Genomic DNA, 57,671 nt, shown 5'->3' with positions numbered 1-57,671 from the left:
TGGCCTGATTTATGACGAAGCTCTGGGTTGGCCCGACGACGGCATCGCTGCCGGGACCCGCTGGGAAGATGTGCCGCCAGACTGGCTGTGCCCCGAGTGCAAGGTCGGCAAGTCCGATTTCGAGATGATCGAAATCAGCGAGCCGGTCAAGGTCGCGGCCGTTGCCCCGGTTGTTGTGAAGCAGGCCATGGTTGACGTTTCACCGGCCCAGCCAGTGGTCATCATCGGCAGCGGACATGCCGGCTACGGCCTGGCTCAGGCGCTGCGCAAGGCCAACCCGCAACTCGATGTCCGGGTACTGACCCAGGACTGTGGGCATCTCTATTCCAAGCCGGCGCTGTCCATCGCGCTGGCCCAAGGTCGCAGCGCCGCGGGCCTGGCGACGGAAAGCCCGATGGCGCTGGAACAGCGATTGGGCATCCGGATTCATAGCCACTGCCGTGTCGAGCGAATCGACGTTGTGGCGCGACGACTGCATACCAATCTGGGCGAGATGCAGTACGGCCAGCTGGTATTGGCCAGCGGGGCTTCGCCGCTGCGCCTGCCCATCGAAGGTTGTGCCGATGCATTGCTGAGCGTCAACAACCTGCAGGATTACCGCGCGTTCCGTGAGCGCCTCGACGGTGTGCGCAGCGTTGCGGTGCTGGGGGACGGATTGATTGGCTGTGAGTTCGCCAACGACCTGGCGAGCAGCGGCTATCAGGTTCGGGTCATCGGTCTGGGCAAATGGCCGATGGAGCGCCTGTTGCCGGAACCGGCGGGCCTGCAACTGCAACAGGCGTTGTCCGGTCTTGGCGTGCATTGGCATTTGCGCACGACCTTGCAACGTATCGAACAGGGCGCGAACGGCTATCGGCTGGAACTGGCCGATGGTCAGCACTTCGATGCGGATCTGGTGGTGTCGGCAGTCGGCCTGCGGCCTAACGTGGAGCTGGCGCAAGCCGCGGGCCTTGAGTGCGGGCGAGGTATCAAGGTGGATGCGCACCTGCAGACCTCGCAAAGCGGTATCTATGCCTTGGGCGATTGCATCGAGGTGAATGGGCAACTGCTGCCTTACCTCGCGCCGATCAATGAGGGCATACGCGCCCTGGCCAGGACTTTGTCCGGGCAGCCGACGCCAGTGAGCTATCCACTTGCGCCTGTGACGGTGAAGACACCGGCGGCCCCTTTGTGTTTGCTCCCGCCACCCGTCGATTGTGCCGGGCAATGGCACTGCGACGCGACCGGGGACGGACTCAGCGCAGCCTTTCGCGACAACGATGGCGCCTTGCGCGGCTTCGTCCTGCTCGGGCGGCAGGCCCAACAAAAACGCAATGCCTGGCTGCAGAACTGCCAGGACACCCCACAGCATGTGGCTTGAGAATTGACCAATGAACAGTATCGTTAACCTGCCTCATGATGACCACAGTTGTGGCTGGTACGCCGCACTGCCCGAACCGCGTCCGGCCAAGCGCCTGACCGGTGAACAAAAGGCCGATTACGTGGTGATCGGTGCCGGCTTCGCCGGTCTCGCCGCTGCACGCCGGTTGGCTGAGCATATGCCACAGTCGCGCATTCTCCTGGTCGATGCCCAGCGTGTCGGTTATGGGGCATCAGGGCGTAACTCCGGTTTCGTCATCGATCTGCCGCACAAGTTTGCCCTGGAGCATCCTGACCCACAGCACAAGCAACGCCTGCTGGGGCTTAACCGCGCAGCCATCGATCAACTGCAAACCCTGATCGGTCGCCACGCCATCAATTGTCAATGGTCCCATGCCGGCAAGTACCAGGGGGCGGTGGGCGAGCGTGGCCTGGCCTACCTCGACCATTTCGAGAAACTGCTGGCCGACCTGGGTGAGCCTTATCGCCAGGTGGAACGCCAGGAACTGGCCGGCGTACTCGGGACCGACTACTACAGCCGCGCCATTTTCACCCCCGGTTGCTATCTCATGCAGCCGGCGGCACTGGTGCGCGGCCTGGGCGCGTCACTGCCACAGAACGTTGAAGTCCTCGAGGAATCGCCCATCCAGCGTCTGGAGAAGGACGCCGGCGGGAACTGGATCCTGGTCGGTAAAGAGGGTTTGATCCGCACGCCGAAAGTGCTGCTGGGTACCAGCATCTTCACCCAGGAGTTTGGTTACTTGCGCAATCGGCTGCTGCCGGTGATGACATTTGCCAGTTGGACGCGCCCGCTCACCGACGCCGAGATGGCCTCTGTTGGCGTCCAGGCCGACTGGGGGCTGACACCGGCCGACCACGCCGGCACCACGGTGAGGATGACCCAGGATCGTCGTCTCATCATCCGCAATACCTACAAGCACGTTCCACGCTACGGGCGCAGCATCAATGATTCGATCCGCCTGAAAGTCCGCGAGGATCATTGCGCGGCTTTTCACGCCCGTTATCCGCAACTTGCCCATGTTCCCTTCACACACACCTGGGGCGGGGTCTACGCGATCTCGCGCAACTTCACCAACTTCTTCGGCAAGCTCGACGACGGCGTTTTCGCGACGGCTTGTGACAACGGGGTTGGGGCTGCATGGGGCACCATCTCCGGGACATTGCTGGCGGATAAAGTAGTGGGCGCCGACTCTCAGCGTCTGGATGACATCCAGTCCGTGACGGGCATGCCTTCGCGCAATCCGCCGGAACCGTTCCTGGGGCTGGGCGTGCGTTCACGTATCCGCTGGGCGGCGTGGAACAGCAGGCGCGAACTATGACCCAGGTGCCTGCTGACAGAAAGCCGGTGATGCTGGTCGACCACCGGGACCTGGACTTTGTGCATCGCGGCGGCCCCCCGGGGGGCGCCAGCGTTGCCCGTGCCCTGAGCAATGACGTGTCGCCTCATCTGGGGATTGGCTTTGCGCGGTGGGAAGGCGCGGAGGTCGCCTGGACCTTGCTCTATGACGAAGTCATTTTCGTCATTGAAGGCTGTTTCGAACTGAGAGCGAACGGTGAACTGTACCGGGTGACGCCAGGGCAATTGCTCTGGATACCCGAAGGCACCGAGCTCGTCTATGGCGGACACGCACTGTTTGGCTATGTCGTGCATCCCGGAGACTGGAAGCAACGTCACGGCCTCGTCTGATCGGGAAAACTGAGCATGTTTGCGCTGACCAAGGTATTTGCAACGATTTACGCTGCAGCTCTGCTTATGCAGTTGGGGTCCAGCCTGCTGATGACGTATCTGGCCTTGCGCCTGGACGCCGCCGGCGTCGCAGAGTTCTGGGGCGGTGCGCTCATGGCGGCCAATGCGCTGGGAATGGTACTCGGAGGCCGGATCGGGTACTGGCTGATTGGCCGGATCTCGCATGTGCGGGCCTTCGTGGTCAGTGCGGGGGTGATTGTCACGGCGGTACTCAGCCACCAATTGAGCGACTCGCTGACGCTATGGCTGGCGCTGAGGTTTGTGGTCGGTGTAGCGATGATGTGCCAACTGATGGTCATCGAAAGCTGGCTCAACGACTGTGCGCCGAGTGATCGTCGTGGCGGCGCCATGTCGCTGTACATGGTGGCCAGCTACGTGGGGATGATGCTGGGACAACTGCTGCTGGGCCTGGGCAATGGGCTCGACACCCTGGTGTTGTCCGGTGTGGCCATCGCCTTTGCCATCGGCCTGGTGCCGATGGCCATGCACCGGGGCATGCAGCCCAGTCCGATCAGCCAGGACCGAGTCAGCTTCATGCTATATGTCCGTCGTCTGCCGCAGTCGTTGGGCACTGTCCTGGCGTCGGGATTGCTCAATGGCTGCTTCTATGGATTGACCCCGATCTTCGCGGCGCAATCGGGTTTCACCCCTGCACAGGTTGGCCAGTTCATGGCCCTGAGCATTGCGGCCGGACTGTTTGCGCAATTGCCGCTGGGCAAGCTGTCGGACCGTTTTTCCCGCGTTGGCCTGATTCGCCTGACTGCCGTCCTGCTTTGCATCGCTTACCTGCCCTTGGCCTTTTTGCAGGCACCGGGACAGGGCTGGGTCATGCTGGCGGGCGCCGTGATAGGTTTCCTGCAGTTCTGCCTGTACCCATTGGGCGTTGTTCATGCCAATGACAATCTGGAGCCCCAACTGCGTGTATCGGTGGCGGGGGTGTTATTGGTGACGTTCGGTATCGGCGCAACCATCGGGCCATTGGTGGCAGGTGCATTGATGGAGCATTTGGGACGGCAAGCCCTCTATCTGTTTGCCATTGGCGTGGCGGCGCTGGTTGCTTGCCTGGTCAGTGACAGGCAACGCGTTCCAGTGGCTGTCGTGCAAGTTCCGTGAGGGGGGAGTGAACGGCGATTGTTCATAGAGGATCTCCACTGTAACTGTGGCGAGGGAGCTTGCTCCCGCTGGGGCGCGAAGCGGCCCTGAAAATGGGACTGCTGCGCAGTCCAGCGGGAGCAAGCTCCCTCGCCACAGGTTGCTTATTGTTCGCTCCATCTCTTTGTAGACCGTACTTTACGACCCGGTACGCCTCAGGCTGCCATATGGGTTGCAGCCCATTCCTTTTTGCAACTGGCTTTCATCGCTTCCATTTGCTCGCCGAGGTCGTCCAGCCTGGATTTTCCCAATAGCTTTTTCGCCTGAGGAAACATTTCGGTTTCCTCCTCTTCTATGTGGTGCTCAAGCAGCTCTTTGACGACCTTCACTCGCCCGGCAAATTCCGGCGTGCCCGGATCAGTCTGCTTCAGATCCGGTAATACCAGCGAGTCGACGGTGCGATGTTCTTCCTTCGCCTCGAAGTACATCACGTCCTGCTCCTTGGTCCCTGCCTCCTTGAAGGCTGGATAGAGGATTTCTTCTTCCAGTTTGGTATGGATGGAAATCTCCATCTCCAGCTTATCCAGAAGGTCAGTGCGTTTCTTGATCGCTTTATCAGTCGACTCGCTCAATTGAGCAAGAATGGCTTTCACGGTTTGATGATCGGCTTTCAGAAGGTCAATCGCGTTCATGTTGGCTGCCTCAGCTAGCGTGGAATTGAGCCTCAACGGGGTGTGGCATTGAGGCGTCCCGGTAGCTATCGCATTTCCTGTGCCAAGGGAATCGGCCAGCCAATACGCCGGTAAACAAGGACTTGCGATCCGTGTTCATCCACTGGTGCGTGCAGTCTGCAAGAAAGTGCGATTTGAGCATTGCAGATAGCAGAGGTGATTCACGGTAGGGGCGGGTGCAAAAGGTAGAGCGGTCTGATGAAACCGGACACCTCGCAGTAACGCGTAGTATCTGTGACGTTATTGCTGCAACCTGTGCATTAATGATCTGCAATCAACCTACCTTGTTCGTCAGGAGATCAGTACTCACACTGGCAGCACTTGTGTGAAGGCAGCTTCCGATTGAAGGGGAAATGACCATGGTCTCTGTGATTCGATTCAACCAGTTTGGCAATCCTGAAGTACTGAACCTGGAGACATTGAGCGAACAATCGCCAGGACCCGGCGAAGTCTGGCTTGAGCAGGCAGCCATTGGGGTCAACTTCCTCGACGTGACCCAACGCAAGGGCGCGGTGCCCGTTGCGTTGCCATCCGGACTGGGGTTGGAGGGCGCTGGGCGTGTTGCCGTTGTGGGTGCGGGTGTCAGCAACGTGCGAGTTGGAGATCGCGTCGCTTATGCCACCGGTCCTGTTGGCTCCTATGCTTCGGCCCGGCTTTTTCCGGCTGAGCGGCTGGTCAGGATTCCGGATGCATTGTCGTTTGCTGATGCAGCAGCCGTCATGTTCAAGGGCATCACTGCGCAGTACCTGTTGAAGGCCACCTATCCCGTGGGGCAGGGCACAACCATACTTCTCTACGGTGTAGCGGGTGGGCTGGGGGAAATCATGGTGCCGTGGGCCAAGCACTTGGGTGCGACGGTAATCGGCGTCGTATCAAAGCCGGCCAGTGTCGAAAAAGCTCAAGCGTTGGGCTGCGATGAAGTCCTGGTGTTTGACGCTGACAACCTGGCATCGCAGGTCGCTCGTTTCACCGAGGGCAGAAAGGTCGACGTTGTCTATGACCCCATAGGGCGCGCTTCCTTCCAGGCTTCTCTGGACTGTCTGCGACCACGGGGTCTGATGGTGTCGTTTGGCGCTTCCTCCGGGGCGCCTTCAGCCGTGGAGCTGTCCACGCTCAACGCCAAAGGCTCGTTGTTCCTGACACGTCCTTCGTTGGCCGCCCATACGGCGAGCGCCTCTGAGTACCAGGAGCGCGCACAGGATGTGTTGGCCGCCATAGGTGCGGGTATCATCAAGCCCCGGATCTGGGCAAGCTACTCGCTGGCTGACGCAGCGCTGGCACATGCCGACCTGGAGTCGGGGCGTTCATCGGGAGCGATCATTCTAAAACCATGAATATTGATGTTCTGACCAGTCAGTCCAGTGACGAGATCGCTGCGTTTCTGGCCGTTGCTTCGCAAGGCTCGTTTGTCGGTGCGGGTCGGCTATTGCAGCGACACCCGACGGTCGTCTCGAAACGACTCGCCGCCATGGAAAAGCGCCTCGGCGTTCGGCTCGTGGAGCGCTCAACCCGGCAGGTGCGAATCACTGAAGCCGGTGCCCAACTGGAGCAACGCCTTCGCTCTGCCATCGAGCTGATGAATGAAGCGCAGCAGCAAGCGGCGAAGGGCGCCAGCGAAGTTCGAGGTACTTTGCGCCTTGCATTACCGGCAGCGATGGGACGGCGTTGGCTAGGTCCGATGCTGCCGGAGTTTCTCGAGCTTTATCCTCATGTCTCGATCCTCGCAGATTACAGTGAGCGTCTGGTGGACATCATTGATGAGGGTTTTGACGCTGCCATACGGATCGGCGAGTTGGAAGACAGCCGGTTGATCGCCAAAAAGCTGAGCGACCATCGCCGGATTCTGTGCGCTTCGCCGGCTTACATCCGAAAGCACGGATTGCCCGAAACGCCACAGGACCTGATCAAGCACAATTGCCTGCGCTTCAGTGGCCTTGCGTCTTTTCCGCAGTGGCGACTCCATCGCGGCAACGAACTTCAGACGATTACACCCAAAGGAAACCTGACAGCCAATGACAGTGAGTCATTGCTGGCGGCCGCCCGCGCCGATGCGGGAATACTAGGGGCCGGTGACTGGTTGATGAGTCGTGATATCGCGGCCGGAAGGTTGTTGCGTGTCCTTGCGGATTGGCAATTGGACACTGCCGGTGGGGTCTATCTGGTCAGGCCATCGGCCAAATTCCCCACGGCCGTGGTGGTTGCCTTCAAACAATGGATCGAATCAAGGTTTGTTCCTGCACCGCCGTGGGGTATTTGAACCGGCTGTAGCGGTGCATATCGTACTCGGACCTCCAGGCCCGGCCTTACAGCGAAGCGTTGAGTTCGTCGATCAGGCTTTCACGATGTTTCAACGCTGAAACGGACGCCTCGCCGAGCTTGCTGGCAACGGCACTCAACAACGCCTGCGCCAGCAACATGTGGATTGCACGCCAACGATCAAGCAAAACTCCGCAGTTTTGCTAAATCTCGCGTCGGTGATGAGCCGAATTGACGACTATATTCGCGACTGAACTGCGATGGGCTTTCATATCCGACTTGAAATCCAGCGGCTGCGACGTCAAGGCCTTCAGCGATCATGAGGCGTCGCGCTTCGTGTAGACGAAGTTGCTTCTGATATTGCAGAGGGCTCATGGCCGTTATGGATTTGAACCTGTGGTGGAGCGTCGAGGTGCTCAGATTGACGAGTTTCGCTAGCGAATCGATTTGAAGGGGTTTTGAGTAGTTTCCGTTAAGCCACTCAATTGCTCGTGTTACGCGATGCGCCTGGCTGTCGACGATCGCAATCTCGTGCAGCCTCTGGCCCTGTTGGCCACGCAAGAGTCGATAGAATATTTCTCGAATGGCTAACGGCGCCAGAGTGGGAATATTCTCCGGGCTTTCCAGCAGTCTCACGAGGCGGAGCATTGCGTCGAGTAACGACGTGTCTATTTTATCGAGGAAAAGACCACGGTTATGCGCACCATTGGGCACGCCGATCGGACTTGCATCGGCGATCAGTTGCGTAATTTCGCAGGGATCAATATCCAGGCGGATGCATAGGTATGGCGCCTCGGGAGAAGCTTCAATCACTTGCCCCGCTAAAGGCAGCGTCACGGAAACGACGAGATAATTCAGCGGATCATAGACGTAACCTTCATCACGCAGTCGAACCTCTTTACGACCTTGAACAACAATACATAGACCTGGTTTATGGATTGTGTGAATCGCATCTGTAGGGGCATCACTTCTGATGAAGTGAAGCGGGGGCACTGCCGTCTCGAATACACCATACTCGGGCGCAAAACGTTGAATGATGGACGCCAGCTCGGTTCGACGTTGCGTAATTTCGGCATCGGACTGGATCAAGGGAAACTCCTCAAGAGTTGATCACGCGTGGCGAGAGTCGGGGCGTTTTTTCGGCAGTACAGCTTTATTAAATATCAAAAAGCCCAGCTATTGCCGGGCTTTTTGACGGTTTTGATTATGTGTTAGCCAACTTGTTGCATTCCTGGTGTGCGATCCGAGCCGCCTTCGGCAACGCGCTTCCCAAGGATACGGTCAGAACCATCCTGAGCAACGAAGGGTCGCATTGCCTCTTTGCATTGCTGAGCTTCGTTCACTGGCGGCCTGGCGGTCGTGCTTTCCAACGCAAATGCGCTCAGGCTAAGCGCTGTGAAGGTCGCGAGAACGAAGATTTTGTTTGAAGTTTTCATGGCAATGACTCCGGTAATTTGAGTGTCTGGTACCGGTAGGTCAGGGCAACGTTTTTTGCACTGAGTTCCGGTTGCAGGCGAGGTGTTCTCTCTGCCTGTGTCCAGACTACGGTGCCGCTGTTTTTTACGTTATTCGGTTCCTGTGAGCTTTTTGCACAATCCTGCACCGTGATACCGGAGCAACTAATTTTTTAGCTGTAGATGCGTTCGTAGCAGCCAATTGCCTGGTGCGTGATTCACATCATGATGAGCAGTGACGTCGGTGAGCAGACACGACTTGCCTAAAGCTCCCGCAGAGCAGGCCGTCAGTGTTACTTGACGGCCTGCGTTTGCATTTCTCTGACTACAGGTGCTCAACCAATGGCACCTGGGTCAAACGCGTTTCATTGCATTGGCACGTTAAGGCACCAACTGAACATCAACTGTATTGACTTGCCGAACCAGCAGACAGTTTGTGCTTCCTGGAATGGGTCAAGCGGTAGGCAATTGCCAACCAGATGAACCACCCCGGCATGACCATTAAAGCGATACGGGTGTCAGGTCTGAGTGCCAGCAGGCAAAGAACAAAGCCCAGGAACGCCAGGGAGAACCAGGCCATCGGTACGCCGCCAGGCATCTTGTAGGTCGATTGCGCATGCAAGTCGGGACGGCTTTTGCGATAGGCAATGTACGATGCAAGGATGGTTGACCAGGTGAAAATCACCAGGATCGCCGACACGGTAGAGACGATCGTAAACGCGGTCATGACTTGCGGAACGATGAACAGCAACAGCACACCCACCAGCATCAACAGTGTGGTGAACGCCAGGCTCAGCAGCGGCACGCTATTGCCCGACAACCGTCGAAAAATCCCTGGCGCATTGTCGTGACTGGCCAGCCCGAACAGCATGCGGCTGGATGAAAACACGCCACTGTTGGCCGATGAGGCCGCAGACGTCAGCACCACAAAGTTGACGATACCGGCTGCCGCGGGAAACCCTGCAACCAGAAACAGTTCGACGAAGGGGCTCTTGTTGGGCGAAACCTGTTGCCAGGAAGTCACTGCAATGATGCAGGCCAGCGCCAGTACATAAAACAGGATGATTCTCAGCGGAATCGAGTTGATGGCTTTAGGCAGGGTCTTCTCGGGGGAACGGGTTTCGGCGGCGGCAGTGCCGATCAGCTCGGTGCCGGCAAATGAGAAGATTGCCATCTGGAAACCGGCGAAGAAACCTAACAGGCCGTTGGGGAAGGCTGCCTGTTTATCCAGCAGGTGGTTCAGGGATGCAGTGACGCCATTGGGTGAGACAAAGGAACTGGCAATCATCACCATGCTGACGCCGATCAGGGTGACGACAGCAATAATCTTGATGATCGCGAACCAGAACTCCACTTCACCGAAAAGCCTGACGGTCAGCACGTTCAAGGCGAACAGCGTCAGTAGCATGCCGATGGCCGGTATCCAGGCGGGTACATCGGGGAACCAGTACTGAAAGAATCCGCCGACCACGACGGCGTCGCCCACCACCGCGACGCTCCAGCTCAGCCAGTATGACCAGCCGAGGAAGAACGCCGCTCGCGGACCAAGGTAGGCACCGGCAAAGTCCGCGAAGCTTTTGAAGTTCAAGTTGGAGAGCAACAGTTCGCCCATGGCGCGCATGACGAAGTAAACGAACAGGCCGATGATCATGTAGATGAGGATGATCGACGTGCCGGAGAGGGCGATGATCTTCCCGGAGCCCATGAACAGGCCTGTCCCGATGGCGCCTCCCATGGCCATTAACTGAATGTGACGGTTGCTGAGGGTGCGCTGCAGCGCGGGCTGTTCAGGCAGCCCGGACGGAATCGATTTCATTACAAAACCTCTTGATTTTATGTTTTTGAGTTTTGGCAGAAAAGTGGGTGTCGAGGGTTCTTGTTTGGGATGCAACGGCTAGTGACGGTGCTGGTTTGCGGGTGGCAGGGTGGGCAGGGGGCGAGCCTCCGGGCTACTTGCACAGGGGCACCCCCTTTGGGTTATCAGCGGACTGTGCGCAGCCGCGAAGGTGCGATGGCCGGCGACTGATCGAGCAACTGGTAGAGATTTTTTATGTTGGCCGGTGTCGGCACGAGGTGGATGCGCTCGCCGATGGCATGCTCGCGCGCCAGGTCGTGCACGTAGCGCAGTGACGAAAAGTCTTCCAGGGCAAAACCCACCGAATCGAAAACGGTGACCTGTGCGTCGCTCTCGCGCCCCGGTACTTCGCCCAGAACAATCCGGAAGAACTCGACGACGGGAAAGTCGGCCTCCAGTTGTTGAATATCGCCTTCAATCCGGGTCTGAGGTTCAAACTCAACGATGACCCGGGCATTGCGCAGGATGTCGGCGTGCAGTTCGGTTTTCCCCGGGCAGTCACCGCCGACGGCATTGATATGCATGCCGGGCTCGATCATCTCGGGCGTCAGGATCGTTGCGTAGGCTTTGTCTGCGGTGACGGTGGTGACGATATGCGCGCCCTTGACCGCTTCCTGCACCGAACTGGCCAGGATCACCTCGATATCCGGGAATGCGGACAGGTTGTGTTTCAACTTGAGCGAGGCGTCACGGTCGATATCGAATATGCGCAGTTCCTTGATGGACAGCATTTCATGGAAGGCGAGGGCCTGAAATTCGCTCTGGGCGCCATTGCCGATGATTGCCATGATGCTTGCATCCGGGCGCGCCAGGGACTTCGCGACCAGGGCAGAGGTAGCGGCGGTGCGCACTGCGGTGGTCAGCGTCAGTTCACTGAGCAGGGTTGGATAGCCACTGTGGACATCGGCCAGGACACCGAAGGCCATGACCGTCAGCAAGTTGCTTTGACCGTTTTCCGGGTGACCATTGACGTATTTGAACGAGTACTGCTGACCATCATCGGTCGGCATCAACTCGATCACACCGTCGGCCGAGTGGTTGGCGGTGCGCGGCGACTTGTCAAACTGCGCCCAGCGTGAATAGTCAGCTTCGATGTAGACGGCCATCTCGCGGATTGCCCGACGGATTCCCACGCTAGCGAACAAGCGTGCGGCATGATCGACGTCTATAAAAAGAGTCATGTTGTTATTCTCCGGTTCAGTAATGGCAACGTTGTGGGGCAGGGGATGACTCAGGCGCGCTTGCTCTCGTAACCATGCAGCACGTTGACCGCATTGATCCCGATTTCATCGACCATGTAGCCGCCCTCCATCACGAACAGGGTCGGGCAGCCCACACCCGCTATCAGCTCGCCGATGCCGATGAAGTCTTCGCTTTCCAGCAGGAAGTGGCTGATGGGGTCGTCCTTGAACGTGTCGACGCCCAGTGAAATGACCAGCACTTCAGGGGCGAACTGCTGAAGTTTTTTGCAGGCGTGGAGCAGGGCGTTGCGGTAGCTTTCCCAGGTGGTGTTCTTCGGCAGCGGATAGTTCAGGTTGTAACCTTCGCCGTGCCCCGCGCCGACTTCGTGGCTGTAGCCCGAGTAGTACGGATAGGACACCGCAGGTTCGCCGTGCAGCGAGACAAACATGACGTCGCTGCGCCCGTAGAAAATGTTCTGCGTGCCGTTGCCGTGATGAAAGTCGACGTCCAGTACCGCAACACGCCGGGCGCCTTGGGTAATGGCCTGCTGTGCGGCAATGGCGGCGTTGTTCAGATAGCAGTAGCCGCCCATGTATTCACGCGCTGCGTGATGGCCGGGCGGGCGGCACAGGGCGAAGGCACTGTCGTGGCCTTCATCGATCAGCGCGAGACCGGTGAGGGCGATATCGGCACTGGTTTTTACCGCTTGCCAGGTCGTGGCGGTAATGGGCGAGCCGGCGTCCATCGCATAGAAACCGAGCTTGCCGTCGATGAAAGTCGGTACTTGTTCGCTGGCCAGATCCCGCACCGGCCATACCAGTGGCAGGGCATCATGAGTACGTCCGGTTGCACACCATTCTGTCCAGGCGCTTTCCAGAAAGCTGACATAGCGCTCGCTGTGTGCGTTGACGTAGCACGAGCGGTCAAACACACGCGGTTCGACGATCTGGCCAAGGCCTACCTGCTTGACTCGACTATGGACAGTGTCGGCTCGGCTGGGCTGTTCGAAGGACAGCTTGAGCACGCCATCTTTCAATTCGGTACCGTGGTGCAAGCGGTGAGAATCACTGAAAACTGTAAACATTCTGCGCATCCGTTATTGTGAGCCAGTGCAAATATTCTGTTCTGGCCGGGATGCGATTTCTTTGCTTTGTTTTCGCGGTTGTGCAGATTGTTCGGGCGTTTTTACTCAGGAATGGCGTAATGCAGAAAAAATCATCCAAACGCATCAGTCTCGACGAGACCGACCTGGCGATACTCACGTTGCTGCAGGAAGATGCGAGCATTTCCAACGCCGAGCTCAGCGAGCGCTTGTCGTTAAGCCTGACGCCTTGCTGGCGACGCCGTAAAAGAATGGAGGAAGCGGGTGTCATCAAGGGCTATCAGGCCAACCTCGATCGACGCATGCTGGGACTGGACATCATGGCGTTCGTGCACATCCGTTTTTCCACCCACGCCGATCACGCTCCGGACGCCTTCGAAGCCGTGATCGCGCAACTGCCCGAAGTGCTGTCCTGTCACAAGATCACCGGTGATTCCGATTACGTGCTGCAAGTGCTGGCAGAGGATCTTGATAGCTACAGTGACTTTATCGAGCAGGTGCTGAGGCGTCAGGTGGGAATTGCGTCAATTCAGTCCAGCCTGGCTTTGCGCGAGGTCAAGACCAGTAGTCGAATTGCGATTCCCAAGTTGAGCAAGGATTGAGAGGACAGGGGCAGAACGACTATTCAGCGTTTGGGCAAAAATGGACCTCGCAATTCTACTGGTCCAATCCATGTGGTGACTGTGTATGGGTTCAGGGTTGCGCCTGGCAGCCTAAGGGGCCGCCAGGTGAATGCCTTGAATTAAGCCCGTAGCCTTACATCGTTAGCTTCTGAAGGTAGCAGCAACGAAAACAGGTCCTTCGGATCCTGCAGCTCCGGCACCAGCTGAATATCGCTGCCAATGTTGAGCGTTTTTGCAACATCCAGCACATAGCGCAAGGCGGAGTAATCCTCGATGGCGAAGCCGACCGAGTCGAACAAGGTGACTTGCTCGGCATGCTGGCGACCCGGGGTCTGACCAGTGACGACTTTCCAGAACTCGATAACCGGAGAGTCGGCGGGCATCTGCTGAATTTCTCCTTCAATTCGGCTTTGCGGCTCGTACTCAACCATGACTCGTGCACGTTCCACGATGTCCCGGTGCAATTCGGTCTTGCCGGGGCAGTCGCCGCCCACGGCGTTGAGGTGCATTCCAGGCTCGATCATCTCTGGCGTCAAAATGGTTGCGTAGGCCTTGTCGGCCGTGACCGTGGTCACGATATCGGCACCCCGTACCGCTTCTGCGACGGTTTTGGCAACACTCACCTGTATGGCAGGGTAGGCCCGCAGGTTGGCGACCAGTTTCGCCGTTGCCGCTGGATCGATGTCGTAGAGACTGATTTCAGTAATGCCGAGCAATGTATGGAATGCCAGGGCCTGGAATTCGCTCTGTGAGCCGTTGCCGATCAGCGCCATTCGGCGACTGTCCGGTCGGGCGAGGTAGCGGGCCGCGAGCGCAGAGGTGGCGGCGGTGCGAATGGCGGTCGTCAGCGTCATTTCACTCAGTAACACAGGCTTGCCGGTATCGACGTCTCCCAGTGCCCCGAACGCCATGACCGTCAGCATGCCATTGTGGGTGTTCTTTGGATGTCCATTGACGTACTTGAAGGCGTAGAGCGAGGCATCAGACACGGGCATCAACTCGATGACACCCTCCGGCGAGTGGTTCGCCAGGCGCGCGCATTTTTCGAAATCCGGCCAGCGTACGTAGTCTTGACGGATGTATTCGGCCATTTCGATCAGGCAGCGAGGCAAGCCTTTTTCCCGGACGAGAAGGCTCAGATCATTTACGTCAATGTAACGGGTCATATTGGGTTCCTTTACGCGTCTTTTTAGTGGGCCGGTCTGGACGACCTGAGGTGGTCCATGCAGTTGCAACGGACTTATTGTCGAGGCAATGGCGAGAAGATTTCGGCCAATACCGACCCTGGATACAGCCAGAGAAGTCGAAAACAGGCCGCGCACAGCGGAATCGGCGAGGCACCCTTTACGACTCATCGTTATGCAGATGAAGCCCGCCTCAAAGGCAATCGCATTGGCTGTGGTGCTCCCATCAAGTGGAGAAGCAGTCACTTGCAGCTGACGACAGAATCGGCTGTGAACCCCCTTCGTTCAGCACAGGCACGCTGTTTGAACAGGGGGTTACGACACCAGCACCCTCCCGGCAATTGGCATTCTGGCGGTCCGTTTCAAGCACTTGTCGTTCGCTGCTTGAGATGGAGTGCAACTCCGACGACTGGTGCTTCCAGTCGATAACAACAACAAAAACGGCTGCGGTGAAGTCCGCATCGACTCTCTGCCCCTGTCAAAAAGTGTGGTCCGACGCAGGCGCCGGATCGCGATAAATCCAAATAATCCGGGACTCAAGAACATGAACATCAAATGGCTGACTTTGCCGGCACTCGCGTTGCTGTGCTGCACCACGGGCGCCAGTGCCAAGGAATGGAAGGAGCTGCGATTTGGCGTCAACCCAAGCTACCCACCCTTTGAATCCACCACGGCCGATGGCGGTGTACAGGGATTCGGTGTGGATCTGGGCAATGCGATCTGTTCCGAGCTGAAGCTCACCTGCGTGTGGGTCAGCAATGATTTCGACGGACTGATCCCGGGGCTCAAGGCTAGCAAGTTCGATGCCATCGAATCGTCGATGACCGTGACCGACGCGCGCAGAAAACAGATCGACTTTACCGATCGCCTGTACGCCGGACCGACCGCCATCGTAACCCGCAAGGATTCCGGTCTGCTGCCGACCGCCGAGTCGCTGCGCGGCAAAACCATCGGCTACATGCAGGGCACGATTCAGGAAACCTACGCCAAGGCCAAGCTGGCGCCGGGCGGGGTGAAACTGCGGGCCTATCAGAATCAGGATCAGGTCTATGCCGACCTGGTATTTGGCCGTCTCGATGCGTCGATCCAGGACAAGCTGCAAGCGCAGATGAGTTTCCTGACCTCGCCACAAGGGGCGGACTTCCAGAACAGTGAAGGCATCAGCGACCCGTTGGTGCCGTCGGAAATCGCCATTGGTGTGCGCAAGGACAACGAAGAGCTCAAGGGCATGCTCAATGCCGCCATCAAGGCCCTGCACGACAAGGGTATCTACGCGCAGATCCAGCAGAAACACTTCGGTGACCTGGACCTCTACAACAACTGATCCTCGCGCCGCGGTCGCTGTGTTGCAGCGACCGCGGCGCATCAAGACAGGTGACTGGCGTGAACTCCTTCCTGAATATTCCGGGGCTCGATCTTTCGGCCCTGCAAGGCTTTGGCCCTCTGTTGCTGCACGGCACCTGGGTCACCCTCAAACTGTCGGCGCTCGCGCTTGTGGTGAGCATGGCGCTGGGGCTGCTCGGCGCGGCGGCCAAGCTGTCGCCGCTGAAGCTGTTGAGTCTGCCGGCGACCGTTTACACGACACTGATCCGTGGCGTGCCCGACCTGGTGTTGATGCTGCTGATTTTCTACAGCCTGCAAGGCTGGCTCAGCGCCCTGACCGAGGCCATGGGCTGGCCCTATATGGAAATCGACCCATTCGTGGCCGGCATCATCACCCTGGGTTTTATCTACGGTGCGTATTTCACCGAGACCTTTCGCGGGGCGATTCTCAGTGTGCCGCGCGGCCAGCAGGAAGCCGCCGCGTGCTTTGGCCTGAACCGTTGGCAGCGATTTCGTTTCGTGGTGTTCCCGCAAATGATGCGTTTCGCCTTGCCGAGCCTTGGCAACAACTGGCTGGTGCTGCTCAAGGCCACGGCGCTGGTGTCGATCATCGGTTTGTCGGACCTGGTCAAAGTCGCGCAGGAGGCCGGCAAAAGTACGTTCAACATGCTTGATTTCCTGCTGTTGGCCGCCGGGCTCTACCTGCTGATCACCAGCGCTTCGAACTATGTCTTGCGCGTGCTGGAACGGCGCTACAACCAGGGTGTACGGGGGATGGCGCGATGATCGAGTTGATTGCCGAATACTGGAAACCTTTTCTGTTCAGCGACGGCGAAACCCTCACCGGGTTGGCCATGACCCTGTGGTTGCTGGTGGCGAGTATTGCCATGGGCTTTTTCCTGTCGTTGCCCCTGGCGATCTTACGCGTCTCGCGTTGGGGCGTTTTGCGTTGGCCGGTTCAGCTGTTTACCTACATTTTTCGCGGCACACCGTTGTATATCCAGCTGCTGATTTGCTACAGCGGCATCTACGGCATTGCCGTGGTCCGTTCACAGCCATTGCTCGAAGCGTTTTTTCGCGATGCGATGAATTGCACCTTGCTGGCGTTCACCCTCAACACCTGCGCCTACACCGTGGAAATTTTCGCCGGAGCGATCCGCAGCATTCCCTACGGTGAAATCGAAGCGGCGCAGGCCTATGGTCTCAGTGGCTGGCGCCTGTATCTACAACTGATCCTGCCTTCGGCGCTGCGCCGCGCGTTGCCGTACTACAGCAATGAAGTGATCCTGATGTTGCACGCGACTTCGGTGGCGTTCACCGCAACGATCCCGGACATCCTGAAAATCGCCCGGGACGCCAACGCCGCGACATTCATGACCTTTCAGGCTTTCGGTATCGCCGGCCTGCTGTACCTCGTGCTGTCGTTCGGGCTGGTCGGCGCGTTCCGCCTGGCGGAGAAGCGCTGGCTGAGCTTCCTCGGTCCGGCGCACTGACTTCCATTTTTTATCCAGAGCGGCGCCGACAGGTGTGCCGCTGCAGGAGTATTCGCATGTACAAACTCACCGTTGAAAATCTGTATAAACGTTTTGGTGACAACGAAGTACTCAAGGGCGTCTCGTTAAACGCGCGGGCAGGGGACGTGGTGAGCATGATCGGCGCCAGCGGCTCGGGTAAAAGCACCATGCTGCGCTGCATCAACTTTCTGGAACGGGCGGATGAAGGCGCCATTGCTCTGGATGGCGAGCGAGTCCTCACCCGCCAGGGTGTCGGTGGCATGCGTGTTGCCAATCCAAAACAGTTGCAGCGTTTGCGCACGCGACTGGCGATGGTGTTCCAGCATTTCAACCTGTGGAGTCACCTGACCGTGCTGGAGAACATCGTGCTGGCGCCGTGTCGCGTCCTGGGCATGAGTCGCAAGGCCGCGGAGGAGAGCGCTCGGGCGTATCTGGACAAAGTCGGCCTGCCGCAACGGGTGGCCGATCAGTACCCGGCGTTTCTGTCGGGCGGGCAGCAACAACGGGTGGCGATCGCCCGTGCCCTGGCGGTGGAACCGGAAATCCTGTTGTTCGACGAGCCAACCTCGGCACTGGATCCGGAACTGGTGGGTGAAGTGCTGAAGGTGATTCAGGCGCTGGCCGAAGAGGGCCGAACCATGTTGATGGTGACCCACGAAATGGGCTTTGCCCGGCAGGTATCGAGCCAGGTGTTGTTCTTGCATCAGGGGCGGGTCGAGGAGCAGGGTGATGCTACGATACTCGACCGGCCGAACAGTGAGCGTTTGCAGCAATTTCTATCGGGTCGTTTGAAGTGAGGCAAGGCGTACATGGCGGATATCCGCGATCTGTCGATCGTGCTTGATCGTATCGATCAGGCAATCATTGAAGTGTTGCGCCACGAAGGGCGCATCACCTATCAAAAGCTGTCCGAGCGCGTGCACCTGACCCCCAGGCCGTGTCTGGAACGAGTGCGCAAGCTGGAACAGCTTGGGGTCATTCGCGGCTATGGCGCGATTCTCGATGAGAAGAAACTGACGCCGGGCTTGTCGCTGCTGGTGCTGGTGGCGTTGTCGAACCAGAGCGGACGCGCGGCGCAAAAGGCCTTCGAAGCCAAAGTCCGTGCGTGTCCGCAGGTGCTGGAATGTCGCCTGATCAGCGGCGCGTTCGACTACAGCCTGCGCATGCGCTGCCGTGACATGGAGCATTACCGGGTGTTGACCGAAGTCTGGTTCGACGACCCGGATTTGCACATCGACAAACTGGTCAGCCACCCGGAGCTGGCGATGGTCAAGACCACCATGGAATAAGATCAAAAGATCGCAGCCTGCGGCAGCTCCTACAGAACGGCGGTGAACACGGCCCGTGTAGGAGCTGCCGCAGGCTGCGATCTTTTGCTTTCCGGCCCTCACCGAATCGGCTGGGCAACCCGGAATCTTCAGCCGTTTCCATCAGCGCAACAGCCGTTATCAACCGGGTTTTTCCCGCTTTGAAACAGACAATGAGCCTCTCTCGTCCCTCATTGAGCCTGTGCCCATGCAAACCACCAATACGGTTTTAATGATTCGTCCGACACGTTTCTCCTTCAATCACGACACGGCGGCGAACAACCGCTTCCAGCGTCCGGCAACCGTTGCTGAAGACGTACAACTCAAGGCCCTTGCCGAGTTCGATGGCTATGTCGACGCGTTGCGTCGGCACGGCGTCGAAGTCCTGGTGCACAACGATCGCGAAGCGCCGCATACCCCGGACTCGATCTTCCCCAACAACTGGTGGAGCAGCCACCCGGACGGCACCCTGGTGCTGTACCCGATGCAGGGCCACAACCGGCGTCTGGAGCGGGACAAGGGTGTACTCGACGGGTTGCTGGGCGAATACCGGGTCGAACAGGTGCTGGACCTGTCCAGCCTTGAAGAGCAGGAGGTTTTCCTGGAAGGCACCGGCAGCATGGTCCTGGATCGGCAACAGCGGATCTGCTACGCCGGGTATTCCACGCGCACCCACGCCCGGGCACTGGATCAGTTGGTCACCCATCTGGGCTACGAACTCTGCGCGTTCAACGCGGTGGACCGCCAAGGCGTGGCGATTTATCACACCAATGTGATGATGAGCGTGGGCACGCGCCTGGCCGTGGTGTGCCTGTCATCGGTTGCTGATCCCAACGAACGCCAGGCATTGCGTGCGCGCCTGGAAGACAGCGGCAAGCAGGTGATCGCCCTGGATTGGGCGCAACTGGAATCTTTCGCCGGCAACATGCTGGAGGTACACAACGCAGCAGGCGAACCGCTGCTGGTGATGTCGCGCACTGCCTGGCAATCCCTGGACGCCGATCAGCGTCGCTTGATCGAAACGCACACCACGCCGTTGCCAGTGAACATCGACACCATCGAGCGCATCGGTGGCGGCAGCGCGCGCTGCATGCTGGCCGAGGTGTTCCTGCCCAGGCAAATGTCCGCCCGGCAACAGGTGCGATGAAGGTCCGCCCGGCAACGACTGCCAGGCGAGAGGGCAAGGCGCGTTAACCAGTGAGCCAGAGGTCCAGCCGGATTCGGTGTAGGCGAGGCCGCCGTGGTCCACGAAAGCTGGAGCGTTGGCCACTGCGGCTCGAACCGTGGCGACCTCTGCCGAGGTCGCCATTTTCAGCTGAATTGATCAGTTACCGTTTGGCAACGACAAGTTGATGCCTTCCTTCTTCAGGGCATCACGCACATATTGGAATTTCTGGTACTGCGACAACTCCATCGGTCCGTCATAGGTCATGCTTTGCATCTTGCGAGGCGGGTAATCGACGTAGGTCTTCATCAGTTTCATGATCGCTGCCGAGATCGGCACCATGGTCCAGGTACGCTCGGTAAAGTTGTTCATGAAGAGGTCATAGCGTTCCTGCGGGTCTTGCCACAAGTCAAAAATCTGCGGCACGGTGGCCACGTATTTTTGTGCGCCTTTCCAACCCAGGTTGGAGTCAACGGCGAGACCGCCCGTTTGGGCGCCATCGTCGCCGCGCAGGTTGAATACCGCTTTGTAGTTCCCGACACGGGCCGCACCCGGGGACAATTCATTCTCGGTAAAGTAGAACCACTCCTTGCGCGGTGAAGGGGCGCTACCGGTGAGTACTGGCGTCATGTCGTAGCTGTCGAAGATGATCGGCTGACCTTCACGGTCTTTCTCGGGCAGCTTGACGCCTGCCACAGCGGCGAACGTCGCCATCAAGTCCAGGCCACCGAGGATCTCGTGGTTTTTCGTGTCCGGCTTGATCTTGTCTGGCCAGACGGCAATGGCCGGTACCCGGTTACCGCCTTCACGCACTGTGCCCTTGGTGCCGCGGAACGGGGTATAGCCGGCGTCCGGATAAACGTCCTGCCAGGCCCCGTTGTCAGTGGTGTAAACCACCAAGGTGTTCTTATCCAGGCCCAGCGCCTTGAGCTTGTCCATGATGCGGCCGATGTGTGTATCGAGTTCGACGATGGAGTCGGCGTATTTGGATTTGGACATGGACTTATGAATGAACTCCGGAGCCGGCATGTTCGGCTGGTGGACTTTCATGAAGTTGACGTTGATGAAAAACGGCTTGTCCGATTTGGCCGCCGTGTCGAGAAACTCAAGGGCAGCTTTTTCGACATAGTTATCAAAGAACGGAATGCCGACCACGCCAGGTTTACCATCCACGACGGGCGTGTCCACGTACTGGCCATTGATCTTGAACTCTTCAACCGGTTTTTCGCCGGCCTTGCCGGACAACGCGCCTTTGGTCACCTTCTGGAACATCTCGCGGGTTTCCGGATCCATGTCGGGGAACCACGTTGGGTCCGCGTAGGTATAGGCATTGAGGTGATACAGGCCGACGTACTTCATCACGTCATAACCCTGGGCATTGGGCAGCGCATAGTCGGCTTCGCCCAAATGCCATTTGCCGGTGAAGTAGGTGTCATAACCGCCGGTCTTCAACACGGATGCCAGCGTCCATTCGGCGGCTGGCAAACCACCGCCCTGGCCTTGAAACGCCACGGTGGTCATGCCGCTGCGATTGGGGATGCGCCCGGTTTGCATGGCCGCCCGGCCAGGCGTGCAGCTCGGCTGTGCATAGAAGGAGTAGAAAGTGACACCTTCTGCCGCCAACTCATCGATCTTGGGCGTTGGCATGCCGCGCCCGATCCCGCCTCCGTACGGCCCCAGATCGCCGTAGCCAGTGTCATCGGAAACGATGAACAGGATATTGGTTTTTTCTGTTTGAGCGGCGTGGGCAAGCCCGTTCAATGACAACAGTGCAGCAAACACGACAGACAACTTGAAACGATCCGATAGCTTATCCATGCCAGCAACCTCGTTGTTTCATAATGTTGGCCGGTGATGAGTGCACAACTGCATTGACCCACGTGCGTTGACCACCGAGTAATTAGCCCAGGTACTGCATACAGATCACGACTGCTGTTGTTGCATGCCCCTGTAAGGAGCAAGACGCACGAAGGAGTCTAGTGCGGCTTTTACTGCTCAGCGGGGTATTTGCTCATGCGTTACATTCACTTGCTGCGGTGTTTCACTCGAACGCAAACACCTTCTTCCAATCCTTTTTCATGCTGATGACCGTCCAGCCATCTCGCTTTGCCTGGTCATAAAGGGGTTGGGTAAAGGTGCCTACCTTGGTCTCCGGCAATGCTTGAGCCGGGCCATAGGCATATTCGCGCTCGGCATCGTCATGCAGCACCAGCATCACCAGTCGCGCGCCTTGGCCGGCCTTGGTGTACTCCAGCATCTGCTTGTCACCGGTGGAGTTGCCGAAGGCCGCGTTTGGCTGACGGCCCGTCATCAGATAAATGTTCTCTGGCTTGCCGGCATCGTTGTCGTTGAGCACTACTTTGGGTTGCTTGATCAACTGCGGTTTACCGCTCTTGTCGTAGACATACTCGGTTGCGCCAGCACTCCCGACGACCTGTTCCGCAGGCACGCCATAGATCTCCTCGGAATAGGCGCGAACGAAGTCCTGACCACCCCCGGTGACAATGTAGGTCTTGTAGCCATTGTCACGCAGGTACTGCATGACTTCTTTCATCGGCTGATACGTCAGTTCGGTGAAAGGACGCTTCCAGCGAGGGTCGCGGGCTTCGGCCAGCCATGCACGAACTTGCTGCTTGAACTCATCCGTAGGCATGCCGCTGAGGGTCACCATGGCGATTTTCAGGTAGTCATCGAGGGTCAGTTTTGCCATGGCGGCGCGGTCGCCCGACAGTACCGTCTTGAAGGGTTCGGCGCTAGCCAACTCCGGTTTTGCCTTGACCACCGCAGGAACGCGACTCAGGCAGTAAAACAGTTGGCTATACGCAGGATGCTCGACCCACAGCGTGCCGTCCTGGTCGAAGGTTGCGATGCGCTCGGCTGGCGAAACGAACTCGCTACCCCCTTCCTGGGTGGTCGCCTTGACGAACTCCACGATGGCTTGCTTGGCCGGCCCGTCATTCCAGGATGCCAAAGGGTCAGCCGCGAACACTGCCGTCGAAGCGATCAGGCTCAGCCCGAGTACGGCGAGAGGCGCGCCAAAGCGGCGTTCAATGTACGAGCAAAGGCGCGTCGTAGTGACTGCGGAGTTCCAGGTACGCTGCACCAGGATTATGAAATTCATGAGGTTCACCTACGGTGGATGGGTTAATCATTGGCGGCTACATGGCTGCTCACTCTGGCAAGGACTACAGCAGTTAGTTGGAAATCCAGTGTAGTGGGTTTGGGAATAATTGTTGTTTCTGCACTCGGATCGAGACATTGCGCAATGCAGGAGCGGCACGGGATGGGGCATGTCCGAGAAGTACATTCCGGGGGAGTGCAACATGAGCTAATCAGCTATACACAATATTCCACCCGGCACTTCTTCAACCGATCGAGGTTGTCAATGAATTACACCCTCCCACTGACAGCGCTACTGGTCACAGTAAGTCTCTCGGGCTGTACCCGTTCATCCACCCAGTCGGTGACGCTTCCCCTGAAAGCCTCCGAGCAGAATGCCGGCCATATCGCCAATACGACGCTGACCGCCGTGGACAACGAAAGTAATTTCAACTTCTACATCTCTGGCGTCCCGACAGGAACCACTTTGCCGTTGCGCATTTACACGTTCGTCAACAGAGGCAACTGCCACCAGCCAGGGCCGGTTGCTTACGAGATGAATGACAGGATTACCACTCAGCGTACTGCTCAGACAGGTTGGAGGTTTGAGCGAGTTGCTCCGGTTTCTGTCTCGGATCTGTTGTCCGGTCAATATTCCGTTGTCGTGCGCACGACACCTGAGGATGGCAGCGTCGATCTTTTTTGCGGGGATATCGCACAAGCGGCTCGGTGAACGTTTTAGTTGATCGTTGAGCCAAGCGTCGCCAACGCGATTGGCGCGTGCGCAAGTGCCGCTGATGTTCAGCGGCACTTGCTCGGGCTTATGCAAGCAACTGTCGCTTCAGAACCTTGCCCACCGAACTGCGGGGCAGGGTGTCAATCATCTGCACCGACTTCACGCACTTGAAACCAGCCAGACGCAGGCGGCATGCCTCGATGATCGCGGCCTCACTGGTAGCGCCTGGCGACGCGGCAACGACGAAGGCTACTGGGACCTCGCCCCATCGCGCATCAGGCTGACCGACGACGGCGACCTCGGCGACACCCGGCAACGAGGCAATCACCGCCTCCAGTTCTGCCGGGTAGATGTTCTCGCCACCGCTGATGATCATGTCCTTGAGGCGATCCACCACGTGGAGAAATCCATGCTCGTCGATACGACCGATGTCACCGGTTCTGTACCAACCTTTTTGAATAGCTACCTGGGTGGCTTGCGGATTACGCCAGTATCCGGAAAACATCATCGGCCCACGACACCAGACTTCGCCGTCCAGGCCGGGGGGCAGTGGCTCCAGGCTGGACGGATCGACGATTCTGACCTCACCAAACATCAGCACCTTGCCGTGGGAGTGGGCATGGGCGAGGCCCATTTCGTGGGTCCAAAAGGTCACCGCGCCACAAAATTCGGTAATGCCGTACACCTGCTGCACTTTCACGCCGATGGCCAGGCAGTCTTCGATCAGCCTGTAGGGAACTGCCGAGGCGCCGCAGGTCACGGAAACCAGGCTGCTGCTATCGACTTCCTGTTTTTTTGCCAGGGCCAACAATGCCTGAAGCATCACCGGCACCGTCATCAAGCTGGTGATGCGCTCGCGGGCGATCACCTCCCAGACCTGTGTCGGGTCGAAGTCAGGCAGCAGCACCGTGGTGCAACCTTTGAACACGTTGGTCAGCATGGGTGAAAGACCGCCGATATGGAACATCGGCGCGATCAGTAGAAAGCGGTGGTCCTGATTCCATTCCAGCGTGGCGCTGTTGCTTTGCGCGGTCCAGATCAATGCAGCGTGGGAGAGCAGAGCGCCCTTGGGTTTTCCGGTAGTGCCCGAGGTGTACATGATCACCGCAGGGGCTTCGCCGCCGCGGCCAAGCAACAGCGGAGCGTCGAGACCGGTATCGGCGGTGATGCGCTCGTAGGAACCTGGCGCTTGTTCGGTACCCTTGTTGATCAGGATCAGACCTGGACGGTCAGCTACCAATTGCCGGACCGTGGACGCGAACACGTCCTCGAACAGCAGCGCTGCCGGTTCGCTGTCGGCCAGGATATAGCTCAGCTCGGGCGCCTGAAGGCGCCAGTTGAGTACCACCAACGTGGCGCCGGCCTTCGCTACGGCAAACAGCGCGCAGGCGAGAAATTCGCTGTTCTTTGAATAGACCGCCACGCGATCGCCTTCGGCCACGCCCTGCGCAAGCATGTAATTGGCCAGGCGATTACAGCGTGCGTCGAACTGGGCGAAGGTCCATCTTCCCGTGGGTGAAACCAGCGCTTCTCGGTCTGGCGTCAAGTCGGCGCGCTGTGCCAGCAAACGTCCTAAATGTACGCTCATGGGGTTCTCCTTTTTTATTGTTATGGCCAAACTCAGAGACGGGGCATGGCGCGCTCGATCAAGGTGCTCAGCGGTGCATTGGAATCGAGGCTGCCAAAGGCGAATCCACACTCGCTGCCCAGGCGTGCCCGGCAGAAGATGTCGGCAATCTCGTTGTTGCCTGACTTGAGCAGCAGCCCGGCCTGGATCGCCAGCGCGGTACGCTCCACCACCAGACGGCTGCGGGCCTCGAGGTTGCCAATGTCCTGGAATGCGTTGTGCAGCCATTGCAGGTGGCTGTCGTACAGCGGGTGCAGGCCTGCGGCGCTCTGCAGTTCGGCAAACAAGGCCTCACTGACCGCCGGGTCTTTGTGCAACGAGCGCAGCACATCCAGGCATTGCACGTTACCGCTGCCTTCCCAGATGGAATTCAAAGGTGCCTGGCGATACAGGCGCGGCAGGATGTTTTCTTCGACAAAGCCAATCCCGCCGAGACATTCCTGCGCCTCGTTGACGAACGCCGGAGTGCGCTTGCAAATCCAGTACTTGCCGATGGCCGTGGCGATACGAGCGAAGGCCGCTTCCTGCGGATCGTTCGGCGAAGCATCCACGGCGCGGGCGATGCGCATCGTGAAGGCCACGGCAGCTTCACTTTCCAGCGCCAGATCGGCCAGCACGTTACGCATCAGCGGTTGTTCGATCAGCACATGGCCGAAGGCATGTCGTTGGCTGACGTGGTTCAGCGCCTGCACCAGGGCCTGGCGCATCAGTGCCGAAGAGGCGATCACGCAGTCCAGACGGGTCAGCGCGACCATCTCCAGAATGGTCGCCACCCCGCGACCTTCAGCACCGACCAGATAGGCCGTAGCGCCCTGGAACTCCACTTCGGAGGACGCATTACTCCAGTCGCCCAGCTTGTCTTTGAGGCGCTGGATGCGCACGGCATTGAGCGAGCCATCGGGCAGGATTCGCGGCATCAGAAAACAGCTCACGCGCCCATCGAGCTGGGCAAGTACCAGGTGCGCATCGCACATGGGGGCAGAGAAGAAGAACTTGTGACCGATCAGTTTGAAGCTGCCATCGGCCTGAGGGTGGGCCTGGGTGGTATTGCTGCGTACATCCGAGCCACCCTGTTTTTCGGTCATGCCCATGCCCATGGTGCAGGCGCGTTTTTGCTCGACGGGAAGGGGACGTGGGTCGTAGTCCCGGACGGTCAGTTTGGGTATCCAGATTTTTGCCAGCTCAGGGCTGTTCAACAGCGCCGGAATGGCGGCGTGGGTCATGGTCAGCGGGCAGCAGGTGCCTGCATCTGCCTGGCCATTGAGATACAACAAGGCCGCGCGCACCACATGGGCTCCGGGTTGCCCCAAGTGGTTCCACGAAAAACTGTGTACCTCGCCGCGCATCGCATTGAGCATCAGCTGGTGATAGGCGGGATGGAACTGCACCTCGTCAATGCGCCGGCCATAGCGATCGAAGGCGTGAAGCACGGGCTTGTTGCGATTGGCCTGCTCGCCCAGCTCCATTTGCTCGCCGCCACTCATGGCGCCATAGGCCGATAACTGTGCCTGTGCCCAGTCGCCGCCGTTCGCTCGCACCGCCTCGCGCAGTGGGACATCACTGTCCCAGGCGTTGTAAGCTGGCAACGGCTGCGGCTGATTGAAAACTTCGTGGGTTGAAAACGGGGTGTCGATCTTTGGCTGGGTTGCGGCAGACATGAGCGGGTTTCTCCGTGATAGGTTCGGAGAAAATTACACTCAATGTATTTTTTATGTCAATCACTGTAATTTACGATCATTCATCAGGTGCGTGCCGAATCGTGCCGGGAAGGGAGGACTGTTTCTTGTTGGAACCCGCTTCAGACGAGCTCGAAAACCCGACGCCAACGCCGCGTCAGTTGATCCTCAAATTGCTCCTGGTTGTCGAAGGTGGTGAGCTGGATGTCACCAGCGCCGTGCGCGCCTGCGCTTTGTTCGGTCTGTCTGCGAACAACACACGCGTTGCCCTTGCCCGGTTGCAGAGCGCCGAACTGATCGAAACTGTCGTGCGCGGCGCCTACCGTCTTGGCCAGGCCGGCAGAGCGCTGGGCGAAGAGATAGGCGCCTGGCGTCAGGCCGAAACGCGTCTGCGTGAGTGGGATGGCAGCTGGGTGGTGGCGCTTACGGCGGCCCTGGGCCGCAGCGATCGCAAAGCATTGCGTGCCCGAGAGCGCGCATTCGGATTGGTGGGCTTGCGCGAACTGGATGACGGATTGTTTATCCGCCCTGATAACCTGGTCGGCGGAGTGGCGCACACACGCGAACGTCTGCTGTCACTGGGCGTGGAAAACTCGACGGCGGTGTTCCAGGCGCAGCAGTTCGATCCGCAGCGAGACGCCCGGGCCCGTTTGCTGTGGGACGCCAGTGAGTTGCAGAAAACCTACAGCGACGGCCAACGCACGCTGCAGGCGTCGATGGCGCGCTTGGCCGGCATGCCGATTGAGGACGCTGCCCGTGAGGCGTATGTGCTGGGGGACCAGGCCATGCGCCAGATCGTGTTCGACCCGATGCTTCCTGAGCCTTTGGTGGACTCCGCGCACCGTCGTTCCTTCCGCGAGCTGGTCAAGCGATATGACGATGTCGGCCACCAGATCTGGCGCGACTTTCTCGCCCAGGGTAGATGAAACCCGGGCGATGGTTTCGTTTGCCGGCTGCAGTGATGGCAGGTCGACAAACACGCTTCGGACGGTGTCTGTCCTTGGTTCGCTACTGTCGACCCAAGGTTTGTCACCTGGCCGTGACTCATGAGTTCGCCAAACTGTCCCACCAACAACAGCAATCGATAATGCCCCGAAAAATCCGACACCTGGCTCGGGTGGGCATTCATCGCAAGCGGCAAAAACAACTCCAACATGGCCATACAACATGCACCCGTTACGACAAAGCCTGCACAACGAACTGCACGCGCGCCCGTCACTGTATTTCGATGAGCCGGCCCATGTGTTTCATCTGGCCTTCCTCGGCAGCGATCAGGCGTGCAATGCATTCCTCGAACAATGCTGCCCTGGCACCCTCGACCTGAATGCCGCCCAAGGCATTACCCAACTCGATGGCCATGCACTGAAATGGGAGCGCCATGCCGAGTTTTTCACCCTGACACTGGTGGTCACTTCATCCTCTGATGACTTGTCCTGGACCACGCTGCCCGAGGTGCTGGCGTCAAAGATCGAAGTGCATTTGCCGGCCCTGATCAACTCGGTGCAGATTGTCGTGCGTGGTGAAACCGGCCTGGACCTGTCCCGGTACGGCTTCAAGGATCCGAGCGGTTCGTGCGTGGGCGGTGGCGATGCCATGGTCTGGAGTGATTTTCGCCTGAGCGAGGAGGGCAACAACCACATGTTGTTCGTCAACCGGCGCCTGAATGCCTACCGCCAGGGCCGGATGATACGCCGCCTGCTGGAAATCGAGACCTACAGGATGATGGCCTCGCTATCCTTGACCATGGCCAAGGACTTGAGCGCGCAGCTCGATGTTTTCGACAAGACCCTGGTCACCCTTTCCGAACGCAACGCCGACCCGCACGGCAGCAATGCGAAAGCCCTGCTGGCGGATATTTCCAACCTTTCTGCGCAAGTGGTGAGCAGCGCGGCGAAAACCCGGCACCGCTTCAGTGCCACGCAAGCCTATGCGCAATTGGTGTTCGAACGTCTGGGTGAGCTGCGCGAAAGTCACGTAGGTGATTGCCAACGCCTGGGCGTATTTATCGAGCGCCGCTTCAAACCTACCGTCAGGTACTGCACCGCCACCGAACAGCGCCTGGAGCACCTGGCCGAAAGCGTGGCCAACCTGGGCGATCTGTTACAAGCACGGGTTCAGGTCGAAATGGAGGAACAGAACTCGGAAATCCTGAAAAGCCTGAATGCCCGTGCCGATGCCCAGATCAAGATCCAGCGCGCAGTGGAGGGGCTGTCGATCATTGCCATTACCTACTACCTGCTCAGTTTGCTCAAGCTGGGTTACTCAGGGGTTCACCTGCTTGGCGTCGAGGTGTCCCCGCGAGAGGCCATGCTGGTCATGGCACCGCTCGCGATCGGTATTCTTGCGTTGATTGTGCTGCGTATCAGGAAAGTCAAAGAGCATTGAGGTGGTGGCCTGCGATGTCGTTTCAGTGCCTTTTCCACTTGCACATGGCGGCCGCCGGCAAAGGGGTGAAACTAATTGCAGGTGTAGCAGGCTGCCAGGCACCCACCGTGGGTACATCCAGTTGGCGATAAACCAGTCCTCTGCCTCCGTCCTGACTTTGAACTCATGAGCACTAGCATTGTGGAGTCAGCAGGACATGCACTGTTGTAAAGCGCTGTGCTTAACAAAGTGCACCAGTCGGAAGCGACGCGGTGGGCTTTCGCCTCCCATTGCCCAAAGCTCATCGATTTGCTGACCTTGGCAATCCGCTTTCTCGGGATGCCTGCTTAAGCCACAGAAACTCGCCTGGATCGCGGTTACCGTGATAGCCACCTATAGCTCGGGAGCCTGGACTTGCGCATAGGATGAAGTGTCTGTGCTGCCGGCTGGCACAAAGGCTGCAAGACCTGCATCAGGTTTACCTACTGCATATTCCTCTGGACTCCTCCTCGGTCAACGATGATCGATGTACTGAACAGGTCATGAATATGGTTGGTACCTCAGACAGGAATCTCAGGCTTTAACACTGCAAAAGAACAGGCAAAGGCGCCTGGAACCGAAGGGTTTCAGGCGTTTTTTTTGCGTTTTTTATCCGTAATTATCTTCGGAGCCGTTCATGAAAACAGCCGCACAATTGCTGAAACTGAAGGTCACGCAAAACCAGCAGGTACATAGCATCGCGCCAGATCAGATGGTGTATGAAGCGCTGAAAATGATGGCTGAAAAGAATGTAGGTGCTCTACCCGTGATAGAGGATGGGCAGGTGGTTGGCGTTATCAGCGAGCGTGATTATGCGCGCAAGGTCGTCCTACAGGGGCGATCTTCGGTCGGTACTCCAGTCCGGGTCATCATGAGCGCGCCCGTCGTTACGGCAGACAGTCAACAGAGCATCGAGCGTTGCATGATGGTTATGACCGACAGTCATCTGCGTCATTTACCGGTGGTGGAAGGTGATCAACTGATTGGCCTCCTGTCGATTGGTGATCTGGTGAAAGAGGCCATCGTCGAGCAGGCCGACCTGATCCGGCAACTGGAACACTATATCCGTGGACACTGAAACGACCAAGGTAAGGTGGATGCAGGGCTCACAGGCACATGCAGTATTCCAATGTGGCTCTCACTTGCAGGACAGCCATATTCAATGGCCTCGGGGTTCGTAGACACCACCATGCCTTAAAATTCAGTGCTCCAATGAAACCCGACACCCAATGTTGGACATCAGTGTGAACAACCGACGTCGCTGTTCGTATTGCTCGCAAGGAGAGCTCTTCCTTGATAGGGCGTCGACTGGCGAACACGCGGATCGCTACAACAATGGCGATACCTGGCGCAGTATTGCCTTGGCGCGGGAAGGCATTGCCTGGCAGCCCGGTTACCCTTGCCATGGCGGCGCGCAATGCCAACTTGCCGTTGTGCAACATACCCGCCCGTCACCCACTTCAAAGCCCGATCTGAATAACCGGCACTAACCCGAGGCCGCGTTGTCAGTTATTGGCGCCTGTAGCGACGAGGACCGTCTCTGATAGCGGCACGTCAGACTGCACTTGGTGTTTCGCCCCATGGGCAAACGCTCGCGATGGATTGCGTCCTGGACCGACTCTTTCTTAAGCGAGCAACTTTCTATGGGTTTTTTTCTCGATCCGCGTCATGACATTGACGCCGCGTTATTAAGCTACCGCCGGGTGTTTTGGTCGTTGGCGCTGTTCAGTGGCGTGATTAACCTGTTGGTGCTGGTGCCGTCGCTCTACATGATGCAGGTGTACGACCGGGTCCTTACCAGTCGTAACGAAACCACTTTGTTCATGCTTACTTTGATTGCGCTGGGGTTGTTCATGTTCAGCGCCTTGATCGAGTGGGTTCGTGGCGCGGTGATGATTCGCATGAGCGCGGGGCTCGACGAAGTCTTGGGCGAGCGGCTTTTCGACGCCGCTTTCGCCCGCAGCCTTCGCGAGCACGATGCCAACCCGGCCCAGGTGCTCACCGATCTGGCGACACTGCGGCAGTTGATCACCGGCCAGGGCCTGATTGCCTTGCTCGATGCGCCATGGTTGCCGATCTTTTTGCTGATAGCGTTCATCTTTCACCCATGGTTTGGCGTGCTGACGCTGGTTCTGGCCCTGATACTGATCGGCCTGGCTCTGTGGGGGGAATGGGCGACTCGAACACGCCTGGACGAAGCCAATCGACTGGGTGTGCAGTCGTCGATTTATCTCAACAGCACGTTCCACAATGCCGAAGTCATCCAGGCTCTGGGCATGCTCGGGCCATTGCGTCAGCGCTGGAGCCTGCTGCAGCAGCGCATCGTAGCGGCCCAGGCCCATGCCAGTGACCGTAGCGCGCGCATTACGTCGATGACTCGTTTCGTACGCATTTCCGGGCAATCGCTGGCCCTGGGGCTCGGCGCGCTGTTGGTGCTCGAAGGCCAATTGTCGGCGGGCATGATGATCGCCATGTCGCTGCTATTGGGGCGCGCCCTGGCCCCCGTGGAAATCGCCATCGGCTCGTGGAAGCAATTCAACTCCGGCCGCCAGAGTTACCAGCGCCTCAGCCAACTCCTTGTCCGGCATCCAGGCGAGCGCCTGCGCATGCCGTTGCCGCCGCCCACCGGCGCGGTGCATGTGGAGCAGTTGTATGTCGGCCCGCCCGGTGCCTCGCAACCGATCCTGCGGGGGATCAATTTCAACCTGGTCAAAGGTGACGTGCTCGGCGTTGTCGGGCCCAGCGCCAGTGGAAAGTCAACGCTGGCCAGGGCGCTGGTCGGGGTCTGGCCAGCCATGGGCGGGTCGGTGCGTCTCGATAACGCCGAGATCAGCCAATGGTCTCAAGACGCCTTGGGCCCACACCTGGGCTACTTGCCGCAGGACATAGAGCTGTTCGACGGCACGGTGGCCGACAATATTGCCCGCTTCGGTGAGCAGGACGCTCACAAGATCATCGTGGCGGGGCGTCATGCTGGCATACACGAGATCATCCTGAGGCTCCCCAAAGGTTACGACACGCCGTTGGGCCCCGGCGGGCTGGGATTGTCCGGGGGACAGAAACAGCGCCTCGGCCTGGCCCGTGCACTCTATGGGCTCCCTTCGCTGATTGTGCTCGATGAGCCGAACTCCAATCTCGATGAAGCCGGAGAGCTGGCGCTGGTCCAGGCGATCGGTGCGCTCAAGTCTGCTGGCAGCACCGTGGTGCTGATTACACATCGGCCTAGTGTACTGGCGGTGGTTGACCACATCCTCGTGCTCAAGGACGGCACCCAACAAGCATTCGGTCCACGAGACCGGGTGCTCAAGGCATTGCTTGCGGGGCCGAGACCGGTAGCGATCAAGGAGGCTGGCGAAGATGCATGATCTGACCCCAGGCACACAGATGTACTGCGAACAACGACCGATCGTACGTGATAAACCCACGCTGCCAGGTGCCAATACCGACGCGGGCAGCGCGGCAAGATATGGCGTGGGCTTCCTGGCCCTGGCACTGGGTGGCTTCCTGCTCTGGGCCTGCCTGGCGCCGCTCGATCAGGGTGTCGTAGGCAGTGGCACCGTAGTAGTGGCGGGCGAACGCAAAGCGGTGCAGTCGTTGGTCGGTGGCGTGGTAGAAAAACTGCTGGTCAGTGATGGCGACCGCGTCACCCAAGGCCAGTTGCTGGTGCAACTCAACACGGTGCAAGCGCAGTCACAACTGGACGTGACCCGGGGCAAATTGCTTAATGATCGCAGCGTCGAGGCTCGCTTGATTGCCGAGCGCCTGGGCACCGCCGAGATCCAATGGCCCCCTGACTTGCTGGAACACGCTGAAGAGCCGCGGCTCAAGGCAGCCATGGCCTTGCAGAGCCAGTTATTTGCGACCCGGCGTGCAGAATTGGCCAGTCGCTTGCAGATCATCGAACACGAAACCGCCGCATTGCAGCAGCAACTGATCGGATATGAAGGCGTCAAGCGCAACTACGAAACGCAGATGCGCTTCCAGCAGCAGGAGCTGGAAGGCCTGCGTGTTTTGGCACATGAGGGCTATGTCCCGCGCAACAAACTCTTCGAGGCCGAGCGCAACGCGGCCCAATTGGCCGGGCAGATTGCCTCCGTGATAGGTGATGCCGGCAGGACTCGCCAGTCGATCAATGAAGGTCGGGTCAAGGCCTTGCAGGCACAGCAGGAATTTCGCCGCGATGCCGAAATCCAGCTCAGTGAAGTCTCCGCCGAGGCGTCAGCTTTTGCCGATCAGATCAGTGCCTTTGAGTTTGAAGTCGAAAACGGTACGATCCGCGCGCCGGTGTCCGGACAGGTCATGGACGTGAACATTCATACGATTGGCGGCGTTGCCCAGGCCGGACAAACGCTGATGCAGGTGGTGCCGCTGGATGCGCCGATGGCGATCACCGCGCGTTTCGAGCCGTTGATGGCCAACAAGTTGCGTCCGGGGTTGCCGGTGCACGTGCATTTCACGGCGCTGCAACGGGTGGATACCCCGACTGTCACCGGGACGGTGACTACGGTGTCGGCGGACCAGTTGATCGATGAACAGACTCACCAGCCGTACTTTTCCGCCAAGGTCGAAATTCCCGCAGATACCGTTGTGTCGCTACAGGCCGCCGGCCTGCCGGTGCGGCCGGGCATGCTTGCCGATGTCACGGTGGTCACGGGCGAGCGTACCTTGATGAACTACCTGATGAAACCTTTGCGCGAACGCTTGCTCGCAGCCTTCAAAGAGGAATGAGCGGCTTTCCTCGTCACTGTAGGAGCGAGCTTGCTCGCGATGGACTCAAGAGCGCCGCGTTTAGTCAGTAAACACGCGGCATCGTTAACGACCATCGTCGGAACGCCGCCCGGAGCAAGCTCGCTCCTACAGAATCCTTAAACGTTAGGAGCGGGCAGGCCTGCTTTCAGCGATTATGGCCTGGACTCAGGCGGTGAAATCGCTGGCGTGTAACTCCTTGACGCCCAGCAGTGCGAATTCGAACTCGGGGGTGGCATCGGCGTCGACACTGCCGTAGAGAATGCCTTCGGCAAAGCGCACTTGGCCGGTGGCGTTGGCAGGGTCGAAAGCGTTGCTGCCGATGAAGGTGAAGGCATCGACAGTGCCGGTCAACGGGTTGGCGTCCAGGCCGGAGAAGTCCAGATGATCGCCTTCGATGCTCTTGAAACCGTTGAGCACATCACGCGAAGCACCGACGCCCATGTCCGACAGCGCACCAAATGCGTAGGTATCCGCGCCAGTGCCACCGGTGAGATTGTCGGTGCCTGCACCGCCGATCAACCGATCATCGCCGGAACCACCCACGAGCGTGTCATTGCCTGCACCACCGTTCAGGACGTTCGCGGCGCTGTTGCCCGACAGACTGTCTGCGTAGGCACTTCCCGTCAGGTTTTCGAAGAATTTCAAGGTGTCGAGTCCCGATCCCCCGGTGTTTTGTTGCGCTGAGGTCGAGAGGTTGGCGGTGACACCGGACAGAGCGCGATCAAAAGACACGGTGTCATTTCCCTCGCGCCCGTCCAGCACGTTGTTGCCGGCTGCGGCGAACAGCGTGTTGTCCAACGCGTTGCCCGTGCCATTGGCGGCGCCCGGGCTCTCGATGTACAGATTCTCGACATTCGTGCCCAGGGTATAGGTCCCCAGACTGCTGTGCACACTGTCGATCCCTCCGGGCAACACGTTGCCTTGGGTCTCGATCACGCTGTCGTCGGCGTTGTCGACATAGTAAGTGTCGTTGCCATCGCCACCACTCATGCTGTCGGCCTCTGCGCCACCATTGAGCACGTTGGCGGCGGCATTGCCGGTGATGAAGTTGCGCAGCGCGTTACCGCTGCCGTCGATATCCGAGACACCGGTGAGCACGAGGTTCTCGAGATTGGCGCCCAGGGTCCAGCTGACTGATGCCTGCACCGTATCGATCTGCGACGCCGAGGGGTTGGTTTCCACCACGCTGTCGGACGCGTTGTCGACCAGATAGATATCGTTGCCATCGCCACCGGTCATGGAGTCGGCGCCCAAGTCGCCATCCAGTGTGTCATTGCCCGAACTGCCCACCAGGGTATCGGCCTGGTCAGTGCCGGAGATCATGCCGCCCTGGTTCTGAGCGTTGTCGAAAATGTCCTGAACTCTATTGTTGTCGTCCGGGTTGCCTTGAAAGCCAAGGTCTGCAGCGATGTAGTCGGCCAGGCGCTGGCCGACGATTTCCGCCGATTCCTCGTGCAGGTGCCAGACGTCATCGGGATACACCAGCGGATCGACTTCGTAACGCAAGGGCAGGTCGGTGTAGTCCACCGCCAGCTTGACGTCGGCACGTTCGGTGGCGATGGCTTCCTGGACGGCGCGAACATAGCCTACGCCCTCGACGATGCAGGCTATCTTTTCTTCGGAATAGCCCCGGGCACGTGCCGCATCCTCCTGATAGTGGCCGGTTTCCATGATGTACACGTTGAAGTTGCCGAACTGGGCATGCAGGTAATCGAACACCTTCAGGGTGGCGTCCTTGTAGGCAGCGGCCGCCGCGGTTTTGTCCGTGGCACGCGCGATCTCCTGGGCAGCTTCCTCGCCCTGGCCCCAAATGATGCCCATGGTGACATTATCGATCGACTGCAGTTCGGCGAGCTGGTCCCCCAGCAACGCGACGGCACGCAACAGTGCAGGCCCTGGTTGGTTGGTGTCAGTCAACCACCAGCACAACTTGAGCTCTTCGGCGCCCAGGGTCGACAGGCCGTTGACTGTGCTACCTCCCACCGCGATGTCGATGCCGTTGCCGTCGGCATCGGTGAACTGGCTGCGTACGTCATAGGGGGTGTAGCGGTCCAGGTCTTTGACCAGCATCGAGGTGCCAGACTGATCGTCATCCTCTGTCATGCGCAGCAGGCGCGCATTGGATTGACCGAGCGTGGGCAGGTAGAGAATGTCCTGTTGGGCGCGCTCGCCAAACACGAAGTCGCTGGCGGTGAGGGTGTTGAGGTAGTTGCCGTTGAGGGCGATTTCAAAACGGTTGCCATTGGCATCCGCGTCGGCGGATTTGATGTAGGTCTTGTCGCCGGCCGCGTTGAGGGTCATGTACAGCGTGTGATTGCTGCCATCGCCGAGACCGAGAAAGCCCAGGCCCGATACATCGATCTTGTCGACGCCAGCAGTGAAGTCATAAATCGTGTCGGTGGCAGTGATGCCGCCGACGTCGTAATCGCGGTAACTGTCGAGCGGGTTGGTGTAGCGGAAGGTGTCAGCCCCATCGCCGCCATACAGCGAGTCGCGTCCGGCACCACCGTCGATGATGTCTGCTCCGGTGCCAGCCTTGATCGTGTCATTGCCACCGTTGCCCAGGATCAGGTCAGCACCTGCCGTGCCGTTGAGCGTATCGGCATTATCGGTGCCGACGAGGGTACTGGCTGGCGCATCAGCCACCGTCAGGGCGAAGCTGTCGCTGACCGAGGCACCTGAAGGATCGGTGGCCTTGACTAGTACGCTGTAGTTTCCGGCCGCAGTGCTGATCGGCATGCCGCTGAACGTCAGGCTGGTAGCATTGAAGCTCAGCCATGTGGGCAGGGCGCTTCCGTCGGCGAGAGTCGCGGTATAGACCAACGCATCCTGGTCGGCGTCGGTGAAACTGTCCTGGGTCACGGTGTAATTGAACGGCGTGCTTTCGGTGGCGTTCTGGTCGAGCAGGGGAATGGCCACCACTGGCGCCGCATTGCTTGGGGTGTTCTGGTCGGCGAAGACAAAATGACTCGCCGTCAGACTGCTCACCAGATTGCCTGCGATCGACAACTCAAAGCGATTGCCGTTGGCGTCGACGGTGAGATCCTTGAGGTAAGTACGGTTGGTCGACGCACTGTAGGTCAGTTGCAGCGTACCGTTCAAACCATTGCCCAGCGCCGTGTAGCCGAGTGCCGAGACATCGATCTTGTCGGCGGTCACGTCGAAATCGAGGATTTGGTCGCTGACGCTCGTGGAACTGGTGCGATAACTGTCGAGTTTCGAGGTATAGCGGAACACATCGGCCCCCGCGCCGCCGGTGAGCTTGTCCACCCCGGTGCCACCGATCAGGATGTCGTTGCCCGCGCCACCATTGAGCGTGTCGTTACCTGCGCCACCTTGCAGTTGCTCGTTGGCTGCGGTGCCAGTGAGCGTGTCGTTGTTCGGGGTGCCATTGATCACCGTGGGGCCCGCGGGTACGTCCTGCACGGCGAGGGTGAAGCTGTCGCTGACGGTGGCGTTGCTGCCATCGGTGGCGGTGACCTGGATGGAGTAGGTGCCCGACGCGGTGTCGCTGGGTGTGCCACTGAACGTACGAGTGGCGGCATCGAATGTCAGCCAACCGGGCAGGGCGCTGCCATTGGCCAGCTTGGCGGTGTAGCTGAGGCTGTCGTTATCCGGATCGGTGAAGCTGGTGGCCGGGACCACGTAACTGAACGCTGTACTTTCGGTCGCGTTCTGATCCGGCAGCGGCGTGGCCAGCACCGGCGCCTGGTTGGTTGGTGACGACGTGGCGAAGACGAAGTTGGCGCTGGTCAGTTTGTCGAGGTAGTTGCCGGCCAGCGTCACCTCAAAACGATTGCCATTGGCGTCGGCGGTCAAGGACTTGATGTATGTCTTGGTGCCGGTGCTGTTGAGCACAAGGTACACGGTGTTGTTCTTGCCATCCCCCAGGCCGGTAAATCCGATGGCCGACAGGTCGATCTTGTCGTTGCTGACATCGAAGTCGGTGATCAGGTCGCTAAGGTTGGCTCCGCCGGTGTTGTAGTTGCGGTAACTGTCCAGGCGATTGGAGAACACAAAAGTGTCCGCCCCGGCGCCACCGGTGAGGCTGTCCATCCCAGCACCGCCGTCGAGCTTGTCGTCGCCCGCGCCGCCACTGAGATTGTCGTTTCCTGCGAGGCCGAGCAGGGTGTCGGCCGAATCGCTGCCCAGCAACGCGTCGCTGGCGCTGGTGCCGGTGACCACCCGATTGAAAATGAAGTTGCTGGCGGTCAGGGTGCTGGCGAGGTTGCCCGAGAGAATCAACTCGAAGCGATTGCCGCTGGCGTCGGCATCGTAGTCCTTGATGTAAGTGCGGTCGTTGCTGGCGCTGTAGCTGACCTGCAGTGTGCCACCACGGCCATTACCCAGGCCGGTGAAGCCCAGGCCGGCCAGGTCGATCTTGTCCTGGGTGACGTCGAAGTCGGTCACGGTGTCATCGAAGCTTGCGGTTGCATCGCGGTAGCTGTCGGACTGAGAGGCGAAACGGAACGTATCGGCGCCGGTACCACCGGTGAGTTTGTCGATGCCCGCACCGCCCACCAGAATGTCGCCACCAGCCCCGCCATTGATCGTATCGTTGCCGGCCCCGCCGTAGAAAATCTCGCTTTCGGCGCTGCCCGACAGGGTGTCGTTGCCAGCCGTACCTTGCACAGTGGTCATCGGCACCGTGTCGCTGACGTAGCTGCCGTCACCATAGATCAACGTGACACCATTGCTGGTGTGGCTGATGGTATTGCCGATGATGGCATTGCGATCCGTGCCGTCTTCATTACGCTCTGCAACACCGTAGGTCGAGAGGTTGCTGCCGCTGATGATGTTGCCCTGGATGATGTTGTCGCTGCCGTTGAAGTACTTGCCTGACACGCCCAGGGTGTCGTCGTAGGACTGGATGATGATTTCCGGTACGGGGCTGCCCAGTGAATTGTTGTGGAGCGTGTTGTCGGTGATTTCAACGTGGTTACTGCCATAGATGCGAACCCCGGCGCTGGCATTGTCGTGAATATCGACGCCGCTGACAGTCACCTCGCTGGACATCTTGATCAGCACCCCTTCGGCGCCGTTGCCGTACACCTCGCCACCGGTGATGGTTATGTTGCTGGGGGAGGGGATGTCCTCGCTACCGCGCTGCACGACGATGCCATTACCGCCGTTGTTGTAGGCAATGTTATTGGCCAGGGTGAAGTCGTGGGTACTGGTAACGACGTTGAAACCGTGCCGGTCGTTGTCGTAGGCGATGTTGTTTTCAAAGGTACTGTCGCTCAGGAAATCAGCGACGAAGCCGTCCAGGCCATTGCCGTGGGACACGCTGTTCTTGATGACCATGTTGACGGTCTGCTCGTGGGGGTCGAAACCGTACCCGGAGCAATCCTTGATTTCGACACTGTCGAGGGTGACGTTGGAATCGTAGCCTTCTTCGCCGGGAATGAAGCCGTTGAACCAACCATCGATCTTGCCCGTTGTGTTGTCACGATTGCCATCAATGGTGAGGTTGCTGACGCCAAAGTCGTGGGTTTCTTCGCCATAAGCGGAGCGAATAACCCCCGTGATCTTGGTATCCGAACCGTCAGCCACTTTGACGTTGGTGACGCCCATGCCGTCGCCGTACAGGTAGACGTTGCTCTTGAGCATCAGGCACCCGTCAGAGGGTTCCGCGCCTGCGGAAACGATATAGGTCCCGGTCGGCATGTACACCTGGCCACCGCCAGCGACAGCCGCGGCATCAATCGCACTCTGTATTGCGGCCGTGTCGTCAGTAACCCCATCGCCTTTAGCGCCAAAACTTTGTACGTTGAAAATCATTAACTTAACTCCGTATCAGTCTAAATCGCGGCGCACGCCAATATTCCATCGACGAACAGCTTGTTAGGACTCGGAGGCGCGCGAAAGTTGTGACCGAATATCGGAAGCACGTCAAAAAACAGATATTACTGATCAGTGGTCTGAACGATCTTTTATGGAAACAACTTTATTTTGACTCTCGCCTTGGTCAGTGCGTCCTCCCAGATAAAATTCAGGTGGCTTTACCCACGGAAATTGGAGCCGACGACCCACGACGGTTTTGTCGCTCAAACCATTCGAATAGCGCCATGCCGGCCAGCATGGCCACGACAATCACCGCGCCCTTGAAAATGCCCGAGCCCAACAGCACCAGAGCGGGGCCCGGGCAAATCCCGGCCAATCCCCAACCGACCCCAAATAGCAGGCTGCCGATGATCAGGCGTCGGTCGAAGTGTCGAGCTGTTGGCAGATTCATCGGCAAGCCAAGCAGTGATCGCGTTCGCTTTCTTGCCACCCAAAAGCCCAGGGTAGCCACGGCAATGGCACCGGCCATGACGAATGCCAGCGAGGGGTCCCACGCCCCGGTCAAATCCAGGAACCCCAGCACTTTGGCGGGATTTGTCATGCCTGAAACCAGCAAACCGACCCCAAATATGAGCCCGCAAATCCAGGCGAAGAAGAGTGCCATGATCAATTCCATCCCAGAAGGTGGCGAACCACAAAGACGGTGACAAACCCGGCACTCATGAACACTGCAGTCGCCACCCCTGAACGCGGCGACAAGCGCGACAGGCCGCAGACGCCGTGACCGCTGGTGCAGCCAGCCCCATAGCGTGTGCCAATGCCGACCAATATGCCGGCGACGATCAATAGCGGATAACCGGCATCGATCTGCAACGTAGGCAGTGGTGCATTCAGGCGGTAAAGCAGCGGAGCCATGAGCAGCCCCAGTACAAAAGCTATGCGCCACGCGACATCACCAGCCAACGGGCGCAGTAAACCGCCGACAATGCCACTGATGCCGGCGATGCGCCCATTAAACAGCACGAACAGGGTAGCGGCAGTGCCTATCAACAGGCCGCCAATCAGAGCGCTCAGCGGTGTGAAATGGTTCAGATCGATCATGGCGACCACCTATCGTAAACCGTCGCTACATTGTCTACAGACTTGTGCGCATCACTTGCTCATCGGCATGTTCATCATGCTCGTTTGCTGATCCATCATTTTCATCATCATGTTCATCATTCCCATCTCCATGCCGTCTTTGTTGCCGTCCATGCCCATGCCATGACAGTTCTTATGCATCATGGCCATGCTGTCCTTCATCGTCTTCATGCTCTCCTGCATGGCGGCGTGTCGCTCGGCAGGGGTCTTGGCTGCGGCTGCCTTGTCGTGTGCAGCCTGCATTTTTTGCATTTGCTCGGTCATGACATTGTTTGGCATCGGCGTAGCTGTTTCGCTCGTCTGGCCGGGCGCGGTCTGCCCTTGCTCAGGGTGATGCTCGTCGACTGCCGAGGCGATGAGTGGGCTGCTGATCAGCAGGGTGGCGAGGATAATTTTCAGTGAGGCATGCATGGCAATCTCCAAAGGGTGAGGACAACTCAGGTAACACCAGGCCGCACCAGATTGGCGCAGTCAGACAATGCGCCGAAGATCGGCGCGCAAAAGGTCGGATTAATCGTTGAAACGGACGAAAATCAGGCGGGCAGGTGGTCTGCCCGGTACAGGGCGCCGTAATGCAAGAAAAGCAAAAGCGGAGGGATTGGCGGGAAACAAAATCAGCAGCGCAGGGATCAGTAATAGAAACGTCCAACTGAACAGATCAAATGTTTGAAGATGGAGCGAAGGACTTACAGCTATCGCCGCATCGGCGCAGTGCTGAAGGCAGCCCAGGGCATGGGCGTCGTGGCTCTCATGATCTTGAGCAGTGTTCAGCGAGACATGTGTTGTAGCCGGATTATGGCTTGGCTGTGCCAGACATCCCTGGGTCGCTGCCACACCAAACGCTAACAACCACAGCACGATGGCGAGGTGTATGAACGTTAGTTGACGATGGCGAAACCAGAACATGGAGAATCTCCGGTACTGATTAGCGGGTTTGATTTTTCAACATACAGCACATCGAAGTGTCACGGTTGATCCACGTCAGTTTATGCAGCCGGGTGTTGGCTCTTGTGATGTGGTGAAATGTAAGGTCTACGTTGACCATTTCAAAATAACATCTGGTTTAACAAGTGGGCCATGTCAGATGTTCACGATCAATTTAGATCATTGAAAGATAAAGTTTTCAAGATGCTAGGTTTTTGTAAGTTCACGATTAACTGTTCATGAGGAAGGCATTGACCTGGATGAATTTGCCCTGAATACCGCGGTTCGCGGCTGCTATAGGGGCGCCATAACCGATCTTGCGCTGGACGTAAAACCTGAACCAGCGTGAGCTGCACAGCAACCACGCTCGCCAACAAAACCACGCGTCCTAACCGGTCGCTCTTGGTCGATTGCTGCCTCCTCATGTGCGTCATTGCTTTCCAGTCTCCTGGCTGAGGCATCGAGTCCACGTCATCCCCCCCCTTTGTATAACGCTTGCTTCTACTTATTCATAACCCGAGCTATTTGCTCCAAAACCCGGCTGCGCCTAGGTTAGCGCCTAGCCGAGCTTCAAGCTTTGCGTAAAAGAACAACAACAAGAGAGGCGAAAAATGCCTGTGATAACCATCGGTATGGTGGGAATCGGCCAGCTTGGCCTTCCTATCGCAACCAACCTGCTTGCGGCCGGATTTCGCGTTGTCGGTTACCGACGTCGAGATCGCGAGGCCTTCATCCGTCAGGGTGGCATCGCGCTCGAAAGCCCAGCCGCCGTGGCGGCGCAATCAAACTTCATCCTCACTTGCCTGCCCAGCGAAGTGGCCCACATGGAAATCATGGAGGGGCCTGATGGCCTGCTTCAGTCCATAGGGCCGCAGCACACGCTCATCGAGATCGGCACCTATCACAAAGCCTTCAAGCAACGAATGGCTCAGCGTATCGAACAACGTGGTGCACGGGTGTTGGAAGCGGAGGTCAGTGGTACTCCATCCATGGTTTCCCTACGCAAGGCTTCCTTGTTTCTGGGCGGTGACCCTGACCTGGTGGAGCACTGCAAGCCTGTGCTCGATGCGATCGCCGACATCCAGTTCCACATCGGTGGGTTTGGGTGCGCGGTCGCGATGAAATTGATCGCCAACTATCTGGTGACTATTCACACCCTGGCCGCAGCCGAGGCGCTGAACCTTGGTGTTAAAGCAGGGTTCAGCGCACAGCAGGTGGTTGAGGTGATACGCCAAAGTGCGGGTGGCTCAACGATGTTCAGCGCAAGAGCACCGATTATGGCTGATCGTCATTTCCTACCGGCGCCAGGACCTTTCGCCACGCTGGAAAAGTACATCGACATGGCCAGTGAGCTGTCCGAGGAACTCGGTAGCGCCGCGCCTTTGTTCAATGCCGCCAAGCCCTACTTTCTAAGGGCTATCGAAGAAGGCATTGGCGAAGAAGATATCTCGGCAGTGATCAAGTTGATCGAAGCCGACTCCCAGGCCGACTCCCAGGCACCTTCCAAAAAAGAGAAAACAACATGCTGATTGAACAACGTACCTATCAACTCAAGCCTGGCGCGCTGCACGAATTCCTGCGTGCTTACGAGGAGGAGGGGCTGCCACTTCAGGGCGAGGCACTGGGCAATTTGATCGGGTATTTCAAGCCGGAAACGGGGGACATCAATCGGGTCATTCAGTTGTGGGGATATTCCAGCTACGAGGACCGAGCCCAACGCCGCGCGGCGCTGTCCAGCGATCCAAGATGGCGTACGTTCCTTGGTAAGAACGGTCATCTGGTGGTTGCCCAGCAGGTTGAGCTGTTGAGCGCCGCACCCTTTTCCCCTATTCGTTAAGTAGGAGCATCCAAGATGATTCGTTCTCTACAACACGTAGGCGTGACTGTTCCGGATCTGGAAGTGGGTCGCTCCTTCTACGAAGCTGTCGGGCTCGAAGCCCGCATGGCAGGTGAGCATTTGGTGTTGCGCTGCAAAGGGCGCGCCCAGGATCAAGTGCGACTGATGCCCGGCACCACAAAGCGCCTGAGTTATGTCTCGTTTGGTACCGATGCTGAGGGCTTGCAGACTATTCGAGAAAGCCTCAGCTACCACGGTGTGGTTATCCATCCAGCACCGTTTGATATCGGGCAAGACGGATTGTGGTTTCGTGATCCGTCCGGCGATTGGGTTCACGTCACTGACGCCGACTCCATGCCGTTAGCTCCTTTGCCGACACCAGAGTCGAACACCCCGGGCCGTTACCGCCGCATCGGTCAGCGCGGCTGCACACCGTCCTCGAAGTTGCGTCGAGTGACGCCGTTGCGCTTGGGTCACTTGATCAAATTCACCCCCGATGTGGATCGTTCGATTGATTTCTATACCCGGGTGCTAGGGATGAAAGTCTCTGATCGCGCGGGGGACAAGATCGCCTTTCTACGGTGTGGCTGTGGCGGTGATCACCATGTACTTGGCCTGGCCAAGAGCAGCCATAGCGGTCTGCATCATCTCAGTTTTGAGGTGATGGGTATTGATGAGATCGAATTGGGCGCTCAACACCTGATGAGCCTGGGCTACGAAAGCGCTTTTGGCCTTGGACGACATGTGGCCGGCTCCAACTACTTTCATTACGTCCGCGACCCTTGGGACAGCATGGTCGAATACTTCTGGGACATCGATGTCATTCCCGAAGATGACAGCGAATGGCTGGCTATCGACGGGGCACCACCAGACTTGATCGCCGTGTGGGCAACCAATCCGCCGCCTGAAGCGTTCATTCAAAACTTCGAGGCGGCGCGTGATGAGTGATAGCTCTACGACCAAGGAACTGCTGGCAGGGATGTTGAACAAGCCGCTGTTCGTGGTCATGCGTACGCCACGGGATCTGACCCGCGTACCAGAGCTGCTGGACGCCCACTTGAAGTGGGCGATTCTGGCGCAACAACGCGGCGAGTTATTCGCTTCCGGGCCCTTTGTCTCGGATCAGACTTTCCCTGGTGAGCTAGGGGGCATGAGCATTCTGCGGGCGGCGGATCAGGCCGAAGCGCTGCGCATTGTCCGGTCAGATCCCTTTATTGCCCACGGTGTTTATGACGTAGAGGTACGCAAATGGCTGCTCATGGAAGGCGGCCTCACGCTTCACGTCAGTTTTTCCAACCAACGCTTTTCGCTCCTGTGATGGTGGTCCCATGAAGTATCAGCTTTTCACCTATCGGACGGATGTCCAGTCAAACGCAACCGGCCTGCTTGTTGGCGAATACGCCTATGATCTTGGTCAGCTTGTGGCCAAGACCGGCCTTGAGTTGCCAGCAGTTACCGTCGATGCATTGCTTGAGTGCTGGGGGGCGTCCAATCCGCAGCTGCAAAAGCTTGCAATGGCAGTGTTTGAAGCGCCAGCGCTCTATGAGTCGCAGCGGCTTGATCTTGCCACGTTGCACTTTGCTCCGTTTCTGGAACGTCCAGGCACGATCTATTGCGCGGGAGCAAACTATCGTGACCATGTCGAAGCCATGGCCCGTGCGTTCAACATGAAACTGTCGCTGGATCCGCGCAGCGAGGGCATTGCTCCCTGGCATTTCATCAAGCCCGGCCGCGGCAGTCTGGTCGCCCACAAGCAAGCGGTGGACTTTCCGGAAGGTGTCCGCATGCTCGATTGGGAAGCCGAGTTGGCGGTGGTGATTGGCAAGCGAGCGTCGCGTGTCTCCATTGAAGAAGCGCTCGACTACGTGGCAGGTTACACCTGCGCCAATGACCTGTCGGCGCGTGATCGACTGCGTCGCGAGCAAGTCGATCCCAGCTCGCCGTTTCGCTTCGACTGGATTGGCCACAAATGCTTCACGGGTTCTTGCCCGCTGGGCCCGTACCTGACGCCGGCACAATTTGTCAAAGATCCCGAGAACCTGGATATCAAGCTGTCGAGGAACGGCGCGTGGGTACAGGACTCCAATACCCGCAACCATATGTACGGCGTTGCAGAGCAGATTTCCTATCTGAGCCAGACCATCGATCTGTTTCCCGGTGATGTTCTGTTGACGGGAACACCGGCAGGCGTGGGCATGGAAAGCCACACATTCCTGGACCGCGGCGATGTATTGAAAGTCTGCATCGAAGGGCTCGGCGAGCTGGAAACCACTATTCGGTAACACCTTGCTGAAGGCCGGGCAATCAATGCCCGGCCGTTGAATAACTCAACTGTTTGCAGCGTCCGGACAAATGACGGTGTGCATCGTTGCGCCTGAAATTTGCCAGTCGCTTTTAACTAACGCCAGCACTGAAAGCTGCAAAAAAACTCTCCTCCGTCATACAAAAATAACAATGGAACATGAGATGAGCACACCAAGATCACATAGCCAGTGCGCGACAAGCGCCTGGATCAGTACCCTCTGCATCGGCCTTCTGTGCGTTCCGCTTGCCCAGGCAACTGAGGGCGGCGGAAGTTCATACCCACTGGGTGTGAATACGGTCGGCGCGGGAAAGATGCCACCGCCAGGCTTTACCGAGTTCTTCTACTTGTCCGACTACAGTGCGAACAAGACGCTGGACGGCGATGGCGATAAAAAACCAGGTATTCACAACTTTGACCTTGATATACAGGCACTGTCGATCCGGGTGGATTACGTCTATCAGGACTTCTCGATACTGGGTGCCAAGCTGGCCAGTCGCATTGCGTTGCCCTTGGTCAAGGGCGACATCAGCTTTGATGTCGATACACCAGCAGGGCGCGTTCATCGCAGCGACCACCAAGAAGGCATCGGCGATCTGACGGTGGTTCCTTTTGTATTGGGGTGGAGCTCGCCACGGTACCACCAGCTACTCGGTCTGGATGTGTTTGTGCCCGTCGGGGACTACGACAAGGATCATCTTTTCAACCCTGGTCGAAACACATGGGCCTACGGGCCTTGGTATTCCTTTACCGCCTATCCGCTGGAGAACCTGGAGGTGAGCGCCAAGCTCATCTACATGATCAATGGCGAGAACTCCGATACTCACTATCGCTCCGGCCATGAGTTCAACGCCGACTACAACATCGGCTACAACATCACTCGCGAATGGCAAGTGGGCGTGAACGGCTACCTGTACAAGCAGCTCACCGATGATGAGAAGAATGGCGAGACCTACCTGGATGGTAACCGTGGCCAAGTCGCCGCAATCGGCCCCGCGATCAAATACCAGACCCCGGCAATCGGGTTTGTCATGAAATGGCAGCACGAAACGCTGGTCGAGAACCGAGCCGAAGGCGATCGCATCTGGCTGCAGGCCGTTTACCGATTCTGAACGTTGCGTCCTTCATGGGGAGCCACAAACAACGTGGCGTCCCTGGAACGAACATCACTATCCAATAAATAGAAACAGGTGAAATCGTGACTGGAATATCCAAGTGGCACGTACTGATCGGTGGATTTATCGCCTACCTTTTTGATGCAATGGAGATCATTCTGTTAACGCTCGCGCTGCCCGTTATCCGCCAGGATCTGGGTTTCAGCCTCCATGAGGTGGGGGCGCTGGCTAGCGCTACATTGCTGGGGATTGGTGTGAGCGGTGTTGCCACAGGCTGGTACTCCGACAACTTCGGCCGGCGCAACGCACTGATTGCATCGCTGGCGATCTTCGGTGCGCTGACCTGTGTATTTGCATTCGCTCATGACCTCTACGTAATGGCGGGCCTGAGGTTTCTCTCTGGCCTTGGGCTTGGCGGGGTATGGACGATCCTATCGGCTTATATCGTTGAAACGTGGCCGCCCAAGCAGCGCGCCAGAGCCATATCCTTCGTGATCAGTGCCTTCCCGGTTGGCGCCATCGCCGCTGCCCTGGCGGCAAAGTTCATGCTGCCGGAATGGCGTTTGATGTTTTTCGTGTCCGGCGCCTCGGTGATACTGCCGATTATTTATGTGTATTTCCTGATTCCGGAATCTCCGGCCTGGAAGGCTCAACGCGATACTCAGGGCACCACTGCGCAGCGGATATCCGTCAGCGAGATTTTTTCGCCTGAGCTACTTCGTTACACCCTGCTGGGGTCTCTTGCGGCCAGTTTTGCGCTGCTTGGTTCCTGGGGCGTCAGCACGTGGCTGCCCACCTACCTGATACAGGACCGTGGCTTGAGTCTGGCGTCGATGACCAGCTTTATGGCGGTACTCCATCTCGGGAATTTCTTTGGCCTGAACGTATTCGGCTTCATCGCCGATCGCATTGGCAAGCGGCTTACGATTGTCATATCGCTGTTACTCACATCAACGATGGCGCTGGTCTATGTCTATACCACTCAGACTCAATCGCTGATCTGGATAGGGGCGGGGTACGCATTTTTCATGGTGTTCGCAGGGTTGTTCGGTTCTTACTTCAGCGAGATGTATCCCATCCGGGTGCGAACGCTGGGGGCGGGCTTCTGTTTCAACATGGGCCGAGGGTTGGCGGCTTTTGCCCCCGTGCTGCTCAGTGGCATTGCCAGCTTTTATAGCCTGGCGGCGGGACTGATGGTGTGCGCCGGGTTCTACGTCATCTCTGCATTATTTGTGATCTCCATGCCAAGGAATAAAACAGTTTGCGAGGTGAGTACGCAGGCAGGCACTGCAGACATTGGAAAGCAGGCCATCGGTTGATCTGATTCGTTGGTTCCAATGCCTCGTATCCACGGATACGGGGCATTTTTTTTGCCCCAAAAAACTGTCTGCAGAGGGTTATACGCTTATAAATTTTTCAGATAGTGCGAATAACTAATATTTGCTTCTTTTATTTATATGGCGACGGGAAGATGAGTCCCAGACAACAATAAATAAGAGGACATCCCTCATGATCAACCTGCATGACATTCGGTATATACGGCTGGGCACCGCAAATCTGGACGAGGCACGTCGTTATGCCACTCAGATCCTTGGGTTGCAGATTGCCCGAGAAGCCAACGGCGCGGTGTACTTCCGATCGGACAGCCGAGACCATACGCTCTGCTATTACGAGGGCGATCCGCAAGAAACCACAACAGCGTTCGAAGTAAGGACTGCCCAAGACCTCGAGGACGCGGCAGTCTTGCTGGAGCGTAATGAATTCAGCGTGCAGCATGGGTCGCGTGCAGACACTGAAGTGCGCTATGTAGACGACTTCATTCGCTTCAAGGATCCCAGCGGCAACAACATTGAGCTGGTCTTGCGTCCCCAGGCAAGCGGGCGACGCTATTTTCCGAGTCGTGATGCCGGTATCACCGGTTTCAGCCACATTGGCTTGCGCACCATGAATGCCCGGCGTGATGAACTGTTCTGGACTCAGCTGGCAAACGCCAGGGTCAGTGACCGAATTGGCGAGGCGCCGCTGCTGCGCATTGATGAGGTCCATCACAAGATCGCCTTGTTCCCTTCGTCCCACCCCGGTGTGCAACACATCAACCACCAGGTCGAGTCCGTCGATGACTTGATGCGTGCCTATTACTTCCTGGTTGAGCGGGGCATACGCATCCTCTTTGGTCCGGGCCGCCACCCCACCTCGGGCGCGATGTTCCTCTACTTCGAGGGACCTGACGGCATGACCTACGAATACTCGACAGGGGTCAGCCTGATCTCTCCAGAAAATGATGCAACCCACCAACCTCGGCAGTTTCCGGCGGAGGGTGCGGGATTCTGCGCGTGGGGTGCGAAGCCCGACATTCCGGAGTTCAAATCGTGAGTCAATTTCCAACTCCCAGCCGCGATCAGCAATCGCAAGTGCGCGTGGCCGCGCGGGCCTTGGCCCGCGCTGGTTTAGTGCATGCCTACGGGCACTGCAGCCTGCGCCTGGATGAGGAGCACTTTCTGGTATGCGCCGCACAACCGATGGGTTTGATCCAGCCGGGCGAGCCAGGAATCGTGGTACCGGTCAAAGGTGAGTTGCCCGACGGCGTGCTGGGTGAGGTTCGTATCCACCAGCAAATATATCGTCGGCGCCCAGACGTCCACGCCGTGATCCGAAGCATGCCTGCCCAGGTCATGACCCTGTCATGCGCAAGGCTCACACCTCAACCGCGCCATGGCATGGGCAGCTACTTTCAGCAGCCAATCCCGCTGTGGGACGACCCGCAACTGCTGCGCAGCGACGAGCAAGCCAGCGCCTTGGCCAATCAATTAGGGCAGGGGAATGCGCTGGTCATGCGTGGCAACGGCGCCATCGTCGTTGGCGCGTCACTGATCGAAGCGTTGACGCTGACCTGGTATCTGGAAGACGCCGCGCGGATTGAGTTGCAACTGCACAGCGCAGGTCTTGCCACCCAAGGGCCGGTACTCGACCCACAGGCCTGCGCGCGACGGGCTGTCACCAGCGGCCGAATTTACGAACGTATGTGGGAATACCTGACGGCGGGTGATCCCGAAGCCAGCGCTCCAGCCAACTAGAAAAAGAAGGAACACCTTATGCCTGCTAAAGAATTCCGCCATTTCATCAATGGTGAATGGGTGAGTAGCACCCGTACCTTCGAAAACCGCAACCCGGCCGATAACAGCCTGATCGGCTTGGTGCATGAAGCCGGCAAGGCTGAGGTCGACGCCGCCGTGCGAGCTGCGCAAGCTGCATTGAAAGGCCCTTGGGGCAGCATGACTGTCGCCCAGCGAACGGCTCTGTTGCACAAAGTGGCGGAGGGCATCGAACGTCGCCATGAAGAGTTTGTGGCTGCGGAAGTGGCCGATACCGGCAAACCCCGAGCACTCGCCGGGCACTTGGACATTCCCCGTGGCGCGGCCAACTTCAAGGTGTTCGCCGACCTGATCAAGAATGTGCCGACTGAAAGCTTCGTGATGGACACCCCTGACGGTGGCAAGGCGGTGAACTATAGCGTGCGAGCACCGCGTGGAGTCATCGCCGTTGTTTGTCCATGGAATCTGCCGCTGTTGCTGATGACTTGGAAGGTCGGGCCAGCCTTGGCCTGTGGCAATACTGTCGTGGTCAAACCCTCCGAAGAGACCCCGGCCACCGCCACGCTGCTCGCCGAAGTCATGAATGAAGCCGGTGTGCCACCGGGTGTGTACAACGTGGTGCATGGTTTCGGCGGTGACTCGGCCGGTGCCTTCCTCACCGCTCACCCAGAGGTCAATGGTGTCACCTTCACCGGTGAAACCGGCACGGGCGAGATCATCATGAAGGCCGCAGCCAAGGGTATCCGCCCGGTATCGCTGGAACTGGGCGGCAAGAACGCAGGCATCGTTTTTGCCGATGCGGACCTGGAAAAAGCCGTCAAAGGACTGGGGCGCGCCGTGTTCGAGAACAGTGGCCAGGTCTGCCTGGGTACCGAGCGCATCTACGTCCAACGTCCGCTGTTCGAGCGTTTTGTCGCTGCGTTCAAGGCCCACGCCGAAGGCATCAAGGTGGGTGACCCGAACCAGCACGACAGCACCATGGGACCGGTGATCTCGCTCGGTCACCGCGAAAAAATTCTCTCTTACTGCCGTCAGGCTGTCGCCGACGGTGCCACCGTGGTCCACGGCGGCGGCATCGCCCAGGTGCCGGATCATTTGGCCGAAGGCGCTTGGTTCGAGCCGACGATCTGGACCGGCCTTGCGGAAACCTCGGCCGTGGTGCGCGAGGAAATCTTCGGTCCGGTTTGCCACATCGCCCCCTTTGATACCGAAGAAGAAGTCGTCCGCCTCGCTAACGACACACCCTATGGCTTGGCCGCCAGTGTGTGGACTAGCAACCTGCAGGTCGCCCATCGTCTGGGCAGTGCACTGGACGTGGGTGTTTGCTGGATCAACTCGTGGTTTCTGCGCGATCTGCGTACCGCTTTCGGCGGTGCCAAGCAGTCGGGTATCGGTCGTGAGGGGGGCGTGCATTCGCTTGAGTTCTACACCGAGCTGCGCAACGTCTGCGTGCGGCTGTAAGGAGCTATTCATGAATAAGCAAGAGATTAACGTTCTCGGCCACCAACTGCACCAGGCCCTCTGCAATTGCGAGGCTCTGGCACCGTTGACTGACACTTATCCGGATATGACCCTGGAGCAGGCCTATCAGGTGCAGCTGTCGATGATTCAGCGACGTCTTGACGATGGCCAAAGGATCATTGGAAAAAAGATCGGGGTCACCAGCAAAGTGGTGATGGACATGCTCGGCGTCGATCAACCGGACTTCGGTCATCTGCTCTCGGACATGCTTTACGCCGATGGCGCCGCAATCGCCATCGACGGCTTGATCGCACCCAAGGCCGAAGGCGAAATCGCGTTCGTGCTCAAGGAAGACCTGCGTGGCCCGGGCATTACCGTCGCCGATGTGCTGCGCGCCACCGCCTATGTGATGCCGTGCTTCGAGATCGTCGATTCGCGCATCCGTGACTGGAAGATCCGCATCCAGGACACCGTCGCCGACAACGCCTCCGCCGGGGCTTTCGTCTTGGGCGGGCAGGGCGTGGCCCCGCGTGACGTGGACCTGGCTTGTGTCGGCATGACACTGGAAAAGAACGGTGAAGTGGTTGCCACTGGCGCCGGCGCTGCGGCCCTCGGCCACCCGGCGAATGCCGTGGCCTGGCTGGCCAACAAACTCGGCCAGCTTGGCATTGGCCTGAATAAGGGCGAAGTCATCCTCTCCGGTTCACTGGCGGCCATGGTGCCGGTCAAGGCCGGTGATCAATTGCGCATCAGCCTGGGCGGCATCGGCTCGGCCTCCGTTCGTTTCGATTGAAGGAAATCCTTATGAATCTCTCTGCAGCAACTATCGCCCAACTGGCCGAACACCTGGAAAACGCCGAGCTCAACCGCGAGGCGGTGGCCAAGATTACCGACGCCCACCCGGACATGGACTGGGAAGACGCCTACGCCATCCAGGACACCATTCGCCAACGCAAGGAGTCTCGCGGTGTACGTATCGCTGGCCTGAAAATGGGCCTGACCTCTTTCGCAAAAATGAAGCAAATGGGGGTCACTGACCCGATCCACGGCTTCCTTACGGACTACGGCTCTTGCCTGGACGGCGCGGCTATCGATGTTGACGGCTTGATCCATCCCAAGGTCGAGGCCGAGATCGCCTTTGTCCTCAAGCATCCGCTCAAGGGACCGGGCGTGCATGTTGGCGATGTATTGGCGGCTACCGATTTTATTTTGCCGGCAGTTGAAGTGATCGACTCGCGCTACGAGAACTTCCGCTTCGATCTCAAGAGCGTCATTGCCGACAACACCTCTTCGGCACGCTTCGTCACCGGCGGACAAATGAGTGGCGTGCAGGGCATTGACCTTAAATGCCTGGGTGTGGTGCTGGAAAAGAACGGCGAAGTAGTCGCCACCGGTGCCGGCGCCGCGGTGCTCGGGCACCCGGCGCAGAGCGTCGCCATGCTGGCCAACATGCTCGGTGCCAAGGGACGTGAACTGCCGGCGGGCTGCTTCATCATGACCGGTGGCATCACCGAGGCCATTGCCGTTGCTGCCGGGGACAACATCACCGTCCGCTACCAGCATCTGGGCAGCGTCTCCATGCGCTTCACTTCGTCCAGCCAGCGTTGATCCGGAGCTATCGACCATGCCTATCGCCATGATCCACCTCGCCGAAGGACGCAGTGAAGAGAAGAAGCATGCACTGTTGCTCAACGTCACCCAGGCCATCGCGCAAAGCCTCGATGTGCCCGTAGATAGCGTACGCGTGCTGCTTCAAGAGATTCCCGAAACCCAGTGGGCTGCGGGTGGCAAGACCCTTGCCGAACGCCGGCGTGGTAACGCCTGATCCCAGGCTGTATGCAACGACAGGACACAATAACAATGAGCAATCCAATCAGCGTCGCAATCATCGGCTCGGGCAACATCGGCACTGACCTGATGATCAAGATTTTGCGTCACGGCAAGCACCTGAAAATGGCCGCTATGGTCGGCATCGACCCGACCTCTGATGGTTTGGCCCGCGCCCAACGCATGGGCGTGGCGGTGACCCATGAAGGTGTTGAAGGCCTGACCCGCATGGACGAATTCAAGGACATCGATTTCGTCTTCGATGCCACCTCGGCTGGCGCCCACGTGAAGAATGACGCCTTCCTGCGCTCGATCAAACCCGGCATCCGTCTGATCGACCTGACACCTGCAGCCATCGGCCCGTATTGCGTGCCGGTGGTCAATCTGGAACAGAATCTCGGCCAACTCAACGTCAACATGGTCACCTGCGGTGGCCAGGCGACCATCCCCATGGTCGCAGCGGTATCACGCGTGGCCAAGGTGCACTACGCCGAAATCGTCGCCTCGATCGCCAGCAAGTCTGCGGGTCCCGGCACTCGTGCCAACATCGACGAATTCACCGAAACCACCTCCAAGGCTATCGAAGCGATCGGCGGCGCAGCCAAGGGCAAGGCGATCATCGTGATGAACCCGGCCGAACCGCCGCTGATGATGCGTGACACGGTGTTTGTGCTGTCCGAAGCCGCTGATCAGACACTGGTTGAGGCCTCCATCGAAGAGATGGCGGCCGCCGTACAGGCCTATGTGCCGGGCTATCGCCTCAAGCAAAAAGTCCAGTTCGACGTCATCTCTGAAGACGCACCACTGAATATACCGGGTCTTGGCAAGTTCTCCGGTCTCAAGACCTCAGTGTTCCTCGAAGTCGAAGGTGCCGCCCACTACCTGCCAGCCTATGCCGGCAACCTCGACATCATGACTTCCGCTGCCTTGGCCACCGCCGAGCGCATGGCGCAGTCGATGCTCAACGCCTGAGGAGACCGTCATGACTTTCAATCCCGGCAAAAAACTCTACATCTCCGACGTCACCCTGCGCGATGGCAGCCACGCTATTCGTCACCAGTATTCGCTGCAGAACGTGCAGGACATCGCCCGCGCCTTGGACAAAGCCAAGGTCGATTCGATCGAAGTGGCGCACGGTGATGGCCTGCAAGGGTCGAGTTTCAACTACGGCTTCGCAGCCCACACCGACCTGGAATGGATCGAAGCCGCCGCCGATGTGATCAGCCACGCCAAGATCACTACCTTGTTGTTGCCCGGCATCGGCACCGTGCATGACCTGAAAGCAGCCTACAACGCCGGTGCCCGGGTGGTGCGCATCGCCACTCATTGCACCGAGGCCGATGTGTCGAAACAGCACATCGAATATGCCCGCGAGCTGGGCATGGACACCGTCGGTTTCCTGATGATGAGCCACATGATTCCGGCCGAGCAGTTGGCTGCCCAAGCCAAGTTGATGGAGAGCTACGGTGCGACCTGCGTGTACATGGCCGACTCCGGTGGGGCGATGAACATGCAGGACATCCGCGAGCGTTTCCGTGCGTTCAAGGCGGTGCTCAAGCCGGAAACCGAAACCGGCATGCACGCCCACCACAACTTAAGCCTGGGCGTGGCCAACTCCATCGTCGCGGTGGAAGAGGGCTGTGACCGCATTGACGCCAGCCTGGCTGGCATGGGGGCGGGGGCGGGCAACGCGCCATTGGAGGTGTTCATCGCTGCCGCCGAGCGACTGGGCTGGAATCATGGCACCGACCTCTACACCTTGATGGATGCCGCCGATGACATCATCCGTCCGCTGCAGGACCGTCCGGTGCGGGTAGATCGCGAGACGCTGGCGCTGGGTTATGCAGGCGTTTACTCCAGCTTCCTGCGTCATGCCGAAGCGGCGGCCCAGCGCTATGGGTTGCGTACCGTCGACATCCTGGTCGAATTGGGACGGCGAAAAATGGTCGGTGGGCAAGAGGACATGATCGTCGATGTGGCGCTGGACCTGACACGACGTTGAGTTATCCACGCGTCCGCATAACACTCAAGAACACCAGCTTTACTGCACTTGCCGGTCGAAGCCCACGACGCTTTGCTGGCAAGTGCAGTGTTTTGGTTTCTGAATATCCATCGTAAGCGAATTGTCCAAGGTTGCACCTTAAGCACAGATACATGATTTTAGAGGAGAGTGAAATGCTCAAGGCTTCAGACGTCGTAGTGCAGTGCCTCGAGAATGAGGGCGTAGAGTTCGTGTTCGGGATTCCTGGTGAAGAGAACCTGGATTTACTTGAATCACTCAGGCGCTCCAACATCCGGCTCGTTCTCACTCGACATGAGCAATCGGCTGGTTTCATGGCGGCAACCTATGGCCGGTTAACCGGCAAAACGGGAGTCAGCTTATCGACCCTTGGCCCTGGCGCTACGAACCTGGTCACTGCTGGCGCCTATGCCTACTTGGGTGGAATGCCAATGCTCATGATTACCGGGCAGAAGCCAATCAAAAAGTCCAAGCAGGGCCGTTTCCAGATTCTTGATGTTGTTGGGATGATGCAACCGCTGACCAAGTACACCCACCAGTTGGCGTCCGCTGACAACATTCCCTCGCGTGTGCGTGAAGCCTTCCGCCTTGCTGAGGAAGAGAAGCCCGGAGCGGTTCATCTTGAACTTCCCGAGGACATCGCCGCGGAGCAGACCGAAAGCCGGCCAATTCCTCCGAGCCTGCATCGTCGCCCGCTGGCCGAACACAAGGCCATCGAGGCCGCAGTCGAGAAATTGCAGACAGCCCGTAGCCCGATCCTGGTGATTGGTGCCGGCGCCAATCGCAAGATGACTGCCAAGGTACTCAAGCAACTGATCGACAAGACCGGCATTCCTTTTGTCACCACTCAGATGGGCAAAGGTGTGGTAGATGAGCGTCATCCACGCTTCCTTGGCAATGCCGCACTGTCTTCCGGCGACTTCGTGCACCGTGCTGTCGAGGCGGCTGATCTGATCGTAAACATTGGCCACGACGTGATTGAGAAACCGCCATTTTTCATGGTCCGTGGCGGCACCGAAGTCATCCACATCAACTTCCGCTCCGCCGAGGTCGATCCGGTGTACTTCCCGCAGGTCGAAGTGATCGGCGATATCGCCAATGCTGTTTGGCAGATCGGCGAATCCTTGAATGACACTTCACACTGGGACTTCACCCGCCTTATGACGATCCGTGAATCCAACGAGGCCCAAGTGATCGAGGGCGCGGACGACAACCGTTTCCCGATCTACCCGCAGCGCTTTGTCGCCGACGTGCGTCGTGCCATGCCCTCCGAAGGCATCGTGGCTCTGGATAACGGCATCTACAAAATCTGGTTCGCGCGCAACTACAAGGCACATAAACCCAACACCGTACTGTTAGACAATGCCTTGGCAACGATGGGTGCGGGCCTGCCTTCGGCGATGGCTTCACATTTGGTCTATCCGGATCGTCCTGTGGTAGCTGTGTGCGGTGACGGCGGCTTCATGATGAACAGCCAGGAGCTGGAAACCGCCGTACGTTTGAAGATGAACCTGACGGTCATCATCCTACGCGATGATGGCTACGGCATGATCCGTTGGAAGCAGTCCAACATGGGGTTCACTGATTTTGGTCTGGACTACGGCAACCCGGATTTCGTCATGTATGCGCAAAGCTATGGCGCCAAGGGCCACCGGGTGGAAAGCGCCGAAGAATTCTTGCCGCTACTGCAGCGCTGCATCAGTGAGCCGGGTGTGCACGTTATCGATTGCCCGGTGGATTATTCCGAGAACGATTTCATTCTGAACCATGAGCTTAAAAGACGTAGCGCTCTGGTTTAAGCCAACGCTCGCCAACCCCCATTCAGAAAAGGAAACGTCATGCAGCTTAAAGACACCCAGTTGTTCCGCCAGCAAGCCTTCATCGATGGCGCGTGGGTTGATGCGGACAATGGTCAGACGATCAAGGTCAACAACCCGGCAACGGGCGAAATTCTGGGCACTGTG

General features: G+C 58.4%; 51 protein-coding genes and 2 pseudogenes (1 of these 53 running past the window's edge). 37 read left to right on the top strand and 16 right to left on the bottom strand.

Translation table 11 applies throughout. From position 1 onward, the window contains the following. From KW846_RS30130 to KW846_RS20845, 5 genes and pseudogenes are all read left to right on the top strand, one after another. A pseudogene (locus tag KW846_RS30130) lies at positions 1-136 on the top strand (rubredoxin); its annotated part reaches 26 nt to the left of the window's first position; the annotation flags it as partial. Next, positions 125-1,360 (top strand): FAD-dependent oxidoreductase, encoded by a 1,236-nt coding sequence (locus tag KW846_RS20860; protein ID WP_371321770.1) that lies wholly within the window; start codon positions 125-127, stop codon positions 1,358-1,360. The pseudogene KW846_RS30130 and the gene KW846_RS20860, both read left to right, overlap by 12 nt. A 10-nt stretch (positions 1,361-1,370) precedes the next feature. Continuing rightward, the gene (locus KW846_RS20855) at positions 1,371-2,699 is read left to right on the top strand and encodes an FAD-binding oxidoreductase (RefSeq protein WP_256356811.1); all 1,329 of its coding nucleotides are present in this window, start codon (positions 1,371-1,373) and stop codon (positions 2,697-2,699) included. Continuing rightward, entirely contained in the window at positions 2,696-3,067 is a 372-nt protein-coding gene (locus tag KW846_RS20850; RefSeq protein WP_218484830.1) for an ethanolamine utilization protein EutQ, read from the top strand. Before KW846_RS20855 ends, KW846_RS20850 begins: the two co-directional genes overlap by 4 nt. A 15-nt stretch (positions 3,068-3,082) precedes the next feature. Continuing rightward, on the top strand, positions 3,083-4,240 hold the full coding sequence (locus KW846_RS20845; RefSeq protein WP_218484828.1) for an MFS transporter: 1,158 nt from the start codon (positions 3,083-3,085) through the stop codon (positions 4,238-4,240). Between the two features lie 194 nt (positions 4,241-4,434). Here the strand turns inward: KW846_RS20845 and KW846_RS20840 are convergent, their stop codons facing one another. Next, a complete protein-coding gene (locus KW846_RS20840) occupies positions 4,435-4,911 on the bottom strand; it encodes a hemerythrin domain-containing protein (RefSeq protein ID WP_218484826.1) in 477 nt (158 codons plus the stop codon). A gap of 398 nt (positions 4,912-5,309) precedes the next feature. Between KW846_RS20840 and KW846_RS20835 the strand changes: the two genes are divergently transcribed. Continuing rightward, positions 5,310-6,284, top strand: coding sequence for a quinone oxidoreductase (locus KW846_RS20835; protein ID WP_218485140.1), 975 nt, complete (start codon positions 5,310-5,312; stop codon positions 6,282-6,284). After that, entirely contained in the window at positions 6,281-7,207 is a 927-nt protein-coding gene (locus KW846_RS20830) for a LysR family transcriptional regulator (RefSeq protein WP_218484825.1), read from the top strand. Before KW846_RS20835 ends, KW846_RS20830 begins: the two co-directional genes overlap by 4 nt. Before the next feature lie 179 nt (positions 7,208-7,386). Here KW846_RS20830 and KW846_RS20820 read toward each other — a convergent pair whose 3' ends face one another. The 5 genes from KW846_RS20820 to KW846_RS20800 form a co-directional block, all read right to left on the bottom strand. Then, on the bottom strand, positions 7,387-8,295 hold the full coding sequence (locus KW846_RS20820) for an AraC family transcriptional regulator (protein WP_218484822.1): 909 nt from the start codon (positions 8,293-8,295) through the stop codon (positions 7,387-7,389). Between the two features lie 122 nt (positions 8,296-8,417). Further along, on the bottom strand, positions 8,418-8,642 hold the full coding sequence (locus KW846_RS20815) for a hypothetical protein (RefSeq protein WP_218484820.1): 225 nt from the start codon (positions 8,640-8,642) through the stop codon (positions 8,418-8,420). Between the two features lie 418 nt (positions 8,643-9,060). Continuing rightward, entirely contained in the window at positions 9,061-10,476 is a 1,416-nt protein-coding gene (locus KW846_RS20810) for an amino acid permease (protein ID WP_218484818.1), read from the bottom strand. Between the two features lie 164 nt (positions 10,477-10,640). Further along, on the bottom strand, positions 10,641-11,696 hold the full coding sequence (locus KW846_RS20805; protein WP_218484816.1) for an ornithine cyclodeaminase: 1,056 nt from the start codon (positions 11,694-11,696) through the stop codon (positions 10,641-10,643). A 50-nt stretch (positions 11,697-11,746) separates the two neighbouring features. Continuing rightward, entirely contained in the window at positions 11,747-12,781 is a 1,035-nt protein-coding gene (locus tag KW846_RS20800; RefSeq protein WP_218484814.1) for a histone deacetylase family protein, read from the bottom strand. 119 nt (positions 12,782-12,900) lie between these two features. On the opposite strand from KW846_RS20800, the gene KW846_RS20795 reads away from it, so the two are divergent. Beyond that, positions 12,901-13,401 carry an Lrp/AsnC family transcriptional regulator gene (locus KW846_RS20795; protein WP_007974741.1) on the top strand — a complete coding sequence of 167 codons (501 nt, stop codon included), beginning with the start codon at positions 12,901-12,903 and terminating at the stop codon, positions 13,399-13,401. A 140-nt stretch (positions 13,402-13,541) separates the two neighbouring features. Here KW846_RS20795 and KW846_RS20790 read toward each other — a convergent pair whose 3' ends face one another. Continuing rightward, positions 13,542-14,588: an ornithine cyclodeaminase gene (locus KW846_RS20790; protein WP_218484812.1), complete on the bottom strand. Its 1,047-nt coding sequence runs from the start codon at positions 14,586-14,588 to the stop codon at positions 13,542-13,544. Positions 14,589-15,150: 562 nt separating this feature from the next. Between KW846_RS20790 and KW846_RS20785 the strand changes: the two genes are divergently transcribed. The 6 genes from KW846_RS20785 (at position 15,151) to ctlX (ending at position 19,897) form a co-directional block, all read left to right on the top strand. Next, a complete protein-coding gene (locus KW846_RS20785; RefSeq protein ID WP_218484811.1) occupies positions 15,151-15,930 on the top strand; it encodes a transporter substrate-binding domain-containing protein in 780 nt (259 codons plus the stop codon). A gap of 59 nt (positions 15,931-15,989) precedes the next feature. Beyond that, on the top strand, positions 15,990-16,715 hold the full coding sequence (locus tag KW846_RS20780; protein WP_218484809.1) for an ABC transporter permease subunit: 726 nt from the start codon (positions 15,990-15,992) through the stop codon (positions 16,713-16,715). Further along, positions 16,712-17,422, top strand: a complete 711-nt coding sequence (locus KW846_RS20775) for an ABC transporter permease (RefSeq protein ID WP_007974733.1) — start codon at positions 16,712-16,714, stop codon at positions 17,420-17,422. The genes KW846_RS20780 and KW846_RS20775 overlap by 4 nt, the downstream gene beginning before the upstream one ends. 56 nt (positions 17,423-17,478) lie before the next feature. Beyond that, positions 17,479-18,240 carry an ABC transporter ATP-binding protein gene (locus tag KW846_RS20770; RefSeq protein WP_007986657.1) on the top strand — a complete coding sequence of 254 codons (762 nt, stop codon included), beginning with the start codon at positions 17,479-17,481 and terminating at the stop codon, positions 18,238-18,240. Between the two features lie 12 nt (positions 18,241-18,252). Then, positions 18,253-18,732: an Lrp/AsnC family transcriptional regulator gene (locus tag KW846_RS20765; RefSeq protein WP_007974731.1), complete on the top strand. Its 480-nt coding sequence runs from the start codon at positions 18,253-18,255 to the stop codon at positions 18,730-18,732. A gap of 226 nt (positions 18,733-18,958) precedes the next feature. Then, positions 18,959-19,897, top strand: a complete 939-nt coding sequence (ctlX, locus tag KW846_RS20760; RefSeq protein ID WP_218484807.1) for a citrulline utilization hydrolase CtlX — start codon at positions 18,959-18,961, stop codon at positions 19,895-19,897. Positions 19,898-20,074: 177 nt separating this feature from the next. Here ctlX and KW846_RS20755 read toward each other — a convergent pair whose 3' ends face one another. Next, entirely contained in the window at positions 20,075-21,733 is a 1,659-nt protein-coding gene (locus KW846_RS20755) for an arylsulfatase (protein ID WP_218484805.1), read from the bottom strand. A gap of 223 nt (positions 21,734-21,956) precedes the next feature. Next, entirely contained in the window at positions 21,957-23,036 is a 1,080-nt protein-coding gene (locus tag KW846_RS20750) for an HAD family phosphatase (RefSeq protein WP_218484803.1), read from the bottom strand. Positions 23,037-23,300: 264 nt separating this feature from the next. On the opposite strand from KW846_RS20750, the gene KW846_RS20745 reads away from it, so the two are divergent. Next, positions 23,301-23,747, top strand: coding sequence for a hypothetical protein (locus tag KW846_RS20745; RefSeq protein ID WP_218484801.1), 447 nt, complete (start codon positions 23,301-23,303; stop codon positions 23,745-23,747). An 88-nt stretch (positions 23,748-23,835) separates the two neighbouring features. Here the strand turns inward: KW846_RS20745 and menE are convergent, their stop codons facing one another. After that, positions 23,836-25,338, bottom strand: coding sequence for an o-succinylbenzoate--CoA ligase (gene menE, locus KW846_RS20740; RefSeq protein ID WP_218484800.1), 1,503 nt, complete (start codon positions 25,336-25,338; stop codon positions 23,836-23,838). Between the two features lie 32 nt (positions 25,339-25,370). Then, positions 25,371-27,035, bottom strand: a complete 1,665-nt coding sequence (locus KW846_RS20735; protein ID WP_218484797.1) for an isovaleryl-CoA dehydrogenase — start codon at positions 27,033-27,035, stop codon at positions 25,371-25,373. A gap of 128 nt (positions 27,036-27,163) precedes the next feature. On the opposite strand from KW846_RS20735, the gene KW846_RS20730 reads away from it, so the two are divergent. From KW846_RS20730 to KW846_RS20710, 5 genes are all read left to right on the top strand, one after another. Continuing rightward, positions 27,164-27,979, top strand: coding sequence for a PaaX family transcriptional regulator C-terminal domain-containing protein (locus KW846_RS20730; RefSeq protein WP_256356810.1), 816 nt, complete (start codon positions 27,164-27,166; stop codon positions 27,977-27,979). A 241-nt stretch (positions 27,980-28,220) separates the two neighbouring features. After that, positions 28,221-29,438 (top strand): DUF3422 domain-containing protein, encoded by a 1,218-nt coding sequence (locus KW846_RS20725; protein ID WP_218484793.1) that lies wholly within the window; start codon positions 28,221-28,223, stop codon positions 29,436-29,438. Between the two features lie 655 nt (positions 29,439-30,093). Beyond that, positions 30,094-30,534: a CBS domain-containing protein gene (locus KW846_RS20720; protein ID WP_007971558.1), complete on the top strand. Its 441-nt coding sequence runs from the start codon at positions 30,094-30,096 to the stop codon at positions 30,532-30,534. Between the two features lie 565 nt (positions 30,535-31,099). After that, positions 31,100-32,821, top strand: a complete 1,722-nt coding sequence (locus KW846_RS20715) for a type I secretion system permease/ATPase (protein ID WP_218484791.1) — start codon at positions 31,100-31,102, stop codon at positions 32,819-32,821. Next, on the top strand, positions 32,814-34,184 hold the full coding sequence (locus KW846_RS20710) for an HlyD family type I secretion periplasmic adaptor subunit (RefSeq protein WP_218484789.1): 1,371 nt from the start codon (positions 32,814-32,816) through the stop codon (positions 34,182-34,184). Before KW846_RS20715 ends, KW846_RS20710 begins: the two co-directional genes overlap by 8 nt. Positions 34,185-34,370: 186 nt before the next feature. On the opposite strand, the gene KW846_RS20705 is transcribed toward KW846_RS20710, so the two are convergent. The 5 genes from KW846_RS20705 to KW846_RS20685 form a co-directional block, all read right to left on the bottom strand. Next, entirely contained in the window at positions 34,371-39,986 is a 5,616-nt protein-coding gene (locus KW846_RS20705; RefSeq protein WP_218484788.1) for a putative Ig domain-containing protein, read from the bottom strand. Between the two features lie 211 nt (positions 39,987-40,197). Further along, on the bottom strand, positions 40,198-40,653 hold the full coding sequence (locus tag KW846_RS20700) for a YeeE/YedE family protein (protein WP_218484786.1): 456 nt from the start codon (positions 40,651-40,653) through the stop codon (positions 40,198-40,200). A 2-nt stretch (positions 40,654-40,655) separates the two neighbouring features. Next, positions 40,656-41,090, bottom strand: coding sequence for a YeeE/YedE family protein (locus KW846_RS20695; RefSeq protein WP_218484784.1), 435 nt, complete (start codon positions 41,088-41,090; stop codon positions 40,656-40,658). A 51-nt stretch (positions 41,091-41,141) separates the two neighbouring features. Further along, positions 41,142-41,540, bottom strand: coding sequence for a hypothetical protein (locus KW846_RS20690; protein ID WP_218484782.1), 399 nt, complete (start codon positions 41,538-41,540; stop codon positions 41,142-41,144). Between the two features lie 99 nt (positions 41,541-41,639). Further along, the gene (locus KW846_RS20685) at positions 41,640-42,035 is read right to left on the bottom strand and encodes a hypothetical protein (RefSeq protein WP_218484780.1); all 396 of its coding nucleotides are present in this window, start codon (positions 42,033-42,035) and stop codon (positions 41,640-41,642) included. Between the two features lie 629 nt (positions 42,036-42,664). Here KW846_RS20685 and KW846_RS20680 point away from each other — a divergent pair. From KW846_RS20680 to KW846_RS20600, 17 genes and pseudogenes are all read left to right on the top strand, one after another. Then, the gene (locus KW846_RS20680) at positions 42,665-43,582 is read left to right on the top strand and encodes an NAD(P)-dependent oxidoreductase (protein ID WP_007987865.1); all 918 of its coding nucleotides are present in this window, start codon (positions 42,665-42,667) and stop codon (positions 43,580-43,582) included. After that, a complete protein-coding gene (locus tag KW846_RS20675; protein ID WP_007938251.1) occupies positions 43,576-43,890 on the top strand; it encodes an NIPSNAP family protein in 315 nt (104 codons plus the stop codon). Before KW846_RS20680 ends, KW846_RS20675 begins: the two co-directional genes overlap by 7 nt. Before the next feature lie 15 nt (positions 43,891-43,905). Further along, positions 43,906-44,838, top strand: a complete 933-nt coding sequence (locus KW846_RS20670) for a VOC family protein (RefSeq protein ID WP_108228828.1) — start codon at positions 43,906-43,908, stop codon at positions 44,836-44,838. Further along, positions 44,831-45,208: a YciI family protein gene (locus KW846_RS20665; RefSeq protein WP_008045481.1), complete on the top strand. Its 378-nt coding sequence runs from the start codon at positions 44,831-44,833 to the stop codon at positions 45,206-45,208. The genes KW846_RS20670 and KW846_RS20665 overlap by 8 nt, the downstream gene beginning before the upstream one ends. Before the next feature lie 10 nt (positions 45,209-45,218). Beyond that, positions 45,219-46,172, top strand: coding sequence for a fumarylacetoacetate hydrolase family protein (locus tag KW846_RS20660; protein WP_218484778.1), 954 nt, complete (start codon positions 45,219-45,221; stop codon positions 46,170-46,172). A gap of 184 nt (positions 46,173-46,356) precedes the next feature. After that, complete coding sequence (locus KW846_RS20655; protein ID WP_218484776.1) at positions 46,357-47,304, top strand: transporter; 948 nt, start codon at positions 46,357-46,359, stop codon at positions 47,302-47,304. An 86-nt stretch (positions 47,305-47,390) separates the two neighbouring features. Next, positions 47,391-48,626: an MFS transporter gene (locus tag KW846_RS20650; RefSeq protein WP_218484775.1), complete on the top strand. Its 1,236-nt coding sequence runs from the start codon at positions 47,391-47,393 to the stop codon at positions 48,624-48,626. A 190-nt stretch (positions 48,627-48,816) separates the two neighbouring features. Further along, on the top strand, positions 48,817-49,680 hold the full coding sequence (locus KW846_RS20645) for a VOC family protein (protein ID WP_218484772.1): 864 nt from the start codon (positions 48,817-48,819) through the stop codon (positions 49,678-49,680). After that, complete coding sequence (locus tag KW846_RS20640; RefSeq protein ID WP_218484770.1) at positions 49,677-50,381, top strand: class II aldolase/adducin family protein; 705 nt, start codon at positions 49,677-49,679, stop codon at positions 50,379-50,381. The genes KW846_RS20645 and KW846_RS20640 overlap by 4 nt, the downstream gene beginning before the upstream one ends. Before the next feature lie 18 nt (positions 50,382-50,399). Then, positions 50,400-51,860 carry a 2-hydroxymuconic semialdehyde dehydrogenase gene (locus KW846_RS20635; protein WP_218484768.1) on the top strand — a complete coding sequence of 487 codons (1,461 nt, stop codon included), beginning with the start codon at positions 50,400-50,402 and terminating at the stop codon, positions 51,858-51,860. Between the two features lie 10 nt (positions 51,861-51,870). Further along, a complete protein-coding gene (gene dmpE / locus KW846_RS20630) occupies positions 51,871-52,653 on the top strand; it encodes a 2-oxopent-4-enoate hydratase (RefSeq protein ID WP_218484766.1) in 783 nt (260 codons plus the stop codon). An 11-nt stretch (positions 52,654-52,664) separates the two neighbouring features. Beyond that, entirely contained in the window at positions 52,665-53,468 is an 804-nt protein-coding gene (gene dmpH, locus KW846_RS20625; RefSeq protein WP_007971591.1) for a 2-oxo-3-hexenedioate decarboxylase, read from the top strand. A gap of 16 nt (positions 53,469-53,484) precedes the next feature. Further along, positions 53,485-53,685, top strand: coding sequence for a 2-hydroxymuconate tautomerase family protein (locus tag KW846_RS20620; protein WP_007971593.1), 201 nt, complete (start codon positions 53,485-53,487; stop codon positions 53,683-53,685). 35 nt (positions 53,686-53,720) lie between these two features. Beyond that, positions 53,721-54,659: an acetaldehyde dehydrogenase (acetylating) gene (locus KW846_RS20615; protein WP_218484763.1), complete on the top strand. Its 939-nt coding sequence runs from the start codon at positions 53,721-53,723 to the stop codon at positions 54,657-54,659. Between the two features lie 10 nt (positions 54,660-54,669). Next, positions 54,670-55,689: a 4-hydroxy-2-oxovalerate aldolase gene (gene dmpG / locus KW846_RS20610; RefSeq protein ID WP_095966101.1), complete on the top strand. Its 1,020-nt coding sequence runs from the start codon at positions 54,670-54,672 to the stop codon at positions 55,687-55,689. Positions 55,690-55,862: 173 nt separating this feature from the next. After that, complete coding sequence (locus tag KW846_RS20605; RefSeq protein ID WP_218484761.1) at positions 55,863-57,506, top strand: acetolactate synthase large subunit; 1,644 nt, start codon at positions 55,863-55,865, stop codon at positions 57,504-57,506. Positions 57,507-57,545: 39 nt separating this feature from the next. Beyond that, positions 57,546-57,671: pseudogene (locus tag KW846_RS20600) on the top strand (aldehyde dehydrogenase); the annotation flags it as partial.

The organism is Pseudomonas sp. PDM32 (genome assembly GCF_019219225.1).
Classification (GTDB): Bacteria; Pseudomonadota; Gammaproteobacteria; order Pseudomonadales; family Pseudomonadaceae; genus Aquipseudomonas; species Aquipseudomonas laurylsulfatiphila.
Note: the sequence above shows the minus strand (reverse complement) of the source record. Positions and strands in the feature narration are given on the sequence as shown.

Bases quoted from the DNA above. Each gene is read 5' to 3' on its own strand.
- KW846_RS20790 (WP_218484812.1), bottom strand. From the start codon at position 14,588: ATGACCCGTTACATTGACGTAAATGATCTGAGCCTTCTCGTCCGGGAA.
- KW846_RS20710 (WP_218484789.1), top strand. From the start codon at position 32,814: ATGCATGATCTGACCCCAGGCACACAGATGTACTGCGAACAACGACCG.
- KW846_RS20745 (WP_218484801.1), top strand. From the start codon at position 23,301: ATGAATTACACCCTCCCACTGACAGCGCTACTGGTCACAGTAAGTCTC.
- KW846_RS20670 (WP_108228828.1), top strand. From the start codon at position 43,906: ATGATTCGTTCTCTACAACACGTAGGCGTGACTGTTCCGGATCTGGAA.
- KW846_RS20605 (WP_218484761.1), top strand. From the start codon at position 55,863: ATGCTCAAGGCTTCAGACGTCGTAGTGCAGTGCCTCGAGAATGAGGGC.
- KW846_RS20715 (WP_218484791.1), top strand. From the start codon at position 31,100: ATGGGTTTTTTTCTCGATCCGCGTCATGACATTGACGCCGCGTTATTA.
- KW846_RS20700 (WP_218484786.1), bottom strand. From the start codon at position 40,653: ATGGCACTCTTCTTCGCCTGGATTTGCGGGCTCATATTTGGGGTCGGT.
- KW846_RS20850 (WP_218484830.1), top strand. From the start codon at position 2,696: ATGACCCAGGTGCCTGCTGACAGAAAGCCGGTGATGCTGGTCGACCAC.
- KW846_RS20755 (WP_218484805.1), bottom strand. From the start codon at position 21,733: ATGGATAAGCTATCGGATCGTTTCAAGTTGTCTGTCGTGTTTGCTGCA.
- KW846_RS20855 (WP_256356811.1), top strand. From the start codon at position 1,371: ATGAACAGTATCGTTAACCTGCCTCATGATGACCACAGTTGTGGCTGG.
- KW846_RS20645 (WP_218484772.1), top strand. From the start codon at position 48,817: ATGATCAACCTGCATGACATTCGGTATATACGGCTGGGCACCGCAAAT.
- dmpG (WP_095966101.1), top strand. From the start codon at position 54,670: ATGACTTTCAATCCCGGCAAAAAACTCTACATCTCCGACGTCACCCTG.
- KW846_RS20815 (WP_218484820.1), bottom strand. From the start codon at position 8,642: ATGAAAACTTCAAACAAAATCTTCGTTCTCGCGACCTTCACAGCGCTT.
- dmpH (WP_007971591.1), top strand. From the start codon at position 52,665: ATGAATCTCTCTGCAGCAACTATCGCCCAACTGGCCGAACACCTGGAA.
- KW846_RS20690 (WP_218484782.1), bottom strand. From the start codon at position 41,540: ATGCATGCCTCACTGAAAATTATCCTCGCCACCCTGCTGATCAGCAGC.
- KW846_RS20800 (WP_218484814.1), bottom strand. From the start codon at position 12,781: ATGTTTACAGTTTTCAGTGATTCTCACCGCTTGCACCACGGTACCGAA.
- KW846_RS20655 (WP_218484776.1), top strand. From the start codon at position 46,357: ATGAGCACACCAAGATCACATAGCCAGTGCGCGACAAGCGCCTGGATC.
- KW846_RS20845 (WP_218484828.1), top strand. From the start codon at position 3,083: ATGTTTGCGCTGACCAAGGTATTTGCAACGATTTACGCTGCAGCTCTG.
- KW846_RS20635 (WP_218484768.1), top strand. From the start codon at position 50,400: ATGCCTGCTAAAGAATTCCGCCATTTCATCAATGGTGAATGGGTGAGT.
- KW846_RS20795 (WP_007974741.1), top strand. From the start codon at position 12,901: ATGCAGAAAAAATCATCCAAACGCATCAGTCTCGACGAGACCGACCTG.
- menE (WP_218484800.1), bottom strand. From the start codon at position 25,338: ATGAGCGTACATTTAGGACGTTTGCTGGCACAGCGCGCCGACTTGACG.
- KW846_RS20805 (WP_218484816.1), bottom strand. From the start codon at position 11,696: ATGACTCTTTTTATAGACGTCGATCATGCCGCACGCTTGTTCGCTAGC.
- KW846_RS20860 (WP_371321770.1), top strand. From the start codon at position 125: ATGATCGAAATCAGCGAGCCGGTCAAGGTCGCGGCCGTTGCCCCGGTT.
- KW846_RS20665 (WP_008045481.1), top strand. From the start codon at position 44,831: ATGAGTGATAGCTCTACGACCAAGGAACTGCTGGCAGGGATGTTGAAC.
- KW846_RS20765 (WP_007974731.1), top strand. From the start codon at position 18,253: ATGGCGGATATCCGCGATCTGTCGATCGTGCTTGATCGTATCGATCAG.
- KW846_RS20705 (WP_218484788.1), bottom strand. From the start codon at position 39,986: ATGATTTTCAACGTACAAAGTTTTGGCGCTAAAGGCGATGGGGTTACT.
- KW846_RS20675 (WP_007938251.1), top strand. From the start codon at position 43,576: ATGCTGATTGAACAACGTACCTATCAACTCAAGCCTGGCGCGCTGCAC.
- KW846_RS20620 (WP_007971593.1), top strand. From the start codon at position 53,485: ATGCCTATCGCCATGATCCACCTCGCCGAAGGACGCAGTGAAGAGAAG.
- KW846_RS20720 (WP_007971558.1), top strand. From the start codon at position 30,094: ATGAAAACAGCCGCACAATTGCTGAAACTGAAGGTCACGCAAAACCAG.
- KW846_RS20835 (WP_218485140.1), top strand. From the start codon at position 5,310: ATGGTCTCTGTGATTCGATTCAACCAGTTTGGCAATCCTGAAGTACTG.
- KW846_RS20725 (WP_218484793.1), top strand. From the start codon at position 28,221: ATGCACCCGTTACGACAAAGCCTGCACAACGAACTGCACGCGCGCCCG.
- KW846_RS20775 (WP_007974733.1), top strand. From the start codon at position 16,712: ATGATCGAGTTGATTGCCGAATACTGGAAACCTTTTCTGTTCAGCGAC.
- KW846_RS20680 (WP_007987865.1), top strand. From the start codon at position 42,665: ATGCCTGTGATAACCATCGGTATGGTGGGAATCGGCCAGCTTGGCCTT.
- KW846_RS20770 (WP_007986657.1), top strand. From the start codon at position 17,479: ATGTACAAACTCACCGTTGAAAATCTGTATAAACGTTTTGGTGACAAC.
- KW846_RS20830 (WP_218484825.1), top strand. From the start codon at position 6,281: ATGAATATTGATGTTCTGACCAGTCAGTCCAGTGACGAGATCGCTGCG.
- KW846_RS20660 (WP_218484778.1), top strand. From the start codon at position 45,219: ATGAAGTATCAGCTTTTCACCTATCGGACGGATGTCCAGTCAAACGCA.
- KW846_RS20810 (WP_218484818.1), bottom strand. From the start codon at position 10,476: ATGAAATCGATTCCGTCCGGGCTGCCTGAACAGCCCGCGCTGCAGCGC.
- ctlX (WP_218484807.1), top strand. From the start codon at position 18,959: ATGCAAACCACCAATACGGTTTTAATGATTCGTCCGACACGTTTCTCC.
- KW846_RS20735 (WP_218484797.1), bottom strand. From the start codon at position 27,035: ATGTCTGCCGCAACCCAGCCAAAGATCGACACCCCGTTTTCAACCCAC.
- KW846_RS20615 (WP_218484763.1), top strand. From the start codon at position 53,721: ATGAGCAATCCAATCAGCGTCGCAATCATCGGCTCGGGCAACATCGGC.
- KW846_RS20750 (WP_218484803.1), bottom strand. From the start codon at position 23,036: ATGAATTTCATAATCCTGGTGCAGCGTACCTGGAACTCCGCAGTCACT.
- KW846_RS20785 (WP_218484811.1), top strand. From the start codon at position 15,151: ATGAACATCAAATGGCTGACTTTGCCGGCACTCGCGTTGCTGTGCTGC.
- dmpE (WP_218484766.1), top strand. From the start codon at position 51,871: ATGAATAAGCAAGAGATTAACGTTCTCGGCCACCAACTGCACCAGGCC.
- KW846_RS20695 (WP_218484784.1), bottom strand. From the start codon at position 41,090: ATGATCGATCTGAACCATTTCACACCGCTGAGCGCTCTGATTGGCGGC.
- KW846_RS20840 (WP_218484826.1), bottom strand. From the start codon at position 4,911: ATGAACGCGATTGACCTTCTGAAAGCCGATCATCAAACCGTGAAAGCC.
- KW846_RS20685 (WP_218484780.1), bottom strand. From the start codon at position 42,035: ATGTTCTGGTTTCGCCATCGTCAACTAACGTTCATACACCTCGCCATC.